This is a genomic window from Enterobacter sp. B79-1 (assembly GCF_057444735.1).
On the sequence record NZ_JBYAZJ010000010.1, the window covers coordinates 1 to 56,928 of the forward strand.

Below are 56,928 nucleotides of genomic sequence, written 5' to 3' on the forward strand. Positions count from 1 at the left end.
GCCGAACTCAGAAGTGAAACGCCGTAGCGCCGATGGTAGTGTGGGGTCTCCCCATGTGAGAGTAGGGAACTGCCAGGCATCAAATAAGTAGAGAGGCCATCCGCAAGGATGGCCTTTTTGCGTTTCTGGAGCACCGAATGTTGTAGGCCGGGTAAGGCAAAGCCGCCACCCGGCAAGTCAGACCGCACTCCACGCCACAATAAATTCCGCAATTCCATCCACATCATTTAAATCCAGCACCGGAACATCAAGCGGCAATACAACATCACTGGCCACCGCAATCACATGCTCATCAAGCGTTAACTCACTGACATCATGCCCGGCATCGCTCCTGAATAGCAGGATCTTCGCCACAGCCTCGTGCTTAAACCCCTCAACCAGCACCAGATCCAGCGTGGAATGATCCATTCGGCTGATCAGATACGCGAGATCCAACGGCGCCTCATCCGGGGTTTCTGTCATCAGTGCCCAGCGCTGAGAGCTTGCCACCATCGTTTGTGCCGCACCCGCTTTACGCAGCTCAAAGCTATCTTTGCCCGGTTTATCGACATCCATATTATGATGCGTGTGCTTAATCAAACCTGGACGAATACCTCTGGCGCACAGTGCCGGTATCAGCTTTTTGAGTAACGTGGTTTTCCCGGTACCACTCCAGGCGGAAATTGCTAAAACAGGTGTCATTTCTTCTCCTGCAGTGCCTGCAAATCTTCTGTCGTATTCACGTTCACAAATGCTGGCTTCAAATCGCTAAAATCAACCGGATGTCCGCCTGCCTGCCGCATAAACACCATCACCCTTCTTTCTCCAGCAGACAGGTAAGCCTGCAGGTCAGAAACTAACGATATATGAATCAGGGCGATCGTCGGATGATCGCGCTCACCGTCATTTGCCCAAACCACGGGCGAGTCACCGCGCTGTTGTACCATGCGTTCTACCAGGCAAGCAGGAATGAAGGGCGTATCGCAGGAGCAAAAGAGAAACCACCCCCCCTTAGCCTGCTGCATGACCGAGAGCATCCCAGCCAGAGGACCCGGATAATCTGCCAGGTTATCCTGATAAACGGGGAATCCGCTGCGTTGGTAAATAGCGATGTGACGATTAGCACTGAGCGCGATTGTCGACACCTGATCTGCAAGCCTGTCAGCGACATGCTGCCATAAGGGCTTTCCATTCAGCAGCTGTAGCCCCTTATCTTCTCCGCCCATTCGGGTCGCTCTGCCACCGGCCAGAACGACACCGATGATTTTCTGGCATTCATTCACTAATATCGCCTCTTTTATTGTGGGATTGACCCTGCTAACGTGTCTCTCTAAATGAAAGGAGCACCACCATGAAATGTAAACGTCTGAATGAAGTTATTGAACTCCTCCAGCCAGCTTGGCAAAAAGAGCCAGAGCTGAATCTGATGCAATTTTTACAGAAACTGGCGAAAGAGTCAGGTTTTGACGGCGAGCTGACAGACCTTTCTGACGACATCCTGATCTACCACCTTAAAATGCGTGATTCAGCCAAAGATGCTGTTATTCCTGGTATTCAGAAAGATTATGAGGAAGATTTTAAAACCGCATTGCTGCGCGCGCGTGGGGTAATTAAAGAGTAAAAGCTTGTAAGCGGAGCCACCGAAATCGCCACAAGATGATATCCTGAATCATTCGTATAATTTCCGGATGATCGGATGAACGACCAGGCTTTTACTTTCCAGACATTACACCCGGATACCATTATGGACGCCCTGTACGAGCAGGGTATTCGGGTGGATTCTGGGTTAACCCCGTTAAATAGCTACGAAAATCGCGTCTATCAGTTTCAGGATGAGGAGCGCCAGCGCTTCGTTGTAAAGTTCTATCGTCCTAAGCGTTGGTCTGCAGAACAAATTCAGGAAGAGCATCAGTTTGCCCACGATCTGCTGGATGACGATGTTCCCGTTGCTGCGCCGTTGAAATTTAACAACCAAACGCTGCATACCCACGAAGGTTTTTATTACGCCGTATTCCCAAGCCTGGGCGGGCGTCAGTTTGAAGCTGATAATATCGACCAGATGGAATGGGTTGCCCGCTACCTGGGGCGCATTCATCAGACGGGACGCAAAAAGCCGTTTATTGCCCGCCCGACCATCGGTATTCAGGAATACCTTATCGAGCCACGGCAGGTATTCGAAACCTCGACACTTATTCCTGGTGGATTAAAGGATAAATTCCTTAGCGCGACCGACAAACTTATTGAAGCGGTGAAAGCCAGTTGGCGTGATGACATTCCCACACTGCGTCTGCATGGAGACTGCCATGCTGGCAATATTCTCTGGCGCGATGGCCCACTGTTTGTCGATCTCGATGATGCTCGCATGGGGCCAGCGGTTCAGGATCTGTGGATGCTGCTCAATGGTGATAAAGCCGAGCAGAGAATGCAGCTTGAAACCATTATTGAAGCGTATGAAGAATTTAGTCCCTTTAATTCAGACGAAATTGCCTTGATAGAGCCTTTACGTGCGATGCGTTTTGTTTATTATCTCGCATGGTTAATCAGGCGTTGGGATGATCCCGCATTTCCCCGAAATTTCCCGTGGCTTACCGGAGAGGATTACTGGCGCAGCCAGATATCCACATTTACTGAGCAGGTTAAGGTTCTGCAAGAACCTCCTCTGCAATTAACGCCGATGTATTAATTGGACACACCCAGGAGAGAGTTGATCATGAAAAAAATTTGGCTGGCGCTGGCAGGTATGATTCTGGCATTTAGCGCTTCTGCTGCACAGTTTACCGACGGTAAGCAGTACATTACGCTGGACAAGCCAGTGGCCGGAGAGCCGCAGGTTCTGGAGTTCTTCTCGTTTTATTGCCCACACTGCTATCAGTTCGAGCAGGTGCTGCATGTCTCTGACAACGTGAAGAAAAAGCTGCCGGAAGGCACCAAAATGACGAAATACCACGTTGAGTTCCTGGGCCCGCTGGGCAAAGACCTGACTCAGGCGTGGGCGGTAGCTATCGCACTGGGCGTGGAAGATAAGATCACCGCCCCAATGTTTGAAGCCGTACAGAAAACCCAGACCGTTCAGACCACTGCGGATATCCGTAAAGTATTCGTGGATGCCGGTGTGAAAGGTGAAGAGTACGACGCGGCCTGGAACAGCTTCGTGGTGAAATCTCTCGTGGCTCAGCAGGAAAAAGCAGCCGCTGACCTGCAGTTGCAGGGTGTGCCAGCGATGTTTGTTAACGGCAAATATCAGCTGAACATGCAGGGCATGGACACCAGCAGCATGGATATCTTCGTACAACAGTATGCTGATACCGTGAAATATCTGGTTGAGAAGAAGTAAGATTGTTGATGTAAAAACGCCGGTCAATGACCGGCGTTTTTGTAAGAAGCTTTAATGTTGTCTATCTGCTCGTCTTTCTCTTTCCAGAGCGTATTAAGCCAAAGCTGGAAACGACGTTTAAAATTCTTATCGTTAACGTAATCACCGTGCAGTTCCGTCTCAACAGGAACCAGATCAACGTGAACCACAATACGCGTCAGTTTGCCGCTGAGCATGTCATAAAATGGCGTCTTATCGTTCTCCGGGTAGCAAAGCGTAACGTTCAATAATTTATCGAACTGCTCGCCCAACACGTTCAATGCCATCGCAATGCCCGCAGCTTTAGGCGGCAGTAAGTGCTGATAAGGGGAGCGAGTCTGACTGCGCTTCTCTTCGGTAAAACGAGAGCCTTCTACAAAGTTAACAATCGTCGTTGGATGCGCACGAAATTTTTCGCAGGAGCGGCGTGTGGTTTCCACATCTTTACCGCGGCGTTCCGGGTGACGAAGTAAATAGCTGCGTGAATAGCGTTTCATAAACGGCATATCCAGCGCCCAGCAGGCCAGGCCAATGAAAGGCACCCAGGCCAGTTGTTGTTTCAGGAAATATTTATTCATCGGGATATGTTTGCGAAACAGCACACATAACACCACGATGTCAGCCCAGCTGTGATGATTGCAGATCAGCAGATACCAGTTCTTTTTGTTGAGTCTTTCCAGACCCTGAACATCCCACTCCAGGTGCGGGTTAAGGCGCAGCAGAATCGCCAGCCCTTCGCACCAGCAATACATCATAAAATTACAAAACGCAGAAACGGCTCGCCACACCGAGTGCACGGGCAGCAGCAGCTTAATCATTCCGGCAATAATGATCGGCACTGAACAGGCGATAGTCACCAGAATGGTTAAAATGATGCTTAACAGTAGTGTTATTGCAGCGAGCAATCTCGACATAATCAGTATTTTCAGGTGGTTAGCTTAAATTAAGCCGCCGCATATGCGGCGCAGGGCGCTGAGTTTATCAGAAAACAGACTAAAAAATGGTGCTTTCACACAGCGGGGGAGCGGCTTTTACCTGCTACAGCAGATATGTCTGCGATGACGGAATAAACGAGGCTTATATCCACATAGACTAAATTGTCATCAATTCGCAATATGGATAATGAGTACTAACTTAATGTGATGATAATAAACAATAAATTATATAATGGGATAGGATTTTTACGGCTGTTATTCATATGTAGTGAAAGTATGCACAAACTTATCCACAGTTTTATTTTTGCGAGCGATCCTCTCGATCGCAAAATCTTTTCCTGTATCAGGCGCTAATAACTGATGTTTTCATCCTTCTGTGGCATCCTTTACCCATAAATTGATTAAAGGCACGGACATTATGGTTCAGATCCCAGAAAACCCTCTTATTCTCGTCGACGGCTCTTCTTACCTGTATCGGGCATACCATGCGTTTCCTCCTCTGACCAATAGCGCAGGGGAGCCCACCGGCGCAATGTACGGCGTGCTGAACATGCTGCGTAGCCTGATCCTTCAGTATCAGCCAACCCATGCGGCAGTGGTCTTTGATGCAAAAGGTAAAACCTTCCGCGACGAGTTGTTTGAGCATTACAAATCCCATCGTCCGCCGATGCCTGACGATCTGCGAGCGCAGATCGAGCCGCTGCACACCATGGTGAAAGCGATGGGGCTGCCGTTGCTGGCCGTTTCTGGCGTTGAGGCCGACGACGTTATCGGCACGCTGGCGCGTGAAGCAGAAAAAATGGGCCGTCCAGTGCTGATCAGTACCGGTGATAAAGATATGGCGCAGCTTGTGACGCCAGGTATCACCCTGATTAACACCATGACCAACACCATTCTGGGGCCTGAAGAAGTCGTCACAAAATATGGTGTGCCGCCTGAGCTGATTATTGATTTCCTCGCGTTGATGGGCGACTCCTCAGATAACATCCCTGGTGTGCCGGGCGTCGGTGAAAAAACCGCGCAGGCGCTGCTTCAGGGGCTGGGTGGGCTGGATACGCTCTACGCGGAATCGGATAAAATCGCCGGGCTCACCTTCCGTGGTGCGAAAACCATGGCGGCGAAGCTGGAAGATAACAAAGAGGTGGCTTATCTCTCTTATAAGCTGGCCACAATCAAAACCGATGTCGAGCTGGAACTGGGCTGTGAGCAGCTGGAAGTGCAACAGCCTTCCGCTGACGATCTGCTGAGCCTGTTTAAGAAATACGAATTTAAGCGCTGGATCACTGACGTGGAAGCCGGTAAATGGCTGCAGGCAAAAGGCGCGAAACCTGCCGTGAAGCCGAAAGAGACGATTGTTGTGGATGCTGAAGAGCAGGCAGACGAAGAGGTCGTCGCGCTCTCTTTCGACAACTACGAAACCCTTCTTGAAGAGTCACAGCTGGTCGCCTGGATCGAGAAGCTGAAAAAAGCGCCGGTCTTTGCCTTTGACACCGAAACTGACAGCCTCGATAACATCTCGGCCAACATGGTGGGCCTGTCATTTGCCACCGAGCCGGGCGTTGCGGCCTATGTCCCTGTTGCACATGATTACCTGGATGCGCCGGATCAGATCTCCCGCGACCGTGTCCTTGAGCTGCTGAAGCCGATTCTCGAAGATGACAAGGCGCTCAAAGTTGGGCAGAACCTGAAATATGACCGCGGCATTCTGCAAAACTACGGTATTGAGTTGCGCGGCATCGCCTTCGACACCATGCTGGAATCCTACATTCTGGACAGCGTGGCAGGCCGTCATGATATGGATTCCTTATCTGACCGCTGGCTCAAGCACAAAACCATTACGTTTGAAGAGATTGCCGGAAAAGGTAAAAATCAGCTCACCTTTAACCAGATTGCGCTGGAAGAGGCGGGTCGTTACGCGGCGGAAGACGCCGATGTGACGCTGCAGCTGCACCTGAAGATGTGGCCAAAGCTGCAAAAGCAGGAAGGCCCGATGAACGTATTCCAGCATATCGAAATGCCACTGGTGCCGGTGCTGTCCCGCATCGAACGCAACGGCGTAAAAATCGATCCAACGGTGCTGCATAACCACTCGGGTGAACTGGCGCAGCGTCTGACCGAGCTTGAGCAAAAAGCCCATGAGCTTGCCGGAGAGCCGTTTAACCTGTCGTCGCCTAAACAGCTGCAAACAATCCTGTTTGAAAAGCAGGGCATCAAGCCGCTGAAGAAAACCCCTGGCGGCGCGCCATCAACCTCTGAAGAGGTGCTGGAAGAGCTGGCGCTGGATTATCCACTGCCAAAAGTTATCCTCGAGTATCGCGGTCTGGCGAAGCTGAAATCGACCTATACCGATAAGCTGCCGTTGATGATTAACCCGAAAACGGGGCGTGTGCATACCTCTTATCATCAGGCGGTTGCGGCAACCGGGCGTCTCTCGTCGACCGATCCCAACCTGCAGAACATTCCTGTGCGCAATGAAGAAGGCCGTCGTATTCGTCAGGCCTTTATTGCGCCAGAAGATTATCTGATTGTCTCTGCGGATTACTCGCAAATTGAGCTGCGCATTATGGCGCACCTGTCGCGTGATAAGGGCTTGCTGACCGCGTTTGCCGAAGGGAAGGATATTCACCGGGCAACGGCCGCTGAAGTCTTTGGCCTGCCGCTGGAGAGCGTGACAAACGACCAGCGTCGCAGCGCGAAAGCGATTAACTTCGGTCTGATTTACGGGATGAGCGCCTTTGGCCTGTCACGCCAGCTCAACATTCCGCGTAAAGAGTCGCAGAAGTATATGGATCTCTACTTCGAACGCTACCCGGGCGTACTGGAGTATATGGAACGCACCCGTGCGCAGGCGAAAGAGAAAGGCTACGTTGAAACGCTGGATGGTCGTCGTCTGTATCTGCCGGACATCAAATCCAGCAACGCGGCGCGCCGTGCAGGCGCAGAGCGTGCGGCTATCAACGCCCCAATGCAGGGAACCGCTGCTGACATCATTAAGCGTGCGATGATCGCCGTGGATGCCTGGCTGGAAAAAGATAAACCGCGCGTGAAAATGATCATGCAGGTACACGATGAACTGGTGTTCGAAGTGCACAAAGACGATCTTGAAAAAGTGTCTCAGAAGATCCACGAACTGATGGAAAGCAGCATGAAGCTGGACGTTCCGTTGCTGGTGGAAGTGGGGAGTGGCGAAAACTGGGATCAGGCTCACTAAGGGTTCATGGAATAACGTGCGTTTTATGTAAGTTAGCAACATAACGACGTGCGTTTTGTGACAATCATTAGAATTCCCTATGTAAAGAATGAAAAAAAACTACAAAAAGTGCTTTTTCTACAGATAAAAAAGGGGTAGAGTTAACGACGTAGGGTACAGAGGTAAGATGTTCTATCTTTCAGACCTTTTACTTCACGTAATCGGATTTGGCTGAATATTTTAGCCGCCCCAGTCAGTAATGACTGGGGCGTTTTTTATTGCGACAAAGAAAATGTCAGGCAAAAAAAAGCGCGGACATTGCCGCGCTCATATTTACTCTTCTTCCGCTTCTGTCGCGGGTTCCAGCTCGTTAAACCAACTGTCGAGCTTCTGACGCAGTTTATCCACGCCCTGTTTTTTCAGCGAGGAGAATGGCTCAACCTGCACATCACCGTTAAATGCCAGCACCGCTTCGCGAACCATATTCACCTGTGCTTTTCGCGCACCGCTAGCCAGCTTATCGGCTTTGGTCAGCAGAACCAGCACGGCGATATCGCTCTCTACAGCCCAGTCGATCATCTGCTGATCGAGATCTTTCAGCGGATGGCGGATATCCATCAGCACCACCAGACCTTTCAGGCACTGGCGTTTTTCCAGGTACTCACCCAGCGCACGCTGCCATTTGATCTTCATCTCTTCAGGTACTTGCGCATAGCCGTAGCCCGGTAAGTCGACCAGGCGTTTGCCTTCTGCAACTTCAAACAGGTTGATCAGCTGAGTACGGCCAGGCGTTTTTGAGGTGCGCGCCAGGCTCTTCTGATTGGTCAGCGTATTCAGGGCGCTGGATTTTCCCGCATTGGAGCGGCCAGCGAATGCCACTTCAATACCCGTATCAGAAGGCAGGTGGCGAATATCAGGCGCACTGGTGACAAAATGCGTCTGTTGGTAGTTCCAGGTAGTCACGTGGTCGTCTCCAAAAATCGTAATCTGCGGGGGATTATACCTGAATGCGGGCAAAAGGCTTTTCCCATCGTACCAGGCACGTAAGCGAAAACCCTCAAATGTGTAAGAGATCCGCTACAAACCCTATGGGACATTTAAGAGAAATCGCAGGCGCTTAAAAATGCAAATTATTAAATATCATAGACTTGATAGTGAGTAATAATCCGAAAATCCGTTTTTGTACCCTTTCGTTGCTTGTTAGTTTAAGGGAAAAAGGTAAAGTGTGCGTCAAGGCGAGGATGCCAACAGGATTACGACTTAAGGATAAGGGTCAGGAGCGCCAGGAGGCGAAGACTCAGGATTGTCAGGATGACGGGCGCCTGGAGGCGTTTTTACAGGAAACGGAACCGTATCACGGACGGTATTAGCCAAGGGATAAACAGGGTTTGTTGTTGGCAAACATGGAATGTCTGGCCCGCTAAGGGTTGTGAGTCAGGAAAAAAGGCGACAGATTGCTCTGTCGCCTTTTTTCTTTGCTTGCTTTCTGCTAGATTTCGCCGCAATTCTATACTGAATAAAACGGCTTAAAGATAAAACATCATGAAAAAACCGACCACCGCAGCGGGCGCGAAACGCCCAGCAAAAGCACGCCGCAAAACGCGCGAAGAACTGAACCAGGAAGCGCGCGATCGCAAACGCGATAAAAAGCATCGTGGCCATGCTGCGGGTAGCCGTGCAAGTGGTAGCGGTGCAACGGGCGCTTCTGCAAAAGGTAAGGCGCAGAAAGATCCCCGTATCGGCAGTAAGACTCCCATTCCACTGGGCGTGACAGACACCCCGGTCACTAAGCAGCACAAACCAAAGAGCGAGAAACCTATGCTTTCACCGCAGGCTGAGCTGGATTTGCTGGAGAACGATGAGCGCCTGGATGCGCTGCTGGAACGTCTTGAAGAAGGTGAAACCCTGACCGCAGAAGAACAGTCATGGGTTGATGCCAAACTGGACCGCATTGATGAGCTGATGCAGAAGCTGGGCCTGTCATACGACGATGACGAAGATGAAGAAGAAGACGAGAAGCAGGAAGATATGATGCGTCTGCTGAAGGGTGGAAACTAACATTTGCACCCGGCAGGCTCAATAGTCCTGCTTATAACCCTTCCGGTTATATGTTATCTGGTGTGGTTATTCGTTAAACTACGGCGGTTGTCGCGGCGACATCAGTGGCTGCGCACCCGAATGATGGCTCGCAATGGGGCTAGACCGGGCCGCCGTAAACGAACGCGACACCAACGGAAGGAGTGAGCATGTCAGCACCAACTATCGACTGGGATTTGGCCCTAATCCAGAAATATAACTATTCCGGGCCGCGTTATACTTCATACCCCACCGCGCTGGAGTTCTCCGATGCTTTCGGCGAGGCGTATTTTCAGCAGGCCGTCGCGCGTTATCCCGAGCGTCCGCTGTCGCTTTATGTCCATATTCCGTTTTGCCACAAGCTCTGCTACTTCTGCGGATGCAATAAAATCGTTACCCGCCAGCAGCACAAAGCCGATCAGTATCTTGATGCGCTTGAGCAGGAAATCCTGCACCGCGCGCCGCTGTTTGCCGGTCGTCACGTCAGCCAGCTTCACTGGGGCGGCGGCACGCCAACGTACCTGAATAAAGCGCAGATCAGCCGTTTGATGGCGCTGCTGCGCGGCAACTTTAATTTTAACGACGATGCTGAAATCTCGATCGAAGTCGATCCGCGCGAAATCGAGCTGGATGTGCTGGATCACTTACGCGCCGAAGGTTTCAACCGCCTGAGCATGGGCGTGCAGGACTTCAACAAAGAGGTGCAGCGTCTGGTCAACCGCGAGCAGGACGAAGAATTTATCTTTGCCTTACTCAACCACGCGCGTGATATCGGCTTTACGTCGACCAATATCGACCTGATTTACGGCCTGCCAAAGCAAACGCCGGAGAGCTTCGCCTTCACGCTGAAGCGCGTGGCTGAACTCAACCCGGACCGTCTGAGCGTCTTTAACTATGCGCACCTGCCGACGCTGTTTGCTGCTCAGCGCAAAATCAAAGATGCCGATCTCCCTTCTGCTCAGCAGAAACTGGATATTTTGCAGGAAACTATCACCTCGCTGACCGAAACCGGTTATCAGTTTATCGGGATGGATCACTTTGCCCGTCCGGATGACGAGCTGGCGATTGCCCAGCGCGAAGGCGTTCTGCACCGCAACTTCCAGGGCTACACGACGCAGGGCGATACCGACTTGCTGGGGATGGGCGTCTCGGCCATCAGCATGATTGGCGACTGCTACGCGCAGAACCAGAAAGAGTTAAAACAGTATTATCAGCAGGTTGATGAAACAGGCAACGCGCTGTGGCGCGGCATCGCGCTCACCCGCGACGACTGCATCAGACGCGATGTGATTAAGGCGCTTATTTGCAATTTCCGTCTCGATTTCAGTGACGTGGAAGCACAGTGGAATCTGACCTTCAGCGATTATTTTGCAGAAGATCTGAAGCTGATTGCCCCGCTGGCCAAAGATGGGCTGGTGGATGTTACTGAGGGTGCCATTGAGGTCACGCCGAAAGGGCGTCTGTTGATCCGTAATATCTGCATGTGCTTTGACGCCTATCTGCGTCAGAAAGCGCGCCTGCAGCAGTTCTCGCGGGTTATTTAGACCGTTTTGCCGGGTGGCGGCTTCGCCTTACCCGGCCTACAATGCGCACTTTCGTAGGCCGGGTAAGCGAAGCGCCACCCGGCACTGCCAAAATCACTCCATTCCCAGCTCTTTAAGCTTGCGCGTCAGGGTATTACGCCCCCATCCCAACAGGCGAGCGGCCTCCTGCTTATGGCCCTGCGTATGACGAAGCGCGGTGGTTAACAGCGTACGCTCCATCTCAGGCTGAGCTTCAGACAGCAGGTTTTGATGACCGGAACGCAGTGCGCGGTCAGCCCACTGCGCCAGCAGCGTTGCCCAACTGTCCGGCAGCGCGTGACCGGTGCTGCTTTCAGGTGCAGTGGCTTCAAACAGCTCTGCGGGTAAATCCTGAATCAGCACTTCCTGTCCGGCGGCCATCACGGTTAACCAGCGACAGGTGTTTTCCAGCTGGCGCACGTTGCCCGGCCACGCAAGTCGGGTGAGGGCGGCATCGGTTTCCGGGTGAAGCTGCTTGGCCTCCACGCCAAGCTCGCGGGCTGCCACCTGCAGGAAATGACGCGCCAGGCGGGGAATATCTTCCCGGCGCTCGCGCAGCGGCGGCAGGTGAACGCGGATAACGTTCAGGCGGTGGAATAAATCCTCACGGAATTTTCCCTCCTGCACGCGCAGCTCCAGGTTCTGGTGCGTCGCAGCGATAATGCGCACGTCCACCTTCACCGGCGCATAGCCGCCCACGCGGTAAAACTGTCCGTCGGCCAGTACGCGCAGCAGGCGGGTCTGAACGTCCAACGGCATATCACCGATTTCATCCAGGAAAAGCGTCCCGCCGTCAGCCTGCTCAAAGCGCCCCTGACGAATAGTATTCGCCCCGGTAAACGCCCCTTTTTCGTGGCCGAACAGCTCGGACTCAATCAAATCCTTCGGAATGGCCGCCATATTCAGGGCGATGAAGGGCGCTTTAGCCCGCGGACTATGGCGATGCAATGCATGGGCAACCAGCTCTTTACCGGTACCCGATTCGCCGTTAATCAATACGCTGATGGACGAACGCGACAGACGCCCGATGATGCGAAACACATCTTGCATCGCAGGCGCTTCACCGATGATGTCCGTTGTGGGGCCAAAATCGGGCGTATTACGAGGCTGCTGTTGTTCCTGGTAGTGGCTGATGGCGCGTTCAACCAACGCCACCGCCTCGTCGATATCAAACGGCTTTGGCAGGTAATCAAACGCCCCTTGCTGGTAGGCGCTCACCGCGGCATCCAGGTCGGAGTGCGCCGTCATTATGATGACCGGAAGCATAGGGTGGCGTTGTTTGATCTGCTTTAAAAGCGCCAGCCCGTCCATTCCCGGCATGCGAATATCCGAAAGCAAAACATCTGGCGTTTTGGTGGTGAGTGCGTCGAGCACCTCGCTGCCGCTCTCAAACGTCGTGCAGCTTAACCCCGCCCCAGTGAGCGCGCGTTCCAGCACCCAACGGATGGAGCTATCGTCATCGACTACCCAGACTATCCCTCGTTGCATAAACGTCACCTTTATTTTTTAATCGGCAGGAAAACCGAAAACTCGGTATGTCCCGGCCAACTGGTAAATTCAATTTTGCCAGAGTGTTGGTCGATCAAACTGCGGGCAATGGATAACCCCAGCCCGGTGCCGCCTTCGCGGCCGCTGACCATCGGGTAAAATAGCGTGTCCTGCAGATGCGGCGGGATACCCGGACCGTTATCTTCAACGTCGATACGTGCCGCCAGGCGATAGCGCACGCCGTGCAGCGTGAGCTGGAAGGCGGTGCGGGTACGTAAAATAATCTCGCCCCCTTCCGGTCCCAGCGCCTGTAGCGCGTTACGTACAATGTTCAGCAGAACCTGTTCAATCTGGTCCGGGTCATGCGCCAGTTCCGGCAGGCTTGGGTCGTAATCGCGCACCAGCGTGACGTTCTCCGGCAGTTCCATTGAGACGAGCTTCACCACCCGTTCCGCCACTTTATGAATGCTTTCAGAGACGTGCATGCCCGGCTGCTGTGGCCCAAGAAGACGGTCAACCAGATTACGCAGGCGGTCGGCCTGCTCAATAATAACGTTGGTGTACTCTGCCAGCGCAGGGTCGGGCAACGCCTTGGTCAGCAGCTGTGCTGCACCGCGTAACCCACCCAGCGGGTTTTTTATCTCATGCGCCAGGCCACGCACCAGGTCACGAGCGGCAATTTGCTGCGCATGCTGAAGCTGCTCCTGGCTGAGCCGACGCTGATTATCCATCGGCGCCATTTCCAGCAGGATCAGTCCTTCGGGAAGACGTTGCGCGGTAAGAGAGAGAATATGTGAACGCCCGTCGATCACCAGTGTCACTTCGTTATCGGTGAACCCCTGTCCGGCCAGCAAACTCTCCTGCATCAGGCCAATATTCAGCGAAAAATAGCTCAACAGTTCAGGAAGCGGGGTGCCAAACAGCTTGCGTGAGCTCTGGGCGAGCAATTGCTGCGCCGCCGGGTTGGCGTAATGCACCGCCAGCTCGTCATCGACCAGCAAGATACTGTTAATTAAGGAATTGAGGATCTGCCCAGCATCGGGCAGCGTGCCAGTTGCCATTCAGCAGTCTCCTGGAGTTGGTTGCACTAATTTAGTGCAGTATAGCTTTTTCGGCGTAAAAAGCGCGTCAGATCAGGTTGTTGGTGGAGAAAAAAGCCCATCCGGAGATGGGCTAAAAGTTTCCACGGCAACTACTCCCGACGTTTATCACGCCGGGTAAAACAACTCGATTAAACGCTGTAGTACAGTTCGAACTCAACCGGATGCGGAGTCATACGCACGCGGTCGTTCTCTTCGATACGCAGCGCGATGTAAGCGTCGATAGCTTCATCGGTGAACACGCCGCCAGCCGTCAGGAACTCACGGTCTGCGTCCAGCGCGTTCAGTGCCTCTTCCAGAGAGCCTGCAACCTGTGGGATCTCTTTCGCTTCTTCTGGCGGCAGGTCATACAGGTTTTTGTCCATGGCTTCGCCAGGGTGGATCTTGTTCTTAATACCGTCCAGACCGGCCATCAGCAGTGCTGCGAAGCACAGGTATGGGTTAGCCGCTGGGTCCGGGAAGCGAACTTCGATACGACGCGCTTTCGGAGAAGCAACAACCGGGATACGGATAGAAGCAGAACGGTTACGGGCAGAGTAGGCCAGCATCACCGGTGCTTCGTAGCCTGGGACCAGACGCTTGTAGGAGTTAGTGGTTGGGTTCGCCAGGGCGTTGATCGCTTTAGCATGTTTGATAACACCACCGATGTAGTGCAGCGCCTGCTCGGACAGACCGGCATATTTGTCGCCAGAGAACAGGTTGGTACCGTTCTTGGACAGGGACATGTGGCAGTGCATACCGGAACCGTTGTCGCCAAACATTGGTTTTGGCATGAAGGTCGCGGTTTTACCGAAACGGTGCGCAACGTTGTGCACAACGTATTTGTAGATCTGAATCTCATCCGCTTTTTTGGTCATGGTGTTGAAGCGGGTAGCGATTTCGTTCTGGCCAGCGGTCGCCACTTCGTGGTGATGCGCTTCCACAACCAGGCCCATCTCTTCCATGATCAGACACATGGTAGAACGGATGTCCTGTGAAGAATCGACCGGAGGAACCGGGAAGTAACCGCCTTTCACGCCAGGACGGTGACCTTTGTTACCACCTTCGTATTTGGTGGAAGAGTTCCATGCGCCTTCGATGTCATCGATAGCCACGTGGGAACCTGAAATTGACGCGCCGAAGCGGATGTCGTCAAACAGGAAGAACTCTGGCTCTGGCCCGAACAGAACGGTGTCTGCGATGCCGGTAGAACGCAGGTACTCTTCAGCGCGTTTCGCGATGGAGCGTGGGTCACGATCGTAGCCCTGCAACGTGCCTGGCTCGAGGATATCGCAACGGATGATAAGGGTTGGCTCTTCGAAGAACGGGTCAATGAGCGCAGTGGTTGCGTCTGGCATCAGAACCATGTCGGATTCGTTAATGCCTTTCCAGCCACCAATGGAGGAGCCGTCAAACATTTTGCCTTCTTCAAAGAATTCGGCGTTCACCTGATGAGCAGGGATTGTGACGTGCTGTTCTTTACCTTTGGTATCGGTGAAGCGCAGATCAACAAACTTCACTTCATGTTCGTTCAGCATCGTCAAAACGTGTTCAGCGGACATACTTAACTCTCCAGATTGGTCATTGTCGTCGTGGTAACGAGGTCTTCAACTTCTATCAAGGTGGCTGTGATGCCATCTTTTTGCCGTATTTTTATAAAGCGAAATCTGTGCCAACTTTTAAAACACCCCAAAAAGGCGTTATCATGCGCACCATAGTGCAAAAGGGCTGCACCACAATGGATTTGTTGCACCAGTATAGTGCTTCAATGTGAACATTGAGCACCATATTGGTGCAATTTACGTTAAAGTGCCCTTTTACCGCTCCGTGAAAGCGATCACAAAGCATCTCTGCAATACTTGTTTGCGGGGGATGTTTGTGATCCTGTTTTGTAGTGCGATTAATCCGTGTACAATAACGCGCTATTTCTAAATGCCTGAGGCAAAGTTGTGATCGAAAAATTGCGTAACATCGCCATCATCGCGCACGTCGACCATGGTAAAACTACCCTGGTTGATAAGCTGCTGCAGCAGTCCGGTACATTTGATGCTCGTGCCGAAACTCAAGAACGCGTGATGGACTCCAACGATTTGGAGAAAGAGCGTGGGATTACCATCCTCGCCAAAAACACCGCTATCAAATGGAATGACTACCGTATCAACATCGTTGATACCCCAGGGCACGCCGACTTCGGTGGTGAAGTTGAACGTGTAATGTCCATGGTAGACTCCGTTCTGCTGGTCGTTGACGCAATGGATGGCCCAATGCCCCAGACGCGCTTCGTGACCAAAAAAGCGTTTGCTCATGGTCTGAAGCCAATTGTTGTTATCAACAAAGTTGACCGTCCTGGCGCGCGTCCTGACTGGGTTGTTGATCAGGTCTTCGACCTGTTTGTTAACCTCGACGCGACCGACGAGCAGCTGGACTTCCCTATCGTTTACGCTTCTGCGCTGAACGGTATTGCAGGTCTGGACCACGAAGACATGGCCGAAGACATGACCCCGCTGTACCAGGCGATTGTTGACCGTGTTCCTGCACCAAACGTTGATCTCGACGGCACCCTGCAGATGCAGATCTCTCAGCTCGACTACAACAACTACGTTGGCGTAATCGGCATTGGTCGTATCAAGCGCGGTAAAGTTAAGCCTAACCAGCAGGTCACTATCATCGATAGCGAAGGCAAAACCCGTAACGGTAAAGTGGGTAAAGTACTGACTCACCTGGGTCTTGAGCGTATCGAGAGCGACATCGCTGAAGCGGGCGACATCATCGCCATCACCGGTCTGGGTGAACTGAACATCTCCGACACCATCTGCGATCCGCAGAAAGTCGAAGCGCTGCCAGCCCTGTCCGTTGATGAACCAACCGTATCCATGTTCTTCAACGTCAACACCTCTCCGTTCTGTGGTAAAGAAGGTAAGTTCGTTACCTCTCGTCAGATCCTTGACCGCCTGAACAAAGAGCTGGTGCACAACGTTGCGCTGCGCGTTGAAGAAACGCCAGACGCTGATGCATTCCGCGTTTCCGGTCGTGGTGAGCTGCACCTGTCAGTTCTGATCGAAAACATGCGTCGTGAAGGTTTCGAGATGGCGGTTTCCCGTCCGAAAGTTATCTTCCGCGAAATCGACGGCCGTAAACAAGAGCCGTTCGAAAACGTCACGCTGGACGTTGAAGAGCAGCATCAGGGTTCTGTGATGCAGGCTCTGGGTGAGCGTAAAGGCGACCTGAAAAACATGAATCCAGATGGCAAAGGCCGCGTACGTCTCGACTACGTGATCCCAAGCCGTGGCCTGATCGGCTTCCGTTCAGAGTTCATGACCATGACGTCTGGTACGGGTCTGCTGTACTCCACCTTCAGCCACTATGACGATGTTCGTCCGGGCGAAGTAGGCCAGCGTAACAACGGCGTTCTGATCTCCAACGGTCAGGGTAAAGCGGTTGCGTTCGCACTGTTCAGCCTGCAGGACCGCGGTAAGCTGTTCCTGGGTCACGGTGCAGAAGTTTACGAAGGCCAGATCATCGGTATTCACAGTCGTTCTAACGACCTGACTGTAAACTGTCTGACCGGTAAGAAACTGACCAACATGCGTGCGTCAGGTACTGACGAAGCAACGGTTCTGGTTCCACCGATCAAGATGACCCTGGAGCAAGCTCTGGAATTCATCGATGACGACGAACTGGTAGAAGTGACTCCACAGTCAATTCGTATCCGTAAACGTCACCTGACCGAGAACGATCGTAAACGTGCAATGCGCGGTGCGAAAGAAGAGTAATACAGGTTAGCGTTTACGCTGTCCTGTATGTAAAAAGCCGCTGAGCGATCAGCGGCTTTTTTATTAGAACGAATACCGTAATCCCAGGCGAATCCGGTACTGCTCGCGGTTGTAATCATTCCATCGGTCCAGCCACTGCAGTTCAAGATACGGCAGCCAGTTTCTGTCGATCTTATAGCTGAACTTATTGGTAATCTCCCAGTGATGGTCTTTGCCATTTTTGCTGTGGTAATCATTCACCCGCTGGAAAAAATGCGGTTCAAAGGTGTAGAAAAACGCATCCGTCACTTTGAAATTCCAGTAGTTGGCAAACTCGTGCGTGTCGTTTTTATCCATCTGCCCGTTATAGTCCGGCGTATCGTAATTGTTATGGTTATAGCGATAGCGGAACGTCAGGTTGAACCCGTCCGTAAATTTGTAGTTGGTATCTAAATAAACCGCACCACCGGACCCTGCGCTGCTGTCGTTAATCAACCCGCCGGGCTGGAAGGTGAGTTTGTCGTTCGGTTTGAAGAGCGGATACCACCCCTCTATTTCGTTATAGCTGTGCTTGAGTTCATCCCATTTCCCCACGTTATAAGCGTTGGTGAACATCAGCCCCGCGCCCATATCGAAGTTATATCCCGCGCGCAGGATCACCTCGTGCAGCTCAGAGGCCGTATTGTAGGCTTCACGCGTTTCGACATACGCTCCGGCAAATACCGGGCAGGACACAGACGACACGATCAGTACAGTAATGATTCTTTTCATAATTTGTCCATGTATCAGGTACAGAAAGGCCTCCCTCCTGATTAACAGGAAGGAAAGAATGGCCGGATTTATTGTTATAAAGTGACTGCTGACGCTTTATTGTTGGTGGTTATCTCAGGGGTATTCGCGGATTGTTTTTTCCGTTTTCCAATCTCCTCAATGATGGAAGCGAAGCGTGCTTCGTTGAGTTTATAAAAAAGTCCCATAGTGATGGCGGCGATAATCGCCAGACCGCAAGGCCAGAGAAAGATAAGCTGACGCAACCCCAGCAGCGTGCCCGCGCTCTGCACGGCATGGGGAATGTAGCCAATCTGGGTCAGCATAATCCCGGGCAGGAAACCGGCGAGCGCGGCGGAGATTTTGCGCGAGAAGGTGTAGCCGGTATACACCGACCCTTCGGCACGAATGCCGGTTTTCCACTCGCCATAATCAACCGTATCCGGCACCAGCGCCCAGTTGAGGCTGTTCACAAACGCCGTGCCGAAAAAGGCCATGCAGGAAAACAGTACGAACAGCAGGGAGCTGGTTCCCCAGAAGAAGTTCAGCACGTCGCCCACTGCCCATAGCGTCAGCCCGCCCAGATAGACCGGCTTCTTGCCAAATCGCTTCACCGCGCCCGGCACCAGAAACACGCCAATCAGAATGCAGCCCATGCTGAAGAAGCCCATCCACGACAGCAGGTGCAGATCGTTCAGCACGTACTGGGTGTAATAGACCTGAATCGCCAGCTTGATGTTAAATGCGGCGAGGGTACAGAGATTGGCGATACACAGCACCAGCAGCGGCGGGTTACGGAAAATCGCGCAGAACGATTTCAGCATGCCGGGCTTATGATGATCGGGCGTGAGCTCCACGTAGCGCTCTTTCACGCCGCTATAGCACCACCACATGCAGAACAGGCCGCCGGTGACGAACACCAGCGCGGCCGCCAGATAGCCGAGTGAGGGCTGGCTGACGAACAGCGCCTGAATGGGCATAAAGCCGACGGTGCAGAGCAGCAGTCCCACCGTTGCGCCACCCTGACGCCACGCCGCAAGCTGCGCGCGCTCGTTCGGGTTTTTGGTGATAGCCGGGACCATCGCGCCGTAGGCGCAGTTCATCAGGCTATAACAGAGGCCAAACATCATGAAGAGCACGGTGGCGAGAGCCGTTTTCACCGTCAGGCTAAAGTCGTTGGCCATAAACTGCGCCGTGGCGACCAGCGCCACCGGGACGGAAGCGTAAAGAATGAATGGCCTGAACTTCCCCCTCGGTCCGATGTTGCGCCGGGAGTCGAGCAGCACGCCGGTCAGCATGTCGGTCAACGCGGTAAAAAACTTCGCCACCAGGAAAATGATGCCGCCATAGAACGCAGGCATACCCAGTTCGTCAGTATAAAACTTCAGCAAATACAACGTCCCGATACAGAGCATCAGGTTCGAGCCAAAATCGCCCATCCCGTAGGCGCACTTCTCTCGCAGGCTCAACTTCAGGGTTAACGGATCAGTGTTATGTCTCATGGTCGATCCTCTGAGCGCCCCGTAGGGCGCTTTCTCACGTCATTTATGCCGTACGTTTGCGCAGTTCGATCTCTTCCACGATGCGCACATACATCTTCTCGTTGAGGTTGTAGAAGCAGCCCATCGCCACGATGGTGATGACCGCCAGCAGGCTCGGATAGATAAATATCAGCTGCCGCAGCCCTTCAACCGTTCCGGCGGATTGCACCACATTGGGTACATAGCCGATCTGGGTGAGCATGATCCCCGGGAAAAAGCCCGCCAGCGCCTGCGATACCTTTCGGAAGAAGGTAAAGCCGGTATAGACCGTCCCCTCGGAGCGCACGCCGGTGCGCCACTCGCCGTATTCCACGGTATCGGAGACCAGCGCCCAGTTCAGGCTGTTCACGAACGCGGAACCGAAGAACGCCAGGCAGGAGAACGCCACGAAGCTCACCGAGCCGCCGCCGAAGAAGTAGTTGAGCAGATCGCCCGCCACCCAAATCATCAGCCCGCTGATGTAGACCTTTTTCTTGCCAAAACGCCGCACCGCACCGGGCATCATAAAGACGCCGATAAAAATACAGCCCATGCTGAAGAAGCCCATATACGACAGCAGGATCGGGTCGTTCAGCACGTACTGCGTGTAGTAGACCTGGATGGCGAGTTTGACGTTAAAGGCGCCCAGCGTGCACAGGTTGGCGATGCACAGGATAAACAGCGGACGGTTCCCGGCGATGGCGCGAAACGACTGCAGCAGGCCCGGTTTTTGCGCCGGGTTTGCAGGCTGTGTCTCGACGTAACGCTCCGTCACGCCCTTATAGCACCACCACATGAAGAACAGCCCGAACAGCGAGAAGAGGGTTGCAGCGAAGATATACCCAAGCTGGTCGTTACCTTCTATCAGGTTCATCACTGGCACAAAGCCCACGGTACAGAGCAGCAGGCCCAGCGTGGCGCCGCCCTGACGCCAGGCGGCCAGCGACGCGCGCTCGTCCGGGTTTTTGGTAATGGCGGGCACCATCGCGCCGTAGGAGCAGTTCATCATGCTGAAGAACAGGCCGTACAGCATAAACAGCACCGTCGCCATCACCGTTTTACCGGTCATCTCAAACGGCGTGCCGACGAAGTTGGCAATTGCCAGCAGCGTCACCGGGAAGGCCGCATACAGTACGAACGGGCGGAACTTCCCTTTCGGGCCAATCTTGCGCCGGGAGTCGAGCATGATCCCGGTACCCATGTCGGTGAAGGCGGTAAAGAACTTCGCAATCAGGAAGATAATCCCGCCGTAGGTGCCCGGCAGCCCCAGCACGTCGGTGTAAAACTTCAGCAAATAGAGCGTGCCGATATCCAGCAGGATGTTAGAGCCGAGGTCGCCCATCCCGTAGGCGAGTTTTTCTTTAAACGGCAGTCGTAGGGTTGCCGGATCGGAAGTAAGTTGACTCATTATTATTCTCCGTCTGCCCGCAGGTTTCCCTGCGGGCGAGCCTTATCAGATATGACGTAAGGTGCTAAACAGATCTGCCCATTCGCTGTGCTGGCGATAGAACACCGGCGGCTTGCCGAGCGGAGCATCAACGGTGACGTCGCCGCCCTGGCAGGTTTCCCCGGTCCACGCATTGACCCAGCTGTCCTGCGGCAGATAGAGCATCCAGTCGCGGCGGCCCTCTTCATAAACCGGCGCCACCAGCAGGTCACGGCCAAACAGATACTGGTATTTCAGCGTGTAGGCGCGCGCGTCGTCCTCGTAGTGCAGGAATAGCGGGCGCATCACCGGCAGGCCGCTTTTCGCGTTCTGCGCAACCGCAGCTTTGATGTACGGCTTCAGGGTGGTGAAGACGGTGGTCATGCGCGCGAAGTGCGCGATGGTTTCCGCATCGCCGTCGAACTGCCAGTTATCGCCAGGGCGATTGCCCTCGTGGGTACGCATCATCGGCGTAAAGGCGCTGAAGTCGCACCAGCGCAGCAGCAGCTCTTTGCTGCGCTTCATCTCAAAGAGGGTCGTATAGCCGCCAATGTCGCTGTGGTGCAGCCCGTGCCCGGTCATCGCCAGCGACAGCGCCGCTGGTACGACGGACGCCAGACCATCGTCCAGGCTCCAGTCGACGTTCTGATCCCCGGCCCACATCATCACCGAGTGCTTCTGGCTGCCGGTGTAGCCCGCGCGCATGAAGAACAGGATCTCCCCGAGCTTGCCGGTCTCCTCCAGCGCTTCGTAGTTACATTTCGCCCACAGGGCAGGCCAGGCGTTATGCATGATCTCGGCGCTGACGCCGTTGTGCAGGAAGGTATCGGTCGGCAGGTATTCCCCGAAATCGGCCATCCAGCCGCCGCAGCCCAGCGCGATAAGGTTCTTTTTAATCACCTCTTTGTACCAGCCGTAGGCTTCCGGGTTGGTCAGGTCGATAACGCCCGCGTAGAACTCACCGAACTCAACGTGGTAATCCTTGCCGTCGGCATCTTTGGTCAGATAGCCGCGCTTCGATGCCTCTTCGCAGAGATCTTTATCGCTGGCGACGTACGGGTTGATATAGGAGAGGAACTGCACGCCTTCCTCTTTCCACTGCTCAATCCGCTCGTCAAGCTGCGGATACAACTCGCTGTTCCACTTCCAGTTCCACATTACGCGCTTACCGAAGGAGGTCATGCGGATGCCGGACCAGTCCTGAGCCCAGATGCCGTTCACCTTCACGCCGCCCTGGCGCATAACGTCGAGCTTTTGCTGACACACGTCGGTGCCGCCCTGAATACCCAGCGTCACGCCGTCGTAAACCCAGTCCGGCAGTTCAGGCTGACGCCCCAGCAGGCCGGTCATTTTTTCCAGCAGATCGACATACGTTTCTGCACATTCGAAGCGCAATGTGGCGTTATCTTCCCAGAACGCCAGCTCGTGGAAGTCCGGCGCGCTGAAGTCGAAGTTCATGTAGCAGCTGTTGTCCACGTGGCAGTAGTACTTCTGGGTACTTACGAAGGTAGGCTGCGGGAAGAAGGTCCAGTAGTAGTCGCCGCCCGCGTTCTCTTTGCAGTCGGCCTGCCAGGTCACGTAGGTTTGCTTATTGCGGCCCACGCCCTGCTCGCTGGTCCACAGCGGGAACGGCTTGCCGCGCAGATCGAAGTACGAGAACTGCTCGCCGCAGCCGTAGATATGATCTTCTGGCTGGGCCGCCAGCCGCAGCCAGATGCGGTTATGGCCGGGAGCATCGTTTTTAAGCTTCAGCTCAAGACGGCCTTCCGCATCGACGCCCACCAGCAGCGTTGCGCTCACCGCATCGCCGCGGGTAAAGCGGATCGCCCAGCCCGCGCTTTGCTGCGTGACGGTCGCGTCCGTCAGGGCAATCTTTTCGTTGAGCTTGTCTTTGATGCTGAAGTTGCCGCGAAACATCTCGATATCCGCCTCGCCTGCGCCGATCCACAGGCAAGGGGCATCCGCGGTGTGGGATAAAATCAGACGGTCCTGCCAGCGCAGGGTGAAACCACTTTCGTTATTTTTCAGGTCAATATTGTGTAGGGTACGCATAAAAACTCCGTCTTTATTATTTGGCCAGGCTATCCAGTAATCCGGCGGCTACGGCAGGGGCTAAGCCCGGTGCCAGCGGCAGGCGGGGGATCACCAGGCAGTGCAGCAGGTGGTAAATATCCTGCTTGCCGTCCCAGACTTTGGTGGTCACTTCGTTATTAGTGTCCAGCTCCTGCCACCATGAACCGTTTTCGTAATCCATCAGGTACTTGATGCAGTAATCCCACCACTTCTGGTACCAGGCTTCGTACTGCGCCTCGCCGGTGACGGTGTAGAGGGCATAGGCCGTGCCCATCGCCTCGACGATTGGCCAGCGCACGCGTTCGCGCACGATAGGCTTGCCGTCCCAGCCCACGGAGTAGACAAAGCCGTCGGCCCCGTCGGGTGCCCAGGCGTCGCGGAGGGTGGCGTGAAACAGGCCTTTCGCATCTTCCAGCAGCCACTCCGGCGGCGTTTCAAAGCGGGCTTCCAGCGCGGCGCGCAGGTGCAGCATCAGGCGTCCCCACTCGATCCAGTGTCCCGGCGTGCCGCCGTAGGCGCGGAAGCGGTGGGCGGGGTTATCGATGTTGTAATCGCGGATCGGGTTCCAGTTCGTATCAAAATGCTCATTAACGCGGTACTCCCCTTTGCGCGCCACGTCGTGAATAATCACCGAGGCGATACGCAGGGCGCGGTCGAGCCACTTACGATCGTGGGTCACGTCATAGACGATGAGGAAAGCTTCGACGGCGTGCATGTTGGCGTTACCACCGCGGTAATCTTCCGTTTTGCTGAAGGCTTCGTCCCAGGACTCGAGGCACATTTGCTCCTGTTCGCTCCAGAAGTAGCGCTCAATCACCTCGATGGCGTCGTCCAGCAGCCTGCGCGCCTCGGGGTGGCCAGTGGTGACGGCGCTCGCCGCGCCCAGCAGCACGAAGAAATGCTGATAACCCTGCTTGGACGCATCAATCACGCCTTCATCGTTTACGCAGGCGTACCAGCCGCCGTGCTGTTTGTCGCGCAGCGGGCCGTTCAGGGCATTGATGCCGTGCTCAACCAGGGCGTACGCGCCGGGACGGCCCATGTTCGCCGCCACCGCGTACACGTGCAGCATGCGGGCGGTGATCCACAGATGGGTGCCCATATCGCTGCGCACCTGCCCTTTATTGCCCAGCCAGCCAAAGCCGGTTGGTACGGCGGCGTTTTTGCCGAAATCGAAAATGCGGTCGGTCTCTTGTTCGAGCCAGCGGTTATGACTCAGGGTGTTAAACCATTTCATGTTCGGGTCCTTTCTTAACGGCGAGCCATCATTTCGTCGACGATCTCGCCCAGACGCTGCAGTTTTGGTACGGAAATATCGCGGAGCATCAGCTCCGTATCCGGCAGGCCAATCACCGATGACCAGACGGCGCGACCGGCTAAGAAGCCCGATGCCCCCGCCTGCATGGCGACGCTGACGGCGCGCGGGAATAGCTTATCGTCCACGCCGGAGGAGAGGATCACCCACGGCATAGCGATGTTCTCGTTCAGCTTCTGCGAGGCCGCCAGCAGCGCCTGCTGCGAGCCTTTGCCGAACAGCGGCATCTCCACTTTGTAGAGGTCGGCACCGCTGTCACCCAGCTCTTTGGCCGCGTCGATAATCGCCTGTTCACGGTCAAACGCGGCACCGCGACGCGGTGGACGCACAACCGGCTCGATAATGCTCAGCAGCCCGTTGTCGTGGCACAGCGTGTTGAACGCCTTCACCATCTCAAGACGCTGCTGCGGATCTTCATCACTGCGCCACAGTACCAGCAGCTTCAGCGCCTTGCCGCCATCGCGTTTCACCGCCTGCGCGTCGATGTTTTTGTCGATTACCACGCTGTCGACCGGGATCCCGTTCCCCGGAATAAACTCGTCGGCCGCCACAATCGTCGCGCAGCTTTTGGCGACGGCCTGCTGCGCCACAATTTGGCGATAGCAGAACTGCTGGTCGACGAGGATCGCTGAGGCGTACGGCGATAGAATTTTTGCCGCATTGACCTTAAAATCCGTCAGGTGCTGGTCGGTTACCGGCACCGGCGCGCCTGCCGCAGCAAACATCAGGCGCATCGCTTCGCGCTGGTCCACTGCCAGCATCGCAAAACCGCCGGAAGGTCGGGTGATATCTTTCAGGGTGTACATCGTCATTCCTCAGTCCTTTCGTATCAGTGTGATTTTTTCAGCCCGGCAGATGCGCGAACCTGTTCAAGAATGGCCGTCCAGTCTTCGCGCCCGCGCCCGGCGGCGCGTGCCTGGTTGTAAACTTCGCGGGAAGCCGCGCCCAGCGGCATCGGAACGTGGAGCTGGTTGGCCACGTCCAGGGCGATCCCCAGATCTTTATGCGCAAGGTCGATCATGAAGGCGGGTGAAAGATCCCCTTTCAGCACCTTGTTCGGCCATGAGGTGGTGAAGTGACCTTTGCCGGCCGGCGTGCCGCTCATCACCTTGAGCGCCACGTCAAAGGAGAGGCCAAGCGCTTCGCACAGTACGGCGGCCTCGGCGGAAAGGGCGTTCAGGGCGATGCTCATGTAGTTATTGATGAGCTTCACGCGGATGCCCATTCCCGGCCCGCCGGCGTTAATCAGTTCATTGCCCATCGCCATTAAGAGGGGGGTGGCGCGCTCAACCTGCTGCGCCGTACCGCCCGCCAGCAGAAGCAGCGTACCGGCGATGGCATGGTCAGAGGTGCGTCCGACGGGCACGTCCATCAGGCTGAAGCCTTGCTCAGCCATGTCGCGGATCAGCGTGTCGGTTTGCAGCGGGTGAATGGTGGACATATCAATGACCAGCGCGTCGCGGGATAACCCTTCGCACACGCCGTGCTCGCCGAACAGCACGCTGCGCACCAGGTCGCCGTTTGGCAGCATGGTAATCACGAATTCGGTATCCGTTGCTGCCTGTGCGGGCGTAGCCGCCGCCCGTGCGCCGTTTTCCACCAGCGCCTGAACCGCCTGCGGGTTCACATCAAAAACGTTAAGCTGGTGGCCCTGTTTCAACAGATTCTTCGCCATGGGTGCGCCCATCTGTCCTAAGCCGATAAATGCGATTGCTGACATGCCTCTCTCCTGTCACATCGTGTCAATTTTTGCGCGTTTGTGGTGTCTGTTTTTGATCGTATTTGTAATTTATAGTCAAAAAATTGACACGGGTCACTTTTTAAACATTTGGTGAAATTAAAATGAAGGCATCAGAAATCGCAGAAGGAATCACCATGACTCGCATCGTTTGTGTCGGCATAACCGTGCTGGATCGCATCTGGTATCTCAATGATTTACCTAAAGAAGGTGGGAAATATGTCGCAAAAGACTATACGGAAGTGGGCGGCGGTCCGGCGGCAACGGCGGCCGTGGCGGCGGCAAGGCTGGGCGCGGAAGTGGATTTTATTGGTCGGGTGGGGGACGACGATACCGGTAGACGGCTGCTGGCGGAGCTGGAGTCCCTGGGGGTGAACACCCGCTACACGCGCGTGTTTAAAGATGCGCGTTCGTCACAGTCTGCGGTGCTGGTTGACGGCAGCGGGGAGCGCGTGATTGCGAACTATCCCAGCCCCGATCTCCCTGCCGCGGCAGACTGGCTGCGTGAAATCGACTTCTCGCAATGGGATATCGTGTTAGCGGACGTGCGCTGGCATGACGGCGCAAAGCAGGCGTTTACCCTTGCCCGTCAGCAGGGTGTGCCGACCCTTCTTGATGCGGATGTCACCCCGCAGGACATCGCGGATCTGGTTGCCTTAAGCGATCATGCGGCCTTCTCCGCACCGGGACTCCGGCGCTTAACGCAGCGGGAGGAAACTGAAGACGCGCTGAAAAAAGCACAAACGCTCACAAATGGACATGTTTACGTCACGCAGGGGCGTGACGGCTGCTTCTGGCTGGAAAATGACACGCTGTGCCATCAGCCCGGCTTTGAGGTCAACGTCATTGATACCACCGGGGCGGGCGACGTTTTCCATGGCGCGCTGGCGTTCAGCCTGGGACAGCAAACGCCTTCAGCCGACGCCGTGCGTTTTGCCAGCGCCGTCGCAGCCCTTAAATGTACAAAGCCCGGCGGGCGCGCGGGTATACCCGACTGTGATCAAACCCGCTCTTTTTTGTCACTTTTTGTATAAAATGCGGGGCGTGATGGTTTTCAGAGGACAGCCCATGAGCCTTACCGAACTGACCGGCAACCCGCGTCACGATCAGCTGCTAACGTTGATTGCCGATCGCGGCTATATGAACATTGATGAACTGGCACAACTGCTGGATGTCTCCACGCAAACGGTGCGCCGGGATATCCGCAAGCTCAGCGAGCAGGGGCTGATCACGCGTCATCACGGCGGCGCGGGCAGGGCATCCAGCGTGGTGAACACGGCATTCGAGCAGCGTGAAGTCTCGCTTACCGAAGAGAAGCGGGCCATTGCTGAGGCGATTGCGGACTATATTCCCGATGGTTCGACCATCTTTATCACTATCGGGACGACCGTGGAGCATGTTGCCCGGGCGTTGCTTAACCATAATCATCTGCGCATCATCACCAACAGCCTGCGGGTGGCGCATATTCTGTATAAGAATCCGCGCTTTGAAGTCATGGTGCCGGGTGGCACGCTGCGTCCGCATAACGGCGGCATTATCGGCCCGGCGGCCACGGCATTCGTATCAGGATTCCGCGCGGATTACCTGGTCACCAGCGTCGGGGCGATCGAACACGACGGTGCGATGATGGAATTTGACGTCAATGAAGCCAGCGTGGTGAAAACCATGATGGCCCACTCTCGCCACATTCTGTTAGCGGCCGATCATACGAAATATCAGGCGTCTGCGGCGGTGGAAATTGGCAACGTTGCGCAGGCGACGGCGCTCTTCACCGACGAACTGCCCGGTTCGGCGCTGCAAAATCATCTCAAATCCAGCAAAGTTGAAATTGTTGAAGTGATTTCAACCGACGAACAGCAGGCAGGCTAACGCTTCTCCTGGCCCGACATTCACGTTCGGGCCATTCATTTCTTTAAGCTGAATCTCACGCATAGCCAAACCTTATCTTTCCCGCTACAGTTACTTTTCCACGGCGAAAGGAGATAAACATGCTTTATATCTTTGACTTAGGAAATGTAATCGTCGATATCGATTTTAATCGGGTGCTGGGCGCATGGAGCGATTTTAGCCGTGTTCCCCTGGCGACGTTAAAACAGAATTTCGCGATGGGTGAGACCTTCCACCAGCACGAGCGCGGCGAGATAAGCGATGAAGAATTCGCAGAGCGCTTCTGCCATGAAATGGATCTGCCGTTAAGCTATGAGCAGTTTTCTCATGGCTGGCAGGCAGTCTTTGTCGCGATCCGCCCGGAAGTCACCGACATCATGCATAAACTGCGCGAGCAGGGGCATCGCGTGGTGGTGCTGTCAAATACCAACCGCCTGCATACCACGTTTTGGCCGGATGAATACCCGGAGATCCACGCGGCAGCGGATAAAATCTATCTCTCCCAGGAGATGGGCATGCGCAAGCCTGAAGCGCGTATTTATCAGGCGGTTCTGCAGGAAGAAGGATTCTCCGCGGCTGATGCGGTCTTTTTCGACGACAACGCCGATAATATAGAGGGAGCTAACCAGTTAGGTATCACGTCAATTCTGGTGACCGGAAAAGAGACGATACCGAACTATTTTGCGAAGCAGTTATGCTAAAAACCGTTCATCAAAAAGCCACGCACCATACTCGGCCGCTTCGGGCATGGCTGAAGCTGCTCTGGCACCGCATTGATGAGGACAACATGACGACGCTGGCGGGGAATCTCGCCTATGTGTCGTTGCTCTCACTGGTGCCGCTGGTGGCGGTCATCTTTGCCCTGTTTTCCGCGTTTCCGATGTTTGCAGATGTCAGCCTGCAGCTTCGCCATTTTGTTTTCGCAAACTTCATTCCGGCCACCGGCGACGTCATACAGAACTATATTGAGCAGTTTGTCGCCAACTCCAGCAAGATGACGGCGGTGGGGGCATGTGGGCTTATTGTTACCGCGCTGCTGCTGATGTACTCCATCGACAGTGCGCTCAACACCATCTGGCGGAGCAAAAAAGTCCGCCCGAAGGTTTACTCCTTTGCCGTCTACTGGATGATTTTAACCCTTGGCCCATTGCTGGCGGGGGCAAGCCTGGCGATCAGTTCCTACCTTCTTTCGCTGCGCTGGGCGAGCGACTTAAACAGCGTGATCGATAACGTGCTGCGTATCTTCCCGCTGATTTTATCGTGGCTTTCGTTCTGGCTGCTCTACAGCGTGGTACCAACCACGCGCGTACCCAACCGGGATGCCGTGGTGGGTGCGCTGGTCGCGGCGCTGCTCTTTGAGCTGGGCAAGAAAGGATTCGCGCTTTATATCACCATGTTCCCTTCTTATCAGCTGATTTACGGCGTGCTGGCGGTGATCCCCATTTTGTTTGTCTGGGTCTACTGGACGTGGTGTATCGTCTTGCTTGGTGCCGAAATAACTGTCACTCTCGGGGTCTACCGCGAACTCAAAAAAGCAGCAGAAGCTGAAAAACTACAAGAAGCAGACCAACCATGATTGCATTGATTCAGCGCGTAACCCGTGCCAGCGTCACCGTGGCGGATGAGGTGACGGGTGAAATTGGCCCAGGACTTTTGGTGCTCCTGGGTGTCGAAAAGGATGACGACGAACAAAAAGCCAACCGCTTGTGTGAGCGCGTACTGGGCTACCGCATCTTTAGCGATGCGGAAGGCAAGATGAACCTCAACGTCCAGCAGGCGGGTGGAAGCGTGCTGGTGGTTTCCCAGTTTACGTTGGCCGCAGATACCGAACGTGGCATGCGGCCTGGTTTTTCTAAAGGTGCTGCGCCAGAACGCGCAGAAGCCCTTTACGAGTACTTTGTTGAGCGCTGCCGTCAGCAGGAAATGAATACGCAAACCGGACGATTCGCTGCAGATATGCAGGTATCGCTGGTGAACGATGGCCCCGTCACATTCTGGCTCCAGGTATGAGCCAACTGGCGGCGTGGCCGCGGGTAACCAGAGAGAGTACAGCTATGTATCACCTTCGAGTACCGCAAACGGAAGAAGAGTTAGAGGTCTACTACCATTTCCGCTGGGAAATGCTGCGCAAACCCTTACATCAACCTAAAGGGTCTGAACGTGACGCCTGGGATGCGATGGCGCACCATCAAATGGTGGTGGATGAAGAGGGTAACCTCGTCGCCGTTGGGCGACTGTATATCAATGCCGACAATGAAGCCTCTATTCGCTTTATGGCGGTTCACCCGTCAGTGCAGGATAAAGGGCTCGGTACCCTGATGGCGATGACGCTGGAGTCCGTCGCCCGTCAGGAAGGCGTTAAGCGCGTCACCTGTAGCGCCCGTGAAGACGCCGTCGAGTTCTTTGCCAAGCTCGGTTTTGTTAACCAGGGAGAAATTACTGCCCCGCAGACCACGCCGATTCGCCACTTTTTGATGATCAAACCCATCGCCACGCTGGATGACATTCTGCATCGTGCGGACTGGTGCGGTCAGCTGCAGCAGGCGTGGTATGAGCACATTCCGCTCAGTGAAAAAATGGGCGTGCGTATTCAGCAGTACACAGGGCAGAAATTCATTACGACCATGCCGGAGATCGGCAACCAAAACCCGCACCATACCCTTTTTGCAGGTAGTCTCTTCTCGCTGGCGACCCTTACCGGCTGGGGGCTCATCTGGCTAATGCTGCGCGAGCGTCATCTGGGCGGCACCATTATTCTTGCTGATGCACATATTCGCTACAGCGCCCCTATCAGCGGCAAGCCTAGCGCGGTGGCCGATCTCGGTGCGCTGGGTGGCGATCTTGACCGTCTGGCGCGAGGCCGCAAAGCGCGCGTACAGATGCAGGTTGAGCTGTTTGGCGATGAAACGGCGGGCGCGGTGTTTGAGGGAACGTATATCGTCCTTCCTGCGAAGCCCTACGGCGCGTATGAAGAGGGTGGGAACGAGGAGGAGTAACGGTCATCTGGAAAGCGGCTCGCAAATACACAACGTAGCAGGAAGTACCATTCGCTTTATTCAGCGTATCCCTTTAACGTAATTAGCCAGGGGTACGTCATTGACGTACATTGAGCATTTGTTACTATAAGCCAATGGCGTATGATTAATGCTATTCATTGAAACGGATATTTTCACAGAAGACGTCAAAACGTTACTGGATGACGACGAATATCATAGGTTCCAGATATTCCTGGCTACGCAACCGGAGTACGGCGATCTTATCCAAAATACGGGAGGCCTGCGAAAGATTCGCTGGCTTGCTGGCGGTAAGGGGAAGCGTGGTGGAGTCAGAGTCATCTATTTTCATCGTACGCGTGAGTTTGAAATCAGGTTGCTGCTCATCTATCGTAAAGGGATCAAAGATGACCTCTCCGCGAGTGAGAAAGCCATTCTGAAAAAGATGATTGAGAGGTGGTAAATGGATAAGGCGCTGTTTGAGCGGTTAACCCAAAGCATGGCGCAAATGAACGAAATTGCCGAGGGCAAACGTGAGCCATCGCGCACCTTTCAAATCGATGCGATGAAAATTAAAGAAATCCGTCAGGCATCCGGTCTCTCACAGAGTAAATTCGCGAATCTCATCTCTGTCAGTGTTGATACGTTGCGTAACTGGGAACAGGGCAGACGTTCGCCTACAGGCCCGGCTAAAGCGCTGCTGCGGGCTATTGCCAACGATCCTCAGCATGTTATCCCTGCACTTTCGCAGTAATTAGCCCGGTAGCAAAGAGGCTGACCGGGCTAAATGGGGAGACTACTCCCCTTCACCCGGGAACAGGAACGGGTTAATCGAGCTACGGGCAAAGCCCTCCTGCTCCATCTTCGCGTCCAGAATCAGCGAGGCGAGATCGTCGGCCACCGCTTCGACTTTCGGGTCTTTTTCCTGATACAGAATCTTCAGGTAGGTTCCGCAGTCGCCGCAGCTTTCCGCTTTCACCGCCGCTTCTTCGTTTTCCAGCGACCAGTAGTTCAGATCGCGGGTCTGCTCGCAGTTGCTGCACTTGATGCGCACCACGTGCCACTCGGTTTCACACAGGTTGCAGTGCAGGTAGCGCAGCCCCTGAGTGGTACCGATTTGCACCATGCTGGAGACCGGCATTGAGCCGCAGACCGGGCAGAACTGACGCGCTTCACCGTATTCGGCGCGGGCTTTGCCCGGGATCAGGCTTGCCATTTGCGCCCAGTAGAGCGACAGCGCGGCCCAGATAAACGGCGCTTTATCGCTGCTGACCAGAGAGAAGTCAGAGGCAAACAGCGCGCTCGCCATCTCTTCCAGCTCCAGGTCAGAAGCTTTTTCCAGATTCTCGATAACCGCCAGCGCGGTACCGCTCATCTCAGGCTTCAGCTCGGCAATCAGCGAATGCAGCAGCTTTTGCCAGTGCTTGTCGCGCGGCAGGACGTGAATGTCCAGCGGCGGCTTGCCCTGCGCGTTGGCTTCTTTGATGCGCGCGGTCAGATCCATTTGCAGCGGGTGGTCGTACAGCACCACTTCCTGCGCGTGGGCAACCAGCGCGGCAAAGCGCAGAAAATCACCCAGCGGGTTGTTCTCTGCCAGCTCGCGCAGACGCTCTGCGCGGCGGTTGTAGAGGTTCTTGAGTCTGGGGAATAACAACGGCGGAATATAATCCGCCGTGCGTTTCTCGCTCGACCCCAGCTCATCTTGCGGGATTATGCGAATACTCATTCAGATGACTTTTCCTGTTTCTGGCGGACTTCACGGTACCAGCGCGGGTGATGTTTCTTCGCCCACGTACTGGTTACCCATCCTTCCACCATCGCGGTAATGGTGCCTTTCACCCAAAGGGCGGCGTAGATATGCACCATGATAACCACAATTAACGCCACTGCGGCAAATGAATGCAGCATCAGCGCGAATCGGATCACCGGGATTGAGAAAGCAGGCGCAAAGTACGGACGCCAGATGATCACGCCGCTCACCAGCAACAGGACCAGGAAGATAATCGCCGCCCAGAATACGCATTTCTGGCCGAAGTTATAACGCCCGGTATCACCTACTTCCTCGTTGACGACGATCTTACGAATATTCTTCGCCCAAAAGATATCATCCCGATTGATTAGGTTATGGTGCCAGTAGCGGAAAAACATGATGATAAACGAGGCAAACATCACCACACCCACAAACGGGTGAAGGATGCGCGCCAGCTGCGGCGTGCCCAGTACCTGCATCAGCCAGTTGAAGGACGGGAAGAAGAACCCCAGCCCGCTTATCGCCGCCAGCATGAAGCAGAAGGCAGTGACCCAGTGGTTGATGCGTTCCGGCGCGGTGTAGCGCACGATGGTGTCACGTTTTCTCATTTGCGCACCTCGTCTTTCTCTTCATGCAGGTTGTCGTCTTCCTCTTCCGCACGGTTCGGACCAACGCCGACGTAGTGGAAGATGCTCGCTGCGAAGGTGGCAGCAAACCCTACCGCTGCCAGCGGTTTCCAGATGCCTTTCCAGAACTTCACGGTGGCGCTGATTTCCGGGTTCTCCGGCAGGCCGTGATACAGGTTCGGCTTGTCGGCGTGGTGCAGCACGTACATCACGTGCGTACCGCCAACCCCGGCCGGATCGTACAGGCCCGCGTTATCGTAACCACGGGTTTTCAGCTCGCCCACGCGCTCTGCCGCCAGCGTTTTCATATCCTCTTTGGAGCCAAAGTGGATAGCGCCGGTTGGGCAGGTCTTCACGCACGCGGGCTCCTGGCCGACGGTGACGCGGTCAACGCACAGCGTGCATTTGTAGACGCGGTTGTCTTCCGGGTTCAGGCGCGGTACGTCGAACGGACAGCCCGCGATGCAGTAGCCGCAGCCGATGCACTGTTCGGACTGGAAGTCGACGATGCCGTTAGCATACTGAATGATAGCCCCTTCTGACGGACATGCCTTCAGGCAGCCCGGATCCGCACAGTGCATACAGCCGTCTTTGCGGATAAGCCATTCCAGCTTGTCGTTCTGCTCCACTTCCGAGAAACGCATCACCGTCCAGGACTTGGCGGTCAGGTCCGCCGGGTTGTCGTACACCCCGACGTTGTGACCCACTTCGTCACGCAGATCGTTCCACTCTGAACAGGCCACCTGACAGGCTTTACAGCCGATACAGGTGGTCACGTCGATAAGCTTCGCCACTTCCTGCTGGTGGTCCCGCGCCTGAGGCGCGGGCGTGAAACTGTTTGTCGCGGAACGACGGATAATGTCTTGAGATTGATAAGCCATAAGTCGTCTCCGTTACACCTTTTCCACGTTCACGAGGAAGGCCTTAAACTCCGGCGTCTGCGTGTTCGCATCGCCGACGAACGGCGTCAGGGTGTTCGCAATGAACCCTTTCTTCGCCACGCCCTCATAACCCCAGTGGATCGGGATACCGATGGTGTCCACCTGCTGTCCGTGAACGTTCAGCGTGCGAATACGCTTGGTCACCACCGCCTTGGCTTTGATATAGCCGCGGTTAGAGGAGACCTTCACGGTATCGCCATGGGCGATGCCGAGCTTGCCCGCCAGCTTCTCGCCGATCTCCACAAACTGTTCCGGCTGAGCGATGGCGTTAAGCAGCGCGTGCTTGGTCCAGTAGTGGAAGTGCTCGGTCAGACGGTAGGTGGTGCCCACGTACGGGAACTTGTCCTTTTTACCCAGCGCGTCAAAATCGCCCTTAAAGATACGGGCTGCCGGGTTAGAGACCACGTTCGGGTGCAGCGGGTTGGTGCCCAGCGGCGTCTCAAACGGCTCGTAGTGTTCGGGGAACGGACCTTCCGCCATCTTATCGATAGCAAACAGGCGTCCCATCCCTTCTGGCTGCATGATAAACGGCCCAACGTCACTGCCTGGTGCGGCAGTGCTGTAGTCCGGAATATCCACGCCGCCCCATTTCGCGCCGTCCCACTTCAGAAGCTGACGCTTCGGATCCCACGGGTTGCCCTGCGGGTCAGCGGATGCGCGGTTATAGAGGATGCGGCGGTTGAGCGGCCACGCCCATGCCCAGCCCAGCGTATTGCCGAGGCCCGACGGGTCGGCGTTATCGCGGTTGGCCATCTGGTTGCCTTTCGGCGTCCAGCTACCGGCAAAGATCCAGCAGCCGCTGGAGGTCGTGCCGTCATCGCGCAGGTGTGCGAAGGTGCTGAGCTGATCGCCTTTCTTCGCCAGCACGGTACCGGTGGCCGGGTCGATAACGTCCGCCAGCGCCTTACCGTTGCTCTCCATCGCCACTTCTTCTGGCGCAGGGTTTTCCGGCGTCGAGTAGTTCCAGCTCATGTTCAGCACCGGTTCCGGGTTCGCGCCACCTTCTGCCGCATACATCTTACGCAGGCGTAAGAAGATACCGGCCAGGATCTCGCCGTCGTTCATGGCGATGCCCGGGGCGTCCGCGCCTTTCCAGTGCCACTGCAGCCAGCGTCCGGAGTTGACGATAGAACCGTTCTCTTCCGCGAAGCAGGTCGACGGCAGACGGAACACTTCGGTCTGAATCTTCGATGGATCGACGTCGTTCGATTCACCGTGGTTCTGCCAGAAGGTCGAGGTCTCGGTATTGAGCGGGTCAATCGTCACCAGGAACTTCAGCTTCGACAGAGACTCAACAACCTTGTTCTTGTTCGGGAACGAGGCAACCGGGTTAAAGCCCTGGCACAGATAGCCGTTCACTTTGCCCTGGTGCATCATCTCGAAATACTGCAGAACGTCGTAGCCTTTGTCCCACTTCGGCAGCCAGTCAAAGCCCCAGCTGTTTTCCGCCGTCGCTTTGTCGCCGTAGAAGGCTTTCATCAGCGAGACGAAGAACTTCGGATAGTTGCCCCAGTAGTTCACCTGGCCTTCGAGCAGCGGTTTTGGCGTGCTGGCCGTCAGGTAGGTTTGCAGGTCAGGCTGTTTCTCGCTTGGCAGGTTCATGTAACCCGTCAGGCTTTGAGACAGCAGGCCGAGGTCGGTCAGACCCTGAATGTTGGAGTGACCGCGCAGGGCGTTCACGCCGCCGCCTGCCATCCCCATGTTGCCGAGCAGCAGCTGCACCATTGCCATGGTACGGATGTTCTGTGCACCGATGGAGTGCTGCGTCCAGCCAAGTGCATACAGGAACGACGCGGTTTTGTCTTTCGCGCTGGTTTCGGCGATTAGCTCGCACACCTTCAGGAAGTCCGCCTTCGGCGTACCGCAGATGTTTTCGACAACCTCCGGCGTGTAGCGGGAAACGTGCTCTTTCAGCAGGTTCCACACGCAGCGCGGGTGTTGCAGGGTGGTGTCGCGCTTCGCAAAGCCTTTCTCGTCCAGCTCGTAGTTCCAGCTGGTTTTGTCGTATTTGCGTTTCTCGGCGTCATAACCGCTGAACAGGCCATCTTCGAAGTGGTAATCCTCACGCACGATCAGGCTGGCGTTGGTATAGGCTTCGGTGTATTCGCGGTTATATTTTTCGTTGGTCATCAGGTACAGCAATACGCCTGACAGGAAAGTGATGTCAGTACCTGAACGAATAGGGGTGTAGAAATCCGCCACTGACGCAGTACGCGTAAAGCGGGGATCGATCACAATCAGTTTCGCACCGTTGTGGATTTTGGCTTCCATCGCCCAGCGGAACCCGACAGGGTGCGCTTCAGCGGCGTTACCGCCCATCACCACAATGAGGTTGGCGTTCTTGATGTCGACCCAGTGGTTGGTCATCGCACCGCGACCAAATGTTGGAGCAAGACTTGCTACCGTTGGTCCGTGTCAGACACGCGCCTGGTTGTCGACCGCGAGCATACCGAGTGCGCGCGTAAATTTCTGGGTTAAATAACCGGTTTCGTTGCTGGAAGCAGAGGCACACAGCATCCCGGTGGAGAGCCAGCGGTTGACCGTGACACCGTCGGCGTTCTTCTCAACAAAGTTGGCATCGCGGTCTTCTTTAATATGTTTTGCGATGCGGTCGAACGCCTCTTCCCAGCTGATTTGCTGCCACTTGTCTGAGCCTGGCGCGCGGTATTCCGGGAATTTCAGGCGGCTTTCGGAGTGGATAAAGTCCACCAGACCAGCCCCTTTCGGGCACAACGCTCCACGGTTGACCGGATGGTCCGGGTCGCCTTCGATGTGGAAGATAGACGCTTTGGCATTTTTTGCACCGTCGCCGAGGCTATACATCAACAGCCCACAGCCGACGGAGCAGTACGTACAGGTGTTACGGGTTTCACGGGTGCGCAGCAGTTTATACTGCCGCGTTTCCGCCAGCGCTACGCCGGGCGCGAAGCCCAGTGCCGCTGCCGTTGTGCCTGCCATACCGCCAGCGCAGATCTTAAAGAACTGCCTTCTGCTGACCTGCATGGGTCACTCCTTGTTTCGACATTGCTTACATATGTAGTTTTAACTTCGCGGTTGAGAATTGACCGCAAAGGAGAAAAATTTGCGTTAATCCCTCATTTCTCCGAGGGATATCACCAGAATACCACAATGTCGGTACGCCTGTTCCAATGGCGTTAAAACAAAGTGAACGTATTATCACCCTGTTGACTATAAAATGTGATACCAATCACATTATTAACCCTGCATGTTAAAGGGGTGTAGCATGCGTTTTGTTGTACCTCTCACAAGTGAGTAGGTAAACTTGATGCTGAAAAGTTGATCCATACTATGCGTAAGCCCTGTTGTTTGTGATGCAATAGCAGGCTCACCTCCGTGGTTGTTCAGGAATACCGTTGTGTCTAAACAAAACCGTGCTACCCACTCGTTACCCCTGCCTGCGGGCGTTGTGGAACTGTCGGTACACAGACCGCCCCACATTACCCATGCCACGCCCGATTTTCTGGCGGAAGAGGTGCCCGTTGCGCTCGTTTACAACGGTATCTCGCACGTGGTGATGATGGCTTCGCCGAAAGATCTTGAGCTGTTCGCCATCGGTTTTTCCCTCTCGGAAGGCATCATCGACCATCCGCAGGAGATCTACGGCATGGACGTTGTGAAGGCGTGTAACGGCCTTGAAGTGCAAATCGAGCTTTCCAGCCGCCGCTTTATGGGGTTAAAAGAGCGTCGACGCGCGCTGGCCGGACGCACCGGCTGCGGCGTGTGTGGTGTTGAACAGCTCAACGATATCGGCAAGCCCGTTACGCCACTGCCGTTTACCCAGACGTTTAACCTCGCCAACCTCGATAAGGCACTGGAACACCTCAACGATGTACAGCCCATCGGTCAGCTGAGCGGCTGTACGCACGCGGCGGCGTGGGTTCTGCCATCGGGCGACATTATCGGTGGTCACGAAGACGTGGGCCGCCATGTGGCGCTGGATAAGTTGCTCGGTCGCCGCGCGCGTGAAAGTGACGTCTGGCAGCAGGGGGCTGCGCTCGTTTCCAGCCGCGCCAGCTACGAGATGGTGCAGAAAGCCGCCATGTGCGGCGTGGAAATTCTGTTTGCGGTCTCAGCGGCAACGACGCTGGCGGTGGAAGTGGCAGAACGCTGTAACCTGACGCTGGTGGGGTTCTGCAAGCCTGGAAGGGCGACGATTTACACGCACTCACAGCGACTAATTGTTGATCAGTAATTTTGAAAGAGAATAGCAAATCCTTCCGCTTTTAGTTGATCGGGATGAGGTCTAGTATTTATCTCATCAAGGCACGGTGCCTTACCTAAACAACTTAATGAAAGGGTTTATCTCATGAAAAGCATCAAAACTTTTGTCGCTGTAATCGCTCTGGCTGCTTCTTTCGGTTCTTTCGCTGCGCAGACAGTAACCGCTTCCGCCTCTACGCTGGACGGTGCAGAAGCAAAAATTGCTGCACAGGCTCAGGAAGCAGGTGCATCATCGTACAAAATTACCCAAGCATTCACCGGTAACCGCGTACACATGACCGCTGAACTGAATAAATAGGTCTTGTAGCCACTGTCCCTTGCTCTTCGGAGCAGGGACAGGTTGTTCTTCTGCTCCCTTCTGCTTTCTCCTCCCGCCAAAACAGTCATATCCTCCTGGATAATCCTGATTAACAAAATAAATAAAAGTAAAAACCCTGTTTCTGATGTAACTTTTGTTTAAAAAACAATAATCTTATAAATAAGTCAAATGAATGGTCTGGCCAGTTGATTTCATATATTCCTTTAGTGAATGATTTTGGTGGCTGCAATCTTTATTTTGAAGGTTTACATATATAATAATTATTATTGATCTTGAGATTTAAGGAACTCCTCAGGCGCTAATCCTAAAAGATTTTGGGGCTATTGATCTGAGCTATCTGTAATGCTATTTTCCAAAATAATGCTTTGTAGCACTCCCTCAGGCCAAATATTAATTATTTGGCATATTTTGTATTTCACTTTTATAAGGAAATTAAATGAACGCGATGTTCAAAAAAGGAATGCTGGCGTCCGCGCTGGCTGTCGTGGCGTCCTCTGCTATGGCCGCTTCAAGTGTTGATATTCAGGTGACCGGTAAAATCGTTCCCGCTTCCTGTACGCCTGCATTTATTAGCGGTGGTGGTATTGCTGATTATGGCACGATAAGTGTGTCTTCACTGAATTCCACGTCGGCTACACCTTTGGCGGATGTGAAAATTATTCCTATTTCTATTACCTGCGAAGAGCCCACGCGCATTGCAGTAACGTTTAATGATGCCCATGCGGACTCAGGACCAACTCAAGTTTTGCCGACCAATTTTATTGATACGGAATTTGGCAGAGAGGCGTACCAAACCGCAGGGCTGGGTATGTACAATGGTAAGAAAATTGGTGCCTATTCATTAGGGATTCAGATGACGAAAGGCGCTGTCACGAACGACGCTGGCGATGAACTGTATCCTACCGCATCGCGCGATAACGGAACATCATGGGCAACCACAGGCGGAGAGCGCTATTTAAAAGTTAGCACAGACAAAAGCGAATTATATTCCTTCAGTGACACCTTGGGCGGCACGCCTGTCGCACAAACCAACGTTAACTTTAACGTAGGTGTCGCCGCGATGATTAACCCAACTAACGATTTAAATATCACGGATGAAGCCACGCTTGACGGCTTAACCAACGTTGAGTTGGTTTATCTGTAATCACTCCTCACGCATTTTGAAATACCTGACACCTCACTCCGGTGGGGTGTCATTTATCGATATTAATGGACTAATATTATGCTGCTTTTCAAGAGAACGCTGATCTGTGCCTGCCTGCTGGCCTCATTCAACGGTATGGCTGCCGGGATGGTGCCGGATACCTCGCTGCTTATTGTCAATGAAGACAAGCAGGGAGCCAGCATGGATGTCAAAAACACCGATGCTGAAGCACAGCTGCTGTACACCAAAATTATAGATCTCCCGGATGACCCAAAACCTGGCCTGATTGCCACGCAGCCGGTTGTGCGCGTAGAGGCGGGTAAAACCCAGCGCGTACGCTTTGTCCTGAAAAGCAGCGCTGAGCCACTGAAGGTGGAACATTTCAAGCGCGTTATTTTTACCGCCATCCCGCAGCGTGAAAAAAACAAAGTTAAAGTGGTGTTTAGCCAGAATCTTCCCGCCATTATTCACCCGGCAGGTCTGGCGGTAAATATTGAGCCCTGGAAGGCCCTCACCTGGCAGATTAACAATGGCAACGTGACGGTGGAGAACACTACGCCTTATGTGGTCCGCATGGAGCAAAAGGTAAAATTAATGGCGTCGGGTACGGTCGCGAAATTGAATAAGACTTATATTCTTCCTGGCGAAAAAATGACGGCCAGCGCGTCAGCCAAAATATCAGCATCCGAAAAACAAATCGAAATCTATCCGGCAACGCGCTATGGCTATAAGGCAAGTAGTTATATTGCCGACCTTAAGCAATAAAATCACTTAACGGTACATGGAGTAGTTATGTTAAACGGTTCCTGTAAAAAGGGAATGCTCGTGTTTTGCCTTAGCGCGTTGGCATTTAATATTCGGGCTGAAATCTCCTCTACGGCAAATGAATCAATGGAGCTGGCGCGAGCCATATTTGATGGTGATGCGTTAAAAAATAACGGGCTTGATCCGGCCATTGCGGATTACTATTCCCTTGCTCCCCGTTTTACCCCTGGCTACCATAATGTGACGGTTAATATTAACGGTAAGCCGCGCAATATTATGCCGGTGAAATTTGATGAAGAAGGAACGCCCTGTATTGATAAAGAGTTTCTGGAAAACGCGGGTCTGATTAAACAGATAAAAAGAGGGGCCTGTCCGAAGATTCATCAATACTGGTCCGGGTCAACGATTCAGACGTCACCAGATATTGAAGAAATATCGGTGGTCGTTCCGCCGGAAGCGGTAGATCCTGATTATGGCCGCCAGTTCGCAGAGGTAAGCGGCGGACGTGCAGCCATGCTGAATTACTCCATGTTCGGCACCCATAATCAATATGATGGTGACAACGCCGACCGTTTCCAGTCGACCTTTGAAATGGGCTTTAACGCCGGCGACTGGATTGTACGCAGCACGCAGTTTATTAGCGACGGCAGCGATCAGGGTTTTGACGTCGAGTCTCTCTACACCTATGCCCAACGTACCTTTACCGATTACGGCGTCATGGTGCAGGGCGGCCAGATTAACGTCGCCAACAGCCGCTTCAGTATCCCGAGTATTTACGGGGTCCAGATGATGCCGGATACCGCACTCGCTTCCCAGGCGGGTACAGGTGTCGAAGTCAGCGGTATTGCCCGTAATCCGCAGGCGCGCGTCGATATCCGCCAGGGCGGACAGCTCATCTACTCCACGTTGGTTCCCGCCGGGCCGTTTAACTTAGATGATGTGCCGCTGGCTAATCTTAATACCGACCTGAACGTAACCGTCACTGAGACTGACGGCAGCGAAAACCGGTTCACCGTCTCGGCAAGTACGTTCCGCAGTAATCATGTGGGGCGCGCACCAGGGTTTACGCTGGCTGCGGGTCGTGTGGAAGATATGGATTCGCGGTTCGAAAACCCGTGGGTAGTTTCAGCCAACAACGGCTGGTCTCTCAACAAGCGGATGAATTTCCTCGCCGGCATGGTCATGGCGGATAACCACTATTACGGATTCTCCGGCAACCTGGATACCGTGCCCATGCAGAACCTGTATGCCTCGCTGGGTTTTCTGGCGTCAATCGACAACCAGACGCAAACCGACGGCAACAAAACGACGCTGGATTTGGGGTATGCCCTGCCATGGGGCATTGGACTTTCGCTGGGCGGCAGCTACGGCACCCCGGATTATCGCGAGATGACGGAACTCTACGGTGACGATGACGATATGTCGCAAACCAAATACGACTCTACCGTCGGCATCAACTGGTCAAACGCGACGCTTGGCCGCTTCTCTCTAAGCTATTACCGCAATGAGAGCTGGAACAGCGAATACGACAGCCGCCGGTTTATCTCGTCGTGGTCACAAACCTTTAAATACTTCAACGTGAGCGTGAACTGGGAGTCGGATGTCAGCCGAAATGACAGTAGCGATAACGACCAGTTTTACGTCAACGTGTCGATCCCGCTTGGGCGGTCCGGGGTGACGACCAGCTCCTGGTATCGCGAGAGTGAAGGTAAGAGCTCCTACGGCACGCGGGCGATGGGCTCGCTCAACGCTGAGAACCAGTACATGGTTGGGGTCACTCAGGACCAGGATGAAAACACCACCAGTTGGGATAGTTCGTTGAACAGTAATCTGCATTACACCAACCTGGCGTTGGCCGCAGGGGGAGATAACGACAACAATACCAACTACTCTGCATCGTTAAGCGGTGGCATTGTCGCCCACAGCGACGGGGTGACTTTCTCGCCTTACCGCGTTAGCGATACCTATGCCATTGCCAGACTGGATAAACCGGTGGCCGGTATCGAGATTGACACCACGCGCGGCGCGGTATGGACGGACAAATGGGGCCGGGCAATTATTCCTGCGCTGACGCCGTTCCGTGAAAGCTCGATTGAGATCAACACGGAAAGTCTGCCAGGCAATCTGGACGTGAGAAACGGCCGAACGGCGATCAAAGCGTCTCACGGCGCCGTGGCGAAGTGGGAGTTTGCGACGTTAAGCCAGCGCCGCGTGCTGCTCAATATTCAACGTGCGGACGGCACGCCGCTGCCGGAAGGGGTCTCGATTGTAGACGCCGCAGGGGAGTATGTGACGAGCGCACCCGAAGATGGCGTGATCTTCCTGAACGATATCTCCGCCAGCCAGCAGCTGTATGCGAAGCTGGATGAAGGGCGTTGCAAGCTGACGTATACCCTGCCAGAGGCGGAACCAAATAAATTCTATGAAGAGGTGACAGGGAAATGTCTCTGAACAACGTTCGTCAATACGCGCTGATGCTTGTGTTGCTCTGCGGCGCATCGGGCCTTCCGGGGATGGCGAAGGCCGCTGAGGAAGACTGTGACATGATGTCGGCTGTGAAGAAAGTCGATTACGGGCGCTACCGTAAGGAGGATATGCGGAAGGCCTCCACTGAGCATGTGGGTAAGGTCTATAACGGTTATGCCTCGGTCACGCGCGAGTTTCAGGTTTCCGTCCTGTGCCCCGATGCGCGCAAAATGCGCATTTCCGTTGACGGTGCTGCCCGACAGAACATGGCGTATCGCTTTACGGACAGCGGCGCAATGAAAATCGAATTCAGGGATGGGCGCGTTGACGGGACTCCGGTGCAACTGGCTGCGGTCGATATTGGTGCGGTTGCCGTTCAGGGTGGCGCATCACAGGTTACGCTGAAGCCTGAAAAAGCCCTGGCTGCGGTTAACGGCACGGAAGTGGTGGGCGAGCAGTTCACCGCCACCATGATGATTACGACCTATCTTTCTGACGAAGCATTTGGCGTTACCAACACCACGGATTTTAACGAGATGCTTACCCTTAACGTCGATACGCTTCCTGCGCGATAACCTCTATGATGCCCGACAGACCTGTTCTGTCGGGCATTCTTCTTAGTGGAGCCCCGCCAGACGCAGCAGCGCCGTTACCACCGCTGCCGCCACGATCACCACAATTAACGGCATCTTCCGCCAGGCCAGAAACACCGCAAACGCCACGCCCAGCACCCGCGCCATCCCGGCGAAATGTTCCCCTTCATAAAACGTGGTCGCCAGCGCCACCGAAAACAGCAACACCGTTGCCGCATCGGAAAGCAGCGCCTGTGAACGCTCTGACAATGCAAGCCTGCTGCCCAGTTTTGCCCCGCCGAGGCGCATCAAATACGTTCCCAGAGAAAGAACGGCGATGCCGAGAATAAAGACCGTCATGTTTCCCATTATTTTTTCCTCGCGGCAAGGCCGAGTAAAGAGAGCAGCACCGGCAGGCCCACCGGGGCAAACGGCACGGCGGCCAGCGACAATACGGCACCGCTGCAGGCGCGGATTAGCGTGGTGCGGTTTTTAAACGCAGGCACCACTAACGCCAGCAAAATGGCGGGAAATACCGCATCCAGACCGATGGTTTCCGGGTCTGGCAACAGTTTGCCGACCATGGCACCCAGCAGCGCGCCCAGCGGCCAGATGATTGCCACGCCCAAACCGCACAGCCAGTAGGCCGCTTTACGCTGTTCTGGGGTTTTCTGCGACAGGCCGAACACTACGCTTTCATCGTTCATGATGTGGCAGCCCAAAAAGCTCAGGCCGCGCTTGCCCACCAGTTCCCGCACCGTCACGCCAAACGGCACGTGGCGGGCGTTCACCAGTAATCCGGCTGCCGCTGCGGCCAGCGGGTTCCCACCGCTCGCCACGATGCCGATAAACATAAATTCCGATGCGCCCGCCAGCACGGTAAGGGAGAGCACAAACGGCACCCACAGCGGGAAACCGTAGGCCATCGCCAGCGAGCCGTAGGACATCCCGACCACGCCCACCGCGAGGCAAACCAGGATGATTGCTTTGATCGTGTCGCCTTTCAGGCAGGAGAGATGATGCTTCATACAATTTTAGCCATATCGAACGTGTATCCATTATAATGAACGCAACAGAGACGTTTTTCAAGACGAACGATTCGTTCGATTTATAGAACAAAAAGGGCCGTTTTATGACGCAGCCAATCAGCGTGATCGCCAAAAGCCTGGTGCGAGAACGCCTGCGAACCGGGCTTTCACTGGCGGAAATTGCCCGTCGTGCCGGGATCGCCAAATCCACGCTTTCCCAACTGGAGTCCGGTAACGGTAACCCGAGCCTGGAGACGCTGTGGTCGCTTTGCGTGGCGCTGGATATCCCTTTCGCCCGCCTGCTGGAACCACAGCAGACGACAACACAGGTCATCCGCCGTGGAGAGGGAACGAAGGTCGTTGCCGGGCAGGCTAACTACGAAGCTATTTTGCTGGCGGCGTGTCCGCCGGGCGCGCGGCGCGACATCTATCTGCTGCTCACCCAGCCGGGCGCAGACCGTATATCCCAGCCGCATCCGCCGGGGTCCGTTGAACATATTATTGTGACGCAGGGGCGCGCGCTGGTCGGCCTGATCGACGCAGCGGAAGAACTCGGCCCGGGGGATTACATCTGTTATCCCGCCGATCTGCCGCATATCTTTAAGGCGCTGGAGCCGGATACGCACGCGCTGCTGGTGGCGGAACAGAACTAACAGAGATACGGAAACTCATGTCGCTTAAAGCCATTGCCAAAGAACTGGGGCTGTCAGTCACCACCGTCAGCCGCGCACTCAACGGATATGACGACGTCTCCGCCGAGACGCGCGCCCGCGTGGAAGCAGAGGCTCAGCGCCGTGGCTACCGACCTAACACCTTCGCCCGCCGCCTCAAGATGGGCAAAATCGACGCCGTCGGGCTGGTGTTCCCCGTGCATCCCGTTCCGCTCAATAATAGCGTTTTTATGGACATGGTCGGCGAAATTAGCCACGAACTGGCGCGACATGAAATCGATTTACTGCTGATTGCCGATGATGATTTGGCCGATAAGCACAGCTACATGCGCATGGTGCAGAGCCGCCGCGTGGATGCGCTGATCGTAGCGCACACGCTGGACCACGATCCGCGTCTTGAGCAGCTTCAGACCGCCGGTTTTCCATTCCTGGCGCTCGGGCGCAGCCACCTCCCGCAGCCGTACGCGTGGTTTGACTTCGACAACTACGCCGGTACGCATCAGGCTACCCGCTGGCTGATCGAGAAAGGCCATCAGCGCATTGCGTTGCTCGGTGAAAGCAACAATCAGGCGTTTATTACCCAGCGTCGTCAGGGCTTTCTCGATGCCCTCCGAGAAGCCGGGCTTTCCAGCGAATGGCTGCGCGCCATGCCGCCGTCGCGCCGCGTGGGGTATGCCACCACCAAAGAGCTTCTCGCTCTGCCGCAGCCGCCCACGGCCATCATTACCGACTGCAACACCCACGGCGACGGCGCGGCGATGGCGCTGGCGCAGATGGGGCGCTTATCCGGCGACAACGCCGTCTCGCTGGTGGTCTACGACGGCCTGCCGCAGGACAGCATTGTCGATATCGACGTAGCGTCAGTCATTCAGTCCACCCGTCAGGGCGTCGGAAAACAGATTGCCAATATGGTGCGCCAGCTGATTAACGGCGACGATATCGAGCAGCTTCAGGTGCTCTGGCAGCCTGAATTCTCTCCGGGCCAGACGGCCTAAACCCACTAAAATTCCAAACCCGATCACAGAACCGAAACGTTTTGGTTTGTATCCGAAACGTTTCGGATCAACACTCAGGACATCCCGACGACAGGAGATGTCTGATGCAAGATTCCATTTTTCGACTCGAAAGCAATACGGTAGACGTGGTGGTTAAAACCCACCCGTTCGCCGAAATTCTCTACTGGGGGCCGCACCTTCAGCACTTTTCGCCACACGATGTGCTGAGCATTGCGCGCCCGGTGGCGAACGGCAGGCTGGATGTCGACTCCCCGGTCACGCTGATGGCGGAGCTGGGGCACGGCCTGTTTGGCTCGCCGGGCATTGAGGGGCATCGCCAGGGGCTGGACGGCTCCCCGGTGTTCAAAACTACGCAGGTGCAGCAGGCGTTAAACACTCTGACGATTACCGCTGAAGATGAACATGCGGGTCTGCGCCTGACCAGCGAGCTGGCGCTGGACGCCAGCGGCGTGCTGGTCGTGCGCCACGGCCTGACCAATCTGAAAGCGCTGCCGTGGCAGGTGGACCGTTTCGCCGTTACGCTGCCGGTGGCCGAGCGCGCGCAGGAGGTGATGGCCTTCCACGGACGCTGGATCCGGGAATTTCAGCCGCACCGCGTCAGGCTTGAACACGACAGCTTCGTGATTGAAAACCGTCGCGGTAAAACCTCCCACGAGCACTTCCCGGCGCTGATTGCCGGTTCGTCGTCGTTTAGCGAAATGCAGGGCGACGTCTGGGGCGTGCATCTGGGCTGGAGCGGCAACCATCGCCTGCGTGCGGAAGCGAAAACCGATGGTCGTCGCTACCTGCAGGCCGAAGCGCTCTACCTGTCGGGGGAAATGGCGGTTGAAGAGGGCGACACGCTCTGGACGCCGCGCCTGTATGCCAGCTACTCCATGCGGGGCCTGAACGGCATGAGCCAGTCGTTCCATCGCTATCTGCGCGATAACGTTATCCGCTTCCCGGAAAACAAACCGCGCCCGGTGCATCTCAATACCTGGGAAGGGATCTACTTCAACCACGATCCGGACTACATCATGCGCATGGCCGACGAGGCCGCAGCGCTTGGGGTGGAACGCTTTATTATCGACGACGGCTGGTTCAAAGGCCGCAACGACGATCGTGCCGCGCTGGGCGACTGGTATCTGGACGAGAAAAAATACCCGAACGGCCTGACGCCGGTGATCGACCACGTTAAACGGCTCGGCATGGAGTTTGGCATCTGGGTTGAGCCGGAGATGATCAACCCGGATTCCGATCTGTACCGCGCGCACCCTGACTGGGTGCTGGCGCTGCCGGGCTACGATCAGGCGACCGGGCGTCATCAGCTGGTGCTCAACCTGAACATACCTGAAGCCTTTGATTACCTCGTGGAGCGCATGAGCTGGCTGCTCGGCGAGCACGCGGTCGACTACGTGAAGTGGGACATGAACCGCGAGCTGGTGCAGCCGGGACACAAGGGTAAAGCCGCCGCCGACGCGCAGACCCGCCAGTTTTACCGCCTGCTGGACGTGCTGGGTGAGCGCTTCCCGCACATTGAGTTTGAATCCTGCTCGTCGGGCGGCGGGCGTATTGATTACGAAGTGCTGACCCGCAGCCACCGCTTCTGGGCGTCCGACAACAACGACGCGCTGGAGCGGAACACCATCCAGCGCGGCATGAGCTACTTCTTCCCGCCGGAGGTGATGGGCGCGCATATCGGTCATCATAAATGCCACGCCACCTTCCGCCAGCATAGCATCCAGTTTCGCGGGCTGACGGCCCTGTTTGGCCATATGGGGCTGGAGCTGGATCCGCTTACCGTCGATGAAGATGAACGCGAAGGCTATCGGCACTACGCCGCGCTGCACAAGCAGTGGCGCGAGGTGATCCACCATGGTACCCAGTGGCGTATGGATATGCCGGACGCTACCACCCTGGCACAGGGTATTGTGAGCAAAGACAAAGCGCAGGGGCTGTTTATGGTCAGTCAGCTTGCGATGCCGGATTACACCCTGATGATGCCGCTGCGCATGCCGGGGTTAGACGCCAGCGCGCAGTACCGCATCACGCTGCTCGATCACCCGAACATCCAGATTACGGGTGAGGGTGGACACACCATGCGCAAGCTGCCTTCGTGGATGGAAGCGCCGCAAACGGTGAGCGGCGAGTGGCTGATGCAGGCGGGTATTGCGCTGCCGATTCTGGACCCGGAGACCGCCATTTTGATTGGCGTCGAACGCGTGTAAGGTTGAAGGGCCGGGCAGCCGGCCCTCCGTTGAGGATAAAAATAATGAACACAACAACCTGTACCCACAAAGACAACCCTAACTTCTGGATCTTCGGGCTGTTCTTCTTTCTCTACTTCTTCATCATGGCCACCTGCTTTCCGTTCCTGCCGATCTGGCTGTCGGACATCATCGGCCTGAATAAAACCCATACCGGGATTGTCTTCTCCTGCATCTCGCTGTCGGCCATCGCCTTCCAGCCGGTGCTGGGCGTAATTTCGGACAAGCTTGGGCTGAAAAAACACCTGCTGTGGATCATCGCGGTGCTGCTGTTCCTGTTCGCACCGTTCTTCCTGTACGTCTTCGCGCCGCTGCTGAAAACCAATATCTGGCTGGGCGCGCTGAGCGGCGGGCTGTATATCGGCTTTGTCTTCTCGGCGGGATCGGGGGCAATTGAGGCCTACATCGAGCGCGTGAGCCGCAACAGCTTCTTCGAATACGGCAAGGCGCGCATGTTCGGCTGTCTCGGCTGGGGGCTATGCGCCTCAACGGGCGGCATCCTTTTTGGCATCGATCCGTCGTACGTTTTCTGGATGGGCTCGGGAGCAGCGCTGTTGCTGATGCTGCTGCTGGTCGTTGCGAAGCCGAAGCCCAACCAGACGGCGCAGGTCATGAACGCCCTGGGCGCAAACCAGCCGCAGATCACTGCCAAAACCGTGTTCAACCTGTTCCGCCAGCGCAGAATGTGGATGTTCATTCTGTACGTGATTGGCGTGGCCTGCGTGTATGACGTTTTCGACCAGCAGTTTGCCACCTTCTTTAAAACCTTCTTCGCCACGCCGCAGGAAGGCACCCGCGCCTTTGGCTTTGCCACCACGGCGGGGGAAATCTGTAACGCCATCATCATGTTCTGCTCGCCGTGGATCATTAACCGCATCGGCGCGAAAAACACGCTGCTGATCGCCGGGGTGATTATGGCGACGCGCATTATCGGCTCGTCGTTCGCCACCACCGCCGTGGAGGTGATTGCCCTCAAGATGCTGCACGCGCTGGAGGTCCCGTTCCTGCTGGTGGGTGCATTCAAGTACATTACGGGCGTGTTTGATACGCGGCTTTCGGCCACCATTTACCTGATCGGCTTCCAGTTTGCCAAACAGTCGGCGGCCATTTTCCTCTCCGCCTTTGCCGGGAATATGTATGACCGGATCGGCTTCCAGGAGACGTACCTGATGCTGGGATGTTTCGTGCTGGCGATAACGGTGGTGTCGGCGTTTACGCTGAGTGGCAGGCGGGAGATTGCTGCCGCCTCGGGGGCAGCAGCGTTAACACATCAGTCCAGGTAAAACACCTCTTTCAGCTCCGCGCTCACCGGGCTGTTATCCGGGTTCGACGGCATAACGTCACCCATATGCTTCCACCAGCGCTGGCAGACGTCGGTATTCGCTACCGCGTTCCAGCGCTCCTCCGATTCAATCTCCACGGTGGCAAACAGCAGGTTGCGGGCTTTGTCGAGATAGATGGCGTAGTGGTGCGCGCCGTGGGCTTTCAGCACCGCTTCCAGCTCGGGCCAGATAGGGTTGTGGCGGCGCGCGTACTCCTCGTGCGCGTCCGGGTTTACCTGCATCACAAAGGCTTTGCGGATCATAGTGCCTCCAGGTACAGCTCGCGGACCTCATCGCGGCTGGCGGTGCGCGGGTTGCACGGCGCGCACGGGTCGGCGAGGGCTTTATCCAGCCAGCCTTCGATGTCCGCTTTGGTCACGCCGAGCTTGCTGAAGCCGGACGGAATGCCGACGCGAGCGCTCAGGTCGCGAATCGCCTGAATGGCCGACATGCTGGCGGCTTCGTCGCTCATCCCCTGCGTATCGACGCCCATCGCCTGCGCCACGCGGGCGAAACGTGCGACCGCGTGCGGACGGTTAAAGTTTTCGATGATCGGCAGCAGGATGGCGTTGCATACGCCGTGCGGCAGGTTGTGCGTCGCGCCCGGCTGGTGCGCCAGCGCGTGAACGAGGCCAAGGCCCGCACTGTTAAACGCCATGCCCGCCAGATACTGACCAAACGCCATCTGCTCACGCGCTTCAAGGTGATGACCGTCTTCGACCGCTTTCGGCAGCCACAGGTTGATCAGGCGAATCGCTTCCAGCGCATTGGCATCAGTGAGCGGGTGCGCGCCGACGGACACGTAGGCTTCAATCGCATGAGTCAATGCATCCATGCCGGTTGCGGCGGTCACGGAGGCGGGAATATCGAGCATCACGCTGGCATCGTCCACGGCGATATCCGGGATGATGTTCGGATCGATGATGACCTCTTTCACCTGCCGCGCGGAGTCGATGATCACCGCGTTGCTGGTCATCTCCGCCGCCGTGCCTGCGGTGGTGTTGATCGCCACCAGCGGCACGCCCGCGTTTTTCACTTTGCCGACGCCGGAGTAATCGGTTGACGGACCAGGATTGGCGGTGAGGATTTTGATCGCCTTGGCGGTATCAATCGGGCTGCCGCCGCCGAAGGCAATCACGTAATCACACTCCGCGTCCTGATATGCCGAATAGCCTTTCTGCACCAGCGCCTCCGTCGGGTTCGGGAACACCTCATCGAACAGGTGATACGACATCTGATGGGCATCCAGCGCGTTAAACAGGCTGTCGAGCAGGCCGAGTTTTACCAGCTGACCGTCGGTGACAACCAGCGCCTTTCCCCACTGCTTGCTCGCCACCAGGTTGACCATATCGCCGATTGCGCCCGCGCCGTGCAGGCTGATTTTTGGCAGTGCCAACATAAAGCTCATGATAATTCTCCTTAATTACTGTGATTTTTATGCCCGGTGGCGCTGCGCTTGCGCGGGCCTACGGTTAAGTAGGCTGGGTAAACGCAGTGCCACCCGGCTATGAGATCCGTCTTCGCTGCATCACCCGGCGGGTAATAATCGGCAGCGAAATCACCACGATCAGCATCGCGCCGATAATCACCGACATCACGATGCCGGGCACGTTGAGCAGGCTCAGGCCAAAGGTCACCAGTCCCATCAGGAAGGCGGCGATAATCACGCCCACCATGCTGCCGGACCCGCCGAGAATATTGACGCCGCCGAGCACCGCCATCGTCACCACCGCCAGCTCCCAGCCCATCGCAATCGTCGGGCGGGTGCTGCCCAGGCGCGAGGTGAGCAGCACCGACGCCAGGCCGGACATCAGCCCCACCAGCGCGAACAGGATCAGGTTGTGGCGCTTCACGTTGATGCCGGAATACCACGCGCCGGTCGGGTTATTGCCGATGGCGTAGGTGCGGCGGCCAAAGTTGGTGCGGTGCAGCACAAAGGCAAACACCGCGGCCAGCACGATAAACAGCGCGAACTCAAACGACAGCGCGCCCCAGACGTAGCCCTGGCCGAACCAGGCGAAGCTTTCCGGGTAGCTGTTCAGCGCCTTATCGCCGAGCAGGATGTAGGTGATCCCGCGGTACAGGCTCATGGTGCCGATGGTGATAACGATGGACGACAGGTTGAAGCGCGTCACCAGAATGCCGTTGAACAGTCCGCACAGCAGCCCCACGCCCAGCCCGACGCAGACCAGCAGCGGCGTATCCACGCCCGCCGCCGCGCAGAAGCCCATCATCGTGGAGCTAAGCGCAATGGTGGATGCCACCGACAGGTCAATTTCCCGGGCGATAATCAGCATCGCCATCGGCAACACGATGATCGCTTTTTCGGTGAAGTTGAACGTCGCGTCGGAGAGATTCCAGACGTTGAGGAAGTAGGGTGAGGCCAGCGCGTTCACCACGAACACCGCCAGCGTCACCGCCAGCAGGAATCCTTCCCAGCACAGCAGGCGCTGGAAAATGCCCGGCACAGCAGGCACGTTTTTGATCTCTTCAGAGGCCATCATTTTGCTCATGATTTCACCGCCATTTTCTGACGTGCCAGCGCCGCGTCGCGCAGAATCAGCCGTCCTTTACGCCTGTTGCTGCGTTCGTTCAGCAGCACCGCAATGACGATCACCGTGCCGGAAATTGCCATTTGCCAGAACGGGGAGACGCCGATCACCGGTAGGGCGTTGTTTATCACGCCGAGGAACAGCGCGCCGAACAGGCAGCCGAGTACGCGCCCGGTGCCGCCCATGGTGCTGATGCCGCCAATCACGCAGGCGGCGACGACCTGCAGCTCAAAGCCATTCGCCACGTCGACATAGGCCACGGCGAAACGGGAAATCCACAGATACCCGCAGAACCCGGCCAACAGCCCGGAGAGGCAGAAGCTGACAAACTGCATTTTCCCGGCGTTGATCCCGGTGTAGTACGCCGCCGTAGCGTTGCCGCCCGCGGTATACAGCGCCCGTCCTGTACGGCTGTAGCGCAGGAAGTAGCCCACCAGCAGCAGCGCGGCGACGGCGCACCAGCTCAGGACCGGCAGGCCCAGCACGGAGGCGCGCGGCAGGCCGAGAAAGTCCGCGCCCATCTGGTTGGCGTTCACCCAGCCGCCGCCGGAGAGCAAAAAGATAATCCCGCGGTAGATGCTCATGGTGCCGAGCGTTACCACAATCGCCGGAATGCCCAGCTTCCACACCAGCAGGCCGTTAATCGCGCCCATCAGCAGCCCGAGCGCGCTGGCGAGGATCAGCAGTGCCCAGACCGGCACGTCCGGGTAATGGACGTTAATCAGGGCGACAATCATCCCGGTCAGCGCCAGATTGGCCGCCATCGACAGGTCGATACCTTTGGTGAGCAGCACCATCATCTGCCCGAGCGCGAGGACGATCAGAATGGAAGTGTCGTTAAACATCTCAACCAGGTTACCCGGTGTGATAAACGACGGCACGCGGCTGCCGATGGCGATGACCATCAGCACAATCACCGCGCCCAGCAGGGCTTCGCGGTGTTTTAACAGCGAGTTAAGCATTATGCCGCCTCCTGTTTTGCACCGCTGGCGGCGCTGACGATGGTTTCCGCCGTCGCGTCACCCGCCCGGTATTCGGCCACCATCAGCCCTTCGTGCATCACGATGATGCGGTCCGCCATGCCCATCACTTCCGGCAGTTCGGAGGAGACCATAATCACCGCCAGCCCCTGGCCGACCAGCTCTGACATAAATTGATGAACGGCTGCCTTTGAGCCGATATCAATGCCTTTTGTCGGCTCATCGAGGATGATCACGTCAGGATGCGTTGCCAGCCACTTACCGATAACCACCTTTTGCTGGTTGCCGCCGGAGAGGGTATCCACCGCCTGCTTCCAGCTAAAGGCTTTCACCTGCAGGCGTTTGGCGTATTCATCCGCCAGCCGCCATTCGCGGTCGTCGTGCAGCACGCCGTTCGGGTTGAGCTTGCCAAGCTGCGGCAGGCTGATGTTTTGGGCAATGGACAGTTCGATAATCGCGCCCTGCTTCTGCCGCTCTTCCGGCACGCAGACGATACCGGCTTTGATCGCATCCGCAGGCTGGCGGAAGCGCCGGGCCTGACCGTTAAGAATAATTTCGCCTGACGATGGCCGCGTGACGCCGGAAAGCGCCTGCATCAGCTCGGTACGCCCGGCGCCCACCAGCCCGTAGAAGCCGAGGATTTCCCCTTTACGCAGGGAGAAGGAGATATTGGCGAACTCGGTCGGGTGGCAGAGATTTTTTACCTCCAGCACCGTCTCGCCTTTTTCGCACGCCACCTTCGGGAAGGTCTGGGTGATGGCGCGCCCGACCATCATCGATACCATCCGCTCTTCGGTTATCGCACTCATCGCGCCTTCTCCGACGAACACGCCGTCGCGCAAAATGGTGTAGTGATCTGCAAGTTCGAAGATTTCGTCGAACTTGTGGGAGATAAACAGGATGGCCTTGCCCTCCTGCTTCAGGCGCTCAACGATTTGGTAAAACTCGAGGATTTCGTGCTGCGACAGCGCCGCTGTAGGTTCATCAAGAATAACCACCTGCGCCTCAAACGACAGCGCGCGGGCGATGGCAACCATGTGGCGCTGGGCGATGCTCAATGTTTTTAGCGTCGCGCGCGGGTCGATTTGCACCTCAAGACGGCTGAGGATCGCCTGCGCCCGGCGGTGCATCTCCGGCCAGTCGAGCGTTTTCAGAAAGCCTTTGTAGAGGTACTGCCCGACAAAGATATTTTCGGTGACCGAAAGTTCATCGAACAGGACGGTTTCCTGATGAATAGCGGTGATGCCGATCTTATGCGCCGAGTCCGGTGTCGGGAGGTGAACGGGGATCGCTTTGTAGAGGATCTCGCCCTCGTCGGGCTGGTAAATGCCGGTCATCACTTTAACCAGCGTCGACTTGCCCGCGCCGTTTTCGCCAATAAGCGCCGTCACTTTGCCGGGCCAGAGCGCAAGCTGCACGTTCTCAAGGGCACGCACGCCGGGGAACACCTTGGTGATGCCAGAAAGCTGTAGCAATGGGGTCATGATAGTTCTCCGTAGATTACCCCTCACCCTAACCCTCGCCCCTTTGGGGAGAGGGGGTGGGGTGAGGGGGGAAAGGATCAAAAGATTTTCGAGAACTTATCAATATTGCTGGCATCGTAGACGAACGGCTCGGCCATCGCCCCGTTGCCGTCGGCATCCAGCTTCACTTTGCCCAGCTTGCCCATGCTGGCCTCGCCCTTCGTGGCGGTGCCTTTCACCAGATCGTCTGCTAAATAGGTTGCCGCATAGCCCAGGTCAATCGGGTTCCAGATGGCAAAGCTTTTGCTCGCGCCGGATTTCACCGCGCCCGCCATTTCAGACGGCAGGCCTAACCCGGTGACGTACACTTTGCCGATCTTGCCCTGGTCTTTCACCGCCTGCGCCGCAGCGACAATGCCCACGGACGACGGTGAAACGATCACTTTCAAATCAGGGTAGGTTTTCAGCAGGCCGACCGCCTCGCGATAGCTTTTATCAGAGAGATCGTCGCCGTAGGCCACGGTCACCAGATTGACCGACGGGTACTTCGGCAGCACCTTTTTCATCTCCGCAATCCAGGTGTTCTGGTTGGTGGAAGTTGGCGTTGCGCTCAGCACCGCCACGTCGCCTTTCTCGACGTTCAGCGCCTTCAGCGCGTCGGCGGCGAGCTTGACGTTGGTTTCACCAATCAGGGCGTTATTGGACGGGTTCAGGTGGATCTGACGCCCGGCTTTCGCTACGCCAGAATCCCACGACACCACCTTGATGCCGCGCTGCATCGCTTTTTTCAGTACTGGGACCAAGGCGTCCGGATCGTTCGCGGAAATCGCGATCGCATCCACGCCCTGGGCGATCAGTCCGTTCAGCACCTCGATCTGCGCTTCTGCCGTGGTGGTGGTCGGGCCGGTATAAATCACTTTTACATCGCCTAACTCTTTGGCCGCCTCCTGCGCGCCGACGTTCGCTGCTTCGAAGAATCCATTCCCTAAGGACTTCGCCACCAGGGCGATTTTCACTTCAGCTAAAGCGGAACCGGACAACGCCAGAGCGGCAACGGTGAGGATCAAGCTTGTCTTTATTTTCATTGCTTTTACTCCACTGACTTGAGTTAGTTGTAGGGATTGCAGGTGGTTTTCGCCCCGTCTCGGTGAGCGGGGCGCGATGTTGTTATGGGTACAGATCTAACGCGGACTGCATCGGGGTGACGCTAAAGCGTTTGCCCAGGGCGATCAGCTCTTCCCGGGTGATGGTCTGCTTCATGCCGCCCATGGAATAGACCTTCACCAGCACCTCCGCGGATTTCTCGGCGGTGTCGATCAGGCCAAAGGTTTCATCAAGCGTAGGGCCGCTGCCAAACACGCCGTGGAACGGCCACAGCACCAGTGAATGTTTTTGCATATCCACGGCGGTTGCCTGGCCAATTTCGTCGGTACCCGGCACCATCCACGGCAAAATGCCGACGCCGTCCGGGAACACCACCAGACACTCGGTGCTGCCTTCCCACAGCTTGCGGGTAATAAAATCAGCGCTGTTTTCCAGCACGTAGGTCAGGGCGATCAGGTTGGTGGCGTGACAGTGCATGATCACGCGGTCTTTGCCGTTGGTGGCCTTAATGCGCTCGCAGTGGGAGAGGAAGTGTGCCGGCAGTTCAGAGGTTGGCACCGCTTCATCGGTCAGACCCCACAGAATGTG

At 55.7% G+C, this 56,928-nt stretch carries 53 protein-coding genes and 1 rRNA gene (1 of these 54 only partly in view); 27 read left to right on the plus strand and 27 right to left on the minus strand.

Annotated elements, in window-relative coordinates:
* Window positions 1-78, plus strand: a 5S ribosomal RNA gene (rrf, locus tag AC2T6E_RS20820); the annotation flags it as partial.
* Between the two features lie 99 nt (window positions 79-177).
* On the opposite strand, the gene mobB is transcribed toward rrf, so the two are convergent.
* Window positions 178-681 (minus strand): molybdopterin-guanine dinucleotide biosynthesis protein MobB, encoded by a 504-nt coding sequence (mobB, locus tag AC2T6E_RS20825; RefSeq protein WP_486693102.1) that lies wholly within the window; start codon window positions 679-681, stop codon window positions 178-180.
* A complete protein-coding gene (gene mobA / locus AC2T6E_RS20830) occupies window positions 678-1,262 on the minus strand; it encodes a molybdenum cofactor guanylyltransferase MobA (RefSeq protein ID WP_320743734.1) in 585 nt (194 codons plus the stop codon). Before mobA ends, mobB begins: the two co-directional genes overlap by 4 nt.
* A 68-nt stretch (window positions 1,263-1,330) precedes the next feature.
* Between mobA and AC2T6E_RS20835 the strand changes: the two genes are divergently transcribed.
* From AC2T6E_RS20835 to dsbA, 3 genes are all read left to right on the plus strand, one after another.
* A complete protein-coding gene (locus AC2T6E_RS20835) occupies window positions 1,331-1,600 on the plus strand; it encodes a YihD family protein (RefSeq protein WP_010436801.1) in 270 nt (89 codons plus the stop codon).
* 75 nt (window positions 1,601-1,675) lie between these two features.
* Window positions 1,676-2,662 carry a serine/threonine protein kinase gene (locus AC2T6E_RS20840; protein WP_486693105.1) on the plus strand — a complete coding sequence of 329 codons (987 nt, stop codon included), beginning with the start codon at window positions 1,676-1,678 and terminating at the stop codon, window positions 2,660-2,662.
* Window positions 2,663-2,689: 27 nt separating this feature from the next.
* A complete protein-coding gene (dsbA, locus tag AC2T6E_RS20845; protein WP_010436806.1) occupies window positions 2,690-3,313 on the plus strand; it encodes a thiol:disulfide interchange protein DsbA in 624 nt (207 codons plus the stop codon).
* A gap of 23 nt (window positions 3,314-3,336) precedes the next feature.
* Here the strand turns inward: dsbA and AC2T6E_RS20850 are convergent, their stop codons facing one another.
* Window positions 3,337-4,245, minus strand: a complete 909-nt coding sequence (locus AC2T6E_RS20850; protein WP_120159785.1) for a 1-acylglycerol-3-phosphate O-acyltransferase, YihG family — start codon at window positions 4,243-4,245, stop codon at window positions 3,337-3,339.
* A 439-nt stretch (window positions 4,246-4,684) separates the two neighbouring features.
* On the opposite strand from AC2T6E_RS20850, the gene polA reads away from it, so the two are divergent.
* Both polA and spfP read left to right on the plus strand, forming a co-directional pair.
* The gene (polA, locus tag AC2T6E_RS20855) at window positions 4,685-7,477 is read left to right on the plus strand and encodes a DNA polymerase I (RefSeq protein WP_486693108.1); all 2,793 of its coding nucleotides are present in this window, start codon (window positions 4,685-4,687) and stop codon (window positions 7,475-7,477) included.
* Window positions 7,478-7,643: 166 nt separating this feature from the next.
* A complete protein-coding gene (spfP, locus tag AC2T6E_RS20860) occupies window positions 7,644-7,691 on the plus strand; it encodes a small protein SpfP (protein WP_071892919.1) in 48 nt (15 codons plus the stop codon).
* Between the two features lie 98 nt (window positions 7,692-7,789).
* On the opposite strand, the gene yihA is transcribed toward spfP, so the two are convergent.
* Window positions 7,790-8,419, minus strand: coding sequence for a ribosome biogenesis GTP-binding protein YihA/YsxC (gene yihA / locus AC2T6E_RS20865; RefSeq protein ID WP_010436812.1), 630 nt, complete (start codon window positions 8,417-8,419; stop codon window positions 7,790-7,792).
* 579 nt (window positions 8,420-8,998) lie between these two features.
* On the opposite strand from yihA, the gene yihI reads away from it, so the two are divergent.
* Window positions 8,999-9,514, plus strand: coding sequence for a Der GTPase-activating protein YihI (yihI, locus tag AC2T6E_RS20870; protein WP_089600439.1), 516 nt, complete (start codon window positions 8,999-9,001; stop codon window positions 9,512-9,514).
* A 188-nt stretch (window positions 9,515-9,702) separates the two neighbouring features.
* On the plus strand, window positions 9,703-11,076 hold the full coding sequence (hemN, locus tag AC2T6E_RS20875; protein WP_486693111.1) for an oxygen-independent coproporphyrinogen III oxidase: 1,374 nt from the start codon (window positions 9,703-9,705) through the stop codon (window positions 11,074-11,076).
* 93 nt (window positions 11,077-11,169) lie between these two features.
* On the opposite strand, the gene glnG is transcribed toward hemN, so the two are convergent.
* From glnG to glnA, 3 genes are all read right to left on the minus strand, one after another.
* Window positions 11,170-12,582 (minus strand): nitrogen regulation protein NR(I), encoded by a 1,413-nt coding sequence (gene glnG / locus AC2T6E_RS20880; protein WP_148400128.1) that lies wholly within the window; start codon window positions 12,580-12,582, stop codon window positions 11,170-11,172.
* An 11-nt stretch (window positions 12,583-12,593) separates the two neighbouring features.
* Complete coding sequence (glnL, locus tag AC2T6E_RS20885; protein WP_447853750.1) at window positions 12,594-13,643, minus strand: nitrogen regulation protein NR(II); 1,050 nt, start codon at window positions 13,641-13,643, stop codon at window positions 12,594-12,596.
* Between the two features lie 170 nt (window positions 13,644-13,813).
* Window positions 13,814-15,223: a glutamate--ammonia ligase gene (gene glnA, locus AC2T6E_RS20890; protein WP_010436828.1), complete on the minus strand. Its 1,410-nt coding sequence runs from the start codon at window positions 15,221-15,223 to the stop codon at window positions 13,814-13,816.
* 387 nt (window positions 15,224-15,610) lie between these two features.
* Between glnA and typA the strand changes: the two genes are divergently transcribed.
* Window positions 15,611-17,434: a ribosome-dependent GTPase TypA gene (typA, locus tag AC2T6E_RS20895; protein WP_010436831.1), complete on the plus strand. Its 1,824-nt coding sequence runs from the start codon at window positions 15,611-15,613 to the stop codon at window positions 17,432-17,434.
* A gap of 63 nt (window positions 17,435-17,497) precedes the next feature.
* On the opposite strand, the gene ompL is transcribed toward typA, so the two are convergent.
* The 7 genes from ompL to yihU all read right to left on the minus strand — a co-directional run bounded on the left by ompL (window position 17,498) and on the right by yihU (window position 26,235).
* Complete coding sequence (gene ompL, locus AC2T6E_RS20900; protein ID WP_416719893.1) at window positions 17,498-18,184, minus strand: porin OmpL; 687 nt, start codon at window positions 18,182-18,184, stop codon at window positions 17,498-17,500.
* A gap of 74 nt (window positions 18,185-18,258) precedes the next feature.
* Complete coding sequence (locus tag AC2T6E_RS20905; protein WP_148400126.1) at window positions 18,259-19,683, minus strand: MFS transporter; 1,425 nt, start codon at window positions 19,681-19,683, stop codon at window positions 18,259-18,261.
* 43 nt (window positions 19,684-19,726) lie between these two features.
* Complete coding sequence (locus tag AC2T6E_RS20910; RefSeq protein ID WP_108417981.1) at window positions 19,727-21,109, minus strand: MFS transporter; 1,383 nt, start codon at window positions 21,107-21,109, stop codon at window positions 19,727-19,729.
* Window positions 21,110-21,154: 45 nt separating this feature from the next.
* On the minus strand, window positions 21,155-23,179 hold the full coding sequence (locus AC2T6E_RS20915) for an alpha-glucosidase (protein ID WP_486693117.1): 2,025 nt from the start codon (window positions 23,177-23,179) through the stop codon (window positions 21,155-21,157).
* 16 nt (window positions 23,180-23,195) lie between these two features.
* The gene (gene yihS, locus AC2T6E_RS20920) at window positions 23,196-24,437 is read right to left on the minus strand and encodes a sulfoquinovose isomerase (protein ID WP_278436050.1); all 1,242 of its coding nucleotides are present in this window, start codon (window positions 24,435-24,437) and stop codon (window positions 23,196-23,198) included.
* A 14-nt stretch (window positions 24,438-24,451) separates the two neighbouring features.
* Window positions 24,452-25,327: a sulfofructosephosphate aldolase gene (yihT, locus tag AC2T6E_RS20925; protein WP_214606258.1), complete on the minus strand. Its 876-nt coding sequence runs from the start codon at window positions 25,325-25,327 to the stop codon at window positions 24,452-24,454.
* A gap of 17 nt (window positions 25,328-25,344) precedes the next feature.
* Entirely contained in the window at window positions 25,345-26,235 is an 891-nt protein-coding gene (gene yihU, locus AC2T6E_RS20930; RefSeq protein ID WP_341494760.1) for a sulfolactaldehyde 3-reductase, read from the minus strand.
* A 155-nt stretch (window positions 26,236-26,390) separates the two neighbouring features.
* On the opposite strand from yihU, the gene AC2T6E_RS20935 reads away from it, so the two are divergent.
* The 8 genes from AC2T6E_RS20935 to nadS all read left to right on the plus strand — a co-directional run bounded on the left by AC2T6E_RS20935 (window position 26,391) and on the right by nadS (window position 31,887).
* On the plus strand, window positions 26,391-27,287 hold the full coding sequence (locus AC2T6E_RS20935; RefSeq protein ID WP_470296884.1) for a sugar kinase: 897 nt from the start codon (window positions 26,391-26,393) through the stop codon (window positions 27,285-27,287).
* A 34-nt stretch (window positions 27,288-27,321) separates the two neighbouring features.
* A complete protein-coding gene (locus tag AC2T6E_RS20940) occupies window positions 27,322-28,122 on the plus strand; it encodes a DeoR/GlpR family DNA-binding transcription regulator (protein WP_032639926.1) in 801 nt (266 codons plus the stop codon).
* A 119-nt stretch (window positions 28,123-28,241) separates the two neighbouring features.
* Window positions 28,242-28,841, plus strand: coding sequence for a glucose-1-phosphatase (gene yihX, locus AC2T6E_RS20945; protein ID WP_010436834.1), 600 nt, complete (start codon window positions 28,242-28,244; stop codon window positions 28,839-28,841).
* Entirely contained in the window at window positions 28,835-29,716 is an 882-nt protein-coding gene (locus AC2T6E_RS20950) for a virulence factor BrkB family protein (protein ID WP_348573490.1), read from the plus strand. Before yihX ends, AC2T6E_RS20950 begins: the two co-directional genes overlap by 7 nt.
* Window positions 29,713-30,150: a D-aminoacyl-tRNA deacylase gene (gene dtd, locus AC2T6E_RS20955; protein ID WP_348573491.1), complete on the plus strand. Its 438-nt coding sequence runs from the start codon at window positions 29,713-29,715 to the stop codon at window positions 30,148-30,150. The genes AC2T6E_RS20950 and dtd overlap by 4 nt, the downstream gene beginning before the upstream one ends.
* Window positions 30,151-30,194: 44 nt before the next feature.
* Window positions 30,195-31,136 (plus strand): fatty acid biosynthesis protein FabY, encoded by a 942-nt coding sequence (fabY, locus tag AC2T6E_RS20960; protein ID WP_010436842.1) that lies wholly within the window; start codon window positions 30,195-30,197, stop codon window positions 31,134-31,136.
* 148 nt (window positions 31,137-31,284) lie between these two features.
* Window positions 31,285-31,596 carry a type II toxin-antitoxin system RelE/ParE family toxin gene (locus AC2T6E_RS20965; protein ID WP_182402094.1) on the plus strand — a complete coding sequence of 104 codons (312 nt, stop codon included), beginning with the start codon at window positions 31,285-31,287 and terminating at the stop codon, window positions 31,594-31,596.
* The gene (nadS, locus tag AC2T6E_RS20970) at window positions 31,597-31,887 is read left to right on the plus strand and encodes a NadS family protein (RefSeq protein WP_061096529.1); all 291 of its coding nucleotides are present in this window, start codon (window positions 31,597-31,599) and stop codon (window positions 31,885-31,887) included.
* 42 nt (window positions 31,888-31,929) lie between these two features.
* On the opposite strand, the gene fdhE is transcribed toward nadS, so the two are convergent.
* From fdhE to fdnG, 4 genes are read right to left on the minus strand one after another with little or no spacing between them, the layout of a single operon-like run.
* Window positions 31,930-32,859 (minus strand): formate dehydrogenase accessory protein FdhE, encoded by a 930-nt coding sequence (gene fdhE, locus AC2T6E_RS20975; protein ID WP_010436850.1) that lies wholly within the window; start codon window positions 32,857-32,859, stop codon window positions 31,930-31,932.
* Window positions 32,856-33,491, minus strand: a complete 636-nt coding sequence (gene fdoI, locus AC2T6E_RS20980; protein WP_010436852.1) for a formate dehydrogenase cytochrome b556 subunit — start codon at window positions 33,489-33,491, stop codon at window positions 32,856-32,858. Before fdoI ends, fdhE begins: the two co-directional genes overlap by 4 nt.
* Window positions 33,488-34,390, minus strand: a complete 903-nt coding sequence (gene fdxH / locus AC2T6E_RS20985; RefSeq protein WP_010436855.1) for a formate dehydrogenase subunit beta — start codon at window positions 34,388-34,390, stop codon at window positions 33,488-33,490. The genes fdoI and fdxH overlap by 4 nt, the downstream gene beginning before the upstream one ends.
* A 12-nt stretch (window positions 34,391-34,402) precedes the next feature.
* A complete protein-coding gene (fdnG, locus tag AC2T6E_RS20990) occupies window positions 34,403-37,453 on the minus strand; it encodes a formate dehydrogenase-N subunit alpha (RefSeq protein ID WP_486693125.1) in 3,051 nt (1,016 codons plus the stop codon).
* 373 nt (window positions 37,454-37,826) lie between these two features.
* On the opposite strand from fdnG, the gene fdhD reads away from it, so the two are divergent.
* The 6 genes from fdhD (at window position 37,827) to AC2T6E_RS21020 (ending at window position 43,961) form a co-directional block, all read left to right on the plus strand.
* Window positions 37,827-38,663: a formate dehydrogenase accessory sulfurtransferase FdhD gene (gene fdhD, locus AC2T6E_RS20995; RefSeq protein WP_108417970.1), complete on the plus strand. Its 837-nt coding sequence runs from the start codon at window positions 37,827-37,829 to the stop codon at window positions 38,661-38,663.
* A 114-nt stretch (window positions 38,664-38,777) separates the two neighbouring features.
* Window positions 38,778-38,990 carry a YdgH/BhsA/McbA family protein gene (locus AC2T6E_RS21000; RefSeq protein WP_015569916.1) on the plus strand — a complete coding sequence of 71 codons (213 nt, stop codon included), beginning with the start codon at window positions 38,778-38,780 and terminating at the stop codon, window positions 38,988-38,990.
* 457 nt (window positions 38,991-39,447) lie between these two features.
* Window positions 39,448-40,155 (plus strand): DUF1120 domain-containing protein, encoded by a 708-nt coding sequence (locus AC2T6E_RS21005; protein WP_278436044.1) that lies wholly within the window; start codon window positions 39,448-39,450, stop codon window positions 40,153-40,155.
* A gap of 78 nt (window positions 40,156-40,233) precedes the next feature.
* Window positions 40,234-40,920: a fimbria/pilus chaperone family protein gene (locus tag AC2T6E_RS21010; protein ID WP_486693129.1), complete on the plus strand. Its 687-nt coding sequence runs from the start codon at window positions 40,234-40,236 to the stop codon at window positions 40,918-40,920.
* A gap of 27 nt (window positions 40,921-40,947) precedes the next feature.
* Window positions 40,948-43,371 carry a fimbrial biogenesis usher protein gene (locus tag AC2T6E_RS21015; RefSeq protein WP_260663340.1) on the plus strand — a complete coding sequence of 808 codons (2,424 nt, stop codon included), beginning with the start codon at window positions 40,948-40,950 and terminating at the stop codon, window positions 43,369-43,371.
* Window positions 43,362-43,961, plus strand: a complete 600-nt coding sequence (locus AC2T6E_RS21020) for a DUF1120 domain-containing protein (protein WP_486693131.1) — start codon at window positions 43,362-43,364, stop codon at window positions 43,959-43,961. Before AC2T6E_RS21015 ends, AC2T6E_RS21020 begins: the two co-directional genes overlap by 10 nt.
* Window positions 43,962-44,003: 42 nt before the next feature.
* Here the strand turns inward: AC2T6E_RS21020 and AC2T6E_RS21025 are convergent, their stop codons facing one another.
* Entirely contained in the window at window positions 44,004-44,327 is a 324-nt protein-coding gene (locus tag AC2T6E_RS21025) for an AzlD domain-containing protein (RefSeq protein WP_108417964.1), read from the minus strand.
* On the minus strand, window positions 44,327-44,986 hold the full coding sequence (locus AC2T6E_RS21030) for an AzlC family ABC transporter permease (protein WP_010436869.1): 660 nt from the start codon (window positions 44,984-44,986) through the stop codon (window positions 44,327-44,329). The genes AC2T6E_RS21025 and AC2T6E_RS21030 overlap by 1 nt, the downstream gene beginning before the upstream one ends.
* A gap of 104 nt (window positions 44,987-45,090) precedes the next feature.
* On the opposite strand from AC2T6E_RS21030, the gene AC2T6E_RS21035 reads away from it, so the two are divergent.
* The 4 genes from AC2T6E_RS21035 to AC2T6E_RS21050 all read left to right on the plus strand — a co-directional run bounded on the left by AC2T6E_RS21035 (window position 45,091) and on the right by AC2T6E_RS21050 (window position 50,202).
* Window positions 45,091-45,639: a helix-turn-helix domain-containing protein gene (locus tag AC2T6E_RS21035; RefSeq protein ID WP_010436871.1), complete on the plus strand. Its 549-nt coding sequence runs from the start codon at window positions 45,091-45,093 to the stop codon at window positions 45,637-45,639.
* Between the two features lie 17 nt (window positions 45,640-45,656).
* Entirely contained in the window at window positions 45,657-46,652 is a 996-nt protein-coding gene (locus AC2T6E_RS21040) for a LacI family DNA-binding transcriptional regulator (RefSeq protein WP_486693135.1), read from the plus strand.
* 104 nt (window positions 46,653-46,756) lie between these two features.
* The gene (locus tag AC2T6E_RS21045; protein ID WP_486693137.1) at window positions 46,757-48,880 is read left to right on the plus strand and encodes an alpha-galactosidase; all 2,124 of its coding nucleotides are present in this window, start codon (window positions 46,757-46,759) and stop codon (window positions 48,878-48,880) included.
* Between the two features lie 44 nt (window positions 48,881-48,924).
* Window positions 48,925-50,202 carry an MFS transporter gene (locus tag AC2T6E_RS21050; protein ID WP_042716414.1) on the plus strand — a complete coding sequence of 426 codons (1,278 nt, stop codon included), beginning with the start codon at window positions 48,925-48,927 and terminating at the stop codon, window positions 50,200-50,202.
* Here AC2T6E_RS21050 and rhaM read toward each other — a convergent pair.
* From rhaM to rhaD, 7 genes are all read right to left on the minus strand, one after another.
* Window positions 50,190-50,504: an L-rhamnose mutarotase gene (rhaM, locus tag AC2T6E_RS21055; protein ID WP_120159766.1), complete on the minus strand. Its 315-nt coding sequence runs from the start codon at window positions 50,502-50,504 to the stop codon at window positions 50,190-50,192. The genes AC2T6E_RS21050 and rhaM overlap by 13 nt on opposite strands.
* On the minus strand, window positions 50,501-51,649 hold the full coding sequence (fucO, locus tag AC2T6E_RS21060) for a lactaldehyde reductase (protein WP_447853743.1): 1,149 nt from the start codon (window positions 51,647-51,649) through the stop codon (window positions 50,501-50,503). Before fucO ends, rhaM begins: the two co-directional genes overlap by 4 nt.
* Window positions 51,650-51,746: 97 nt before the next feature.
* Window positions 51,747-52,754, minus strand: coding sequence for an ABC transporter permease (locus tag AC2T6E_RS21065; protein WP_174340275.1), 1,008 nt, complete (start codon window positions 52,752-52,754; stop codon window positions 51,747-51,749).
* On the minus strand, window positions 52,751-53,755 hold the full coding sequence (locus tag AC2T6E_RS21070; protein WP_316468381.1) for an ABC transporter permease: 1,005 nt from the start codon (window positions 53,753-53,755) through the stop codon (window positions 52,751-52,753). The genes AC2T6E_RS21065 and AC2T6E_RS21070 overlap by 4 nt, the downstream gene beginning before the upstream one ends.
* A complete protein-coding gene (locus AC2T6E_RS21075) occupies window positions 53,755-55,257 on the minus strand; it encodes a sugar ABC transporter ATP-binding protein (protein ID WP_330754683.1) in 1,503 nt (500 codons plus the stop codon). The genes AC2T6E_RS21070 and AC2T6E_RS21075 overlap by 1 nt, the downstream gene beginning before the upstream one ends.
* A 77-nt stretch (window positions 55,258-55,334) precedes the next feature.
* Window positions 55,335-56,321: a rhamnose ABC transporter substrate-binding protein gene (gene rhaS / locus AC2T6E_RS21080; protein WP_010436889.1), complete on the minus strand. Its 987-nt coding sequence runs from the start codon at window positions 56,319-56,321 to the stop codon at window positions 55,335-55,337.
* 82 nt (window positions 56,322-56,403) lie between these two features.
* Window positions 56,404-56,928 carry the 3' portion of a rhamnulose-1-phosphate aldolase gene (gene rhaD, locus AC2T6E_RS21085; RefSeq protein ID WP_316384210.1) on the minus strand. Its footprint extends 306 nt past the window's final position, so 525 of the gene's 831 nt are visible here — the last part of the coding sequence; the start codon falls outside the window, past its right edge — the gene reads right to left on this strand; the stop codon is at window positions 56,404-56,406.

What these genes read in the sequence shown, in the direction of transcription:
- mobB (WP_486693102.1), bottom strand. Translation starts at nt 681, where the DNA reads ATGACACCTGTTTTAGCAATTTCCGCCTGGAGTGGTACCGGGAAAACC.
- AC2T6E_RS20835 (WP_010436801.1), top strand. Translation starts at nt 1,331, where the DNA reads ATGAAATGTAAACGTCTGAATGAAGTTATTGAACTCCTCCAGCCAGCT.
- AC2T6E_RS20840 (WP_486693105.1), top strand. Translation starts at nt 1,676, where the DNA reads ATGAACGACCAGGCTTTTACTTTCCAGACATTACACCCGGATACCATT.
- dsbA (WP_010436806.1), top strand. Translation starts at nt 2,690, where the DNA reads ATGAAAAAAATTTGGCTGGCGCTGGCAGGTATGATTCTGGCATTTAGC.
- AC2T6E_RS20850 (WP_120159785.1), bottom strand. Translation starts at nt 4,245, where the DNA reads ATGTCGAGATTGCTCGCTGCAATAACACTACTGTTAAGCATCATTTTA.
- polA (WP_486693108.1), top strand. Translation starts at nt 4,685, where the DNA reads ATGGTTCAGATCCCAGAAAACCCTCTTATTCTCGTCGACGGCTCTTCT.
- yihI (WP_089600439.1), top strand. Translation starts at nt 8,999, where the DNA reads ATGAAAAAACCGACCACCGCAGCGGGCGCGAAACGCCCAGCAAAAGCA.
- hemN (WP_486693111.1), top strand. Translation starts at nt 9,703, where the DNA reads ATGTCAGCACCAACTATCGACTGGGATTTGGCCCTAATCCAGAAATAT.
- glnG (WP_148400128.1), bottom strand. Translation starts at nt 12,582, where the DNA reads ATGCAACGAGGGATAGTCTGGGTAGTCGATGACGATAGCTCCATCCGT.
- glnL (WP_447853750.1), bottom strand. Translation starts at nt 13,643, where the DNA reads ATGGCAACTGGCACGCTGCCCGATGCTGGGCAGATCCTCAATTCCTTA.
- glnA (WP_010436828.1), bottom strand. Translation starts at nt 15,223, where the DNA reads ATGTCCGCTGAACACGTTTTGACGATGCTGAACGAACATGAAGTGAAG.
- ompL (WP_416719893.1), bottom strand. Translation starts at nt 18,184, where the DNA reads ATGAAAAGAATCATTACTGTACTGATCGTGTCGTCTGTGTCCTGCCCG.
- AC2T6E_RS20905 (WP_148400126.1), bottom strand. Translation starts at nt 19,683, where the DNA reads ATGAGACATAACACTGATCCGTTAACCCTGAAGTTGAGCCTGCGAGAG.
- AC2T6E_RS20910 (WP_108417981.1), bottom strand. Translation starts at nt 21,109, where the DNA reads ATGAGTCAACTTACTTCCGATCCGGCAACCCTACGACTGCCGTTTAAA.
- AC2T6E_RS20915 (WP_486693117.1), bottom strand. Translation starts at nt 23,179, where the DNA reads ATGCGTACCCTACACAATATTGACCTGAAAAATAACGAAAGTGGTTTC.
- yihS (WP_278436050.1), bottom strand. Translation starts at nt 24,437, where the DNA reads ATGAAATGGTTTAACACCCTGAGTCATAACCGCTGGCTCGAACAAGAG.
- yihT (WP_214606258.1), bottom strand. Translation starts at nt 25,327, where the DNA reads ATGACGATGTACACCCTGAAAGATATCACCCGACCTTCCGGCGGTTTT.
- yihU (WP_341494760.1), bottom strand. Translation starts at nt 26,235, where the DNA reads ATGTCAGCAATCGCATTTATCGGCTTAGGACAGATGGGCGCACCCATG.
- AC2T6E_RS20935 (WP_470296884.1), top strand. Translation starts at nt 26,391, where the DNA reads ATGACTCGCATCGTTTGTGTCGGCATAACCGTGCTGGATCGCATCTGG.
- AC2T6E_RS20940 (WP_032639926.1), top strand. Translation starts at nt 27,322, where the DNA reads ATGAGCCTTACCGAACTGACCGGCAACCCGCGTCACGATCAGCTGCTA.
- yihX (WP_010436834.1), top strand. Translation starts at nt 28,242, where the DNA reads ATGCTTTATATCTTTGACTTAGGAAATGTAATCGTCGATATCGATTTT.
- AC2T6E_RS20950 (WP_348573490.1), top strand. Translation starts at nt 28,835, where the DNA reads ATGCTAAAAACCGTTCATCAAAAAGCCACGCACCATACTCGGCCGCTT.
- dtd (WP_348573491.1), top strand. Translation starts at nt 29,713, where the DNA reads ATGATTGCATTGATTCAGCGCGTAACCCGTGCCAGCGTCACCGTGGCG.
- fabY (WP_010436842.1), top strand. Translation starts at nt 30,195, where the DNA reads ATGTATCACCTTCGAGTACCGCAAACGGAAGAAGAGTTAGAGGTCTAC.
- AC2T6E_RS20965 (WP_182402094.1), top strand. Translation starts at nt 31,285, where the DNA reads ATGCTATTCATTGAAACGGATATTTTCACAGAAGACGTCAAAACGTTA.
- nadS (WP_061096529.1), top strand. Translation starts at nt 31,597, where the DNA reads ATGGATAAGGCGCTGTTTGAGCGGTTAACCCAAAGCATGGCGCAAATG.
- fdhE (WP_010436850.1), bottom strand. Translation starts at nt 32,859, where the DNA reads ATGAGTATTCGCATAATCCCGCAAGATGAGCTGGGGTCGAGCGAGAAA.
- fdoI (WP_010436852.1), bottom strand. Translation starts at nt 33,491, where the DNA reads ATGAGAAAACGTGACACCATCGTGCGCTACACCGCGCCGGAACGCATC.
- fdxH (WP_010436855.1), bottom strand. Translation starts at nt 34,390, where the DNA reads ATGGCTTATCAATCTCAAGACATTATCCGTCGTTCCGCGACAAACAGT.
- AC2T6E_RS21000 (WP_015569916.1), top strand. Translation starts at nt 38,778, where the DNA reads ATGAAAAGCATCAAAACTTTTGTCGCTGTAATCGCTCTGGCTGCTTCT.
- AC2T6E_RS21005 (WP_278436044.1), top strand. Translation starts at nt 39,448, where the DNA reads ATGAACGCGATGTTCAAAAAAGGAATGCTGGCGTCCGCGCTGGCTGTC.
- AC2T6E_RS21010 (WP_486693129.1), top strand. Translation starts at nt 40,234, where the DNA reads ATGCTGCTTTTCAAGAGAACGCTGATCTGTGCCTGCCTGCTGGCCTCA.
- AC2T6E_RS21015 (WP_260663340.1), top strand. Translation starts at nt 40,948, where the DNA reads ATGTTAAACGGTTCCTGTAAAAAGGGAATGCTCGTGTTTTGCCTTAGC.
- AC2T6E_RS21020 (WP_486693131.1), top strand. Translation starts at nt 43,362, where the DNA reads ATGTCTCTGAACAACGTTCGTCAATACGCGCTGATGCTTGTGTTGCTC.
- AC2T6E_RS21025 (WP_108417964.1), bottom strand. Translation starts at nt 44,327, where the DNA reads ATGGGAAACATGACGGTCTTTATTCTCGGCATCGCCGTTCTTTCTCTG.
- AC2T6E_RS21030 (WP_010436869.1), bottom strand. Translation starts at nt 44,986, where the DNA reads ATGAAGCATCATCTCTCCTGCCTGAAAGGCGACACGATCAAAGCAATC.
- AC2T6E_RS21035 (WP_010436871.1), top strand. Translation starts at nt 45,091, where the DNA reads ATGACGCAGCCAATCAGCGTGATCGCCAAAAGCCTGGTGCGAGAACGC.
- AC2T6E_RS21040 (WP_486693135.1), top strand. Translation starts at nt 45,657, where the DNA reads ATGTCGCTTAAAGCCATTGCCAAAGAACTGGGGCTGTCAGTCACCACC.
- AC2T6E_RS21045 (WP_486693137.1), top strand. Translation starts at nt 46,757, where the DNA reads ATGCAAGATTCCATTTTTCGACTCGAAAGCAATACGGTAGACGTGGTG.
- AC2T6E_RS21050 (WP_042716414.1), top strand. Translation starts at nt 48,925, where the DNA reads ATGAACACAACAACCTGTACCCACAAAGACAACCCTAACTTCTGGATC.
- rhaM (WP_120159766.1), bottom strand. Translation starts at nt 50,504, where the DNA reads ATGATCCGCAAAGCCTTTGTGATGCAGGTAAACCCGGACGCGCACGAG.
- fucO (WP_447853743.1), bottom strand. Translation starts at nt 51,649, where the DNA reads ATGAGCTTTATGTTGGCACTGCCAAAAATCAGCCTGCACGGCGCGGGC.
- AC2T6E_RS21065 (WP_174340275.1), bottom strand. Translation starts at nt 52,754, where the DNA reads ATGAGCAAAATGATGGCCTCTGAAGAGATCAAAAACGTGCCTGCTGTG.
- AC2T6E_RS21070 (WP_316468381.1), bottom strand. Translation starts at nt 53,755, where the DNA reads ATGCTTAACTCGCTGTTAAAACACCGCGAAGCCCTGCTGGGCGCGGTG.
- AC2T6E_RS21075 (WP_330754683.1), bottom strand. Translation starts at nt 55,257, where the DNA reads ATGACCCCATTGCTACAGCTTTCTGGCATCACCAAGGTGTTCCCCGGC.
- rhaS (WP_010436889.1), bottom strand. Translation starts at nt 56,321, where the DNA reads ATGAAAATAAAGACAAGCTTGATCCTCACCGTTGCCGCTCTGGCGTTG.